This window comes from Streptomyces sp. NPDC000983 (assembly GCF_040299205.1).
GTDB lineage: Bacteria > Actinomycetota > Actinomycetes > Streptomycetales > Streptomycetaceae > Streptomyces.
Window position 1 is genome coordinate 56513 of the sequence record NZ_JBEPBM010000028.1, and the last position, 52919, is coordinate 109431.

The 52919-nt window shown below is 71.1% G+C and carries 39 protein-coding genes and 1 pseudogene; 22 read left to right on the top strand and 18 right to left on the bottom strand.

The genetic code is table 11. The features are described from left to right. The first annotated feature begins 155 nt into the window (after positions 1-155). From glnII to ABT296_RS27560, 6 genes are all read left to right on the top strand, one after another. Positions 156-1184, top strand: a complete 1029-nt coding sequence (glnII, locus tag ABT296_RS27535) for a glutamine synthetase (RefSeq protein WP_351931339.1) — start codon at positions 156-158, stop codon at positions 1182-1184. A gap of 70 nt (positions 1185-1254) precedes the next feature. Continuing rightward, complete coding sequence (locus tag ABT296_RS27540; protein WP_351931340.1) at positions 1255-3033, top strand: hypothetical protein; 1779 nt, start codon at positions 1255-1257, stop codon at positions 3031-3033. A 751-nt stretch (positions 3034-3784) separates the two neighbouring features. Next, positions 3785-4804, top strand: a complete 1020-nt coding sequence (locus ABT296_RS27545) for an SDR family oxidoreductase (protein WP_351931341.1) — start codon at positions 3785-3787, stop codon at positions 4802-4804. Positions 4805-4855: 51 nt separating this feature from the next. Beyond that, positions 4856-6136: a sensor histidine kinase gene (locus ABT296_RS27550; protein ID WP_351931342.1), complete on the top strand. Its 1281-nt coding sequence runs from the start codon at positions 4856-4858 to the stop codon at positions 6134-6136. Then, a complete protein-coding gene (locus ABT296_RS27555) occupies positions 6121-6777 on the top strand; it encodes a LuxR C-terminal-related transcriptional regulator (RefSeq protein WP_351931343.1) in 657 nt (218 codons plus the stop codon). The genes ABT296_RS27550 and ABT296_RS27555 overlap by 16 nt, the downstream gene beginning before the upstream one ends. Positions 6778-6914: 137 nt before the next feature. Then, positions 6915-8486, top strand: coding sequence for a DUF1996 domain-containing protein (locus ABT296_RS27560; RefSeq protein WP_351931344.1), 1572 nt, complete (start codon positions 6915-6917; stop codon positions 8484-8486). Positions 8487-8545: 59 nt separating this feature from the next. On the opposite strand, the gene ABT296_RS27565 is transcribed toward ABT296_RS27560, so the two are convergent. Continuing rightward, complete coding sequence (locus tag ABT296_RS27565) at positions 8546-8971, bottom strand: hypothetical protein (protein ID WP_351931345.1); 426 nt, start codon at positions 8969-8971, stop codon at positions 8546-8548. 143 nt (positions 8972-9114) lie between these two features. Here ABT296_RS27565 and ABT296_RS27570 point away from each other — a divergent pair, with 143 nt between their 5' ends. From ABT296_RS27570 to ABT296_RS27585, 4 genes are all read left to right on the top strand, one after another. Next, on the top strand, positions 9115-11037 hold the full coding sequence (locus ABT296_RS27570; RefSeq protein WP_351931346.1) for a hypothetical protein: 1923 nt from the start codon (positions 9115-9117) through the stop codon (positions 11035-11037). A gap of 124 nt (positions 11038-11161) precedes the next feature. Beyond that, positions 11162-12076 (top strand): metal-dependent hydrolase, encoded by a 915-nt coding sequence (locus tag ABT296_RS27575; protein ID WP_351931347.1) that lies wholly within the window; start codon positions 11162-11164, stop codon positions 12074-12076. Beyond that, positions 12073-13122 (top strand): PDR/VanB family oxidoreductase, encoded by a 1050-nt coding sequence (locus ABT296_RS27580; RefSeq protein ID WP_351931348.1) that lies wholly within the window; start codon positions 12073-12075, stop codon positions 13120-13122. Before ABT296_RS27575 ends, ABT296_RS27580 begins: the two co-directional genes overlap by 4 nt. Before the next feature lie 57 nt (positions 13123-13179). After that, the gene (locus tag ABT296_RS27585) at positions 13180-13869 is read left to right on the top strand and encodes a TetR/AcrR family transcriptional regulator (protein WP_351931349.1); all 690 of its coding nucleotides are present in this window, start codon (positions 13180-13182) and stop codon (positions 13867-13869) included. Positions 13870-13885: 16 nt separating this feature from the next. Here the strand turns inward: ABT296_RS27585 and ABT296_RS27590 are convergent, their stop codons facing one another. The 3 genes from ABT296_RS27590 to ABT296_RS27600 form a co-directional block, all read right to left on the bottom strand. Next, positions 13886-14239, bottom strand: coding sequence for a 5-carboxymethyl-2-hydroxymuconate Delta-isomerase (locus ABT296_RS27590; RefSeq protein ID WP_351931350.1), 354 nt, complete (start codon positions 14237-14239; stop codon positions 13886-13888). Positions 14240-14325: 86 nt separating this feature from the next. Beyond that, positions 14326-19716, bottom strand: coding sequence for a pullulanase-type alpha-1,6-glucosidase (gene pulA, locus ABT296_RS27595; RefSeq protein WP_351931351.1), 5391 nt, complete (start codon positions 19714-19716; stop codon positions 14326-14328). A gap of 134 nt (positions 19717-19850) precedes the next feature. Beyond that, entirely contained in the window at positions 19851-21227 is a 1377-nt protein-coding gene (locus ABT296_RS27600; protein ID WP_351931352.1) for an alpha-amylase, read from the bottom strand. Between the two features lie 199 nt (positions 21228-21426). Between ABT296_RS27600 and ABT296_RS27605 the strand changes: the two genes are divergently transcribed. Beyond that, on the top strand, positions 21427-23496 hold the full coding sequence (locus tag ABT296_RS27605) for a carbohydrate-binding module family 20 domain-containing protein (RefSeq protein WP_351931353.1): 2070 nt from the start codon (positions 21427-21429) through the stop codon (positions 23494-23496). 69 nt (positions 23497-23565) lie between these two features. Here ABT296_RS27605 and ABT296_RS27610 read toward each other — a convergent pair whose 3' ends face one another. From ABT296_RS27610 to ABT296_RS27625, 4 genes are all read right to left on the bottom strand, one after another. After that, on the bottom strand, positions 23566-25230 hold the full coding sequence (locus ABT296_RS27610) for a glycoside hydrolase family 13 protein (protein WP_351931354.1): 1665 nt from the start codon (positions 25228-25230) through the stop codon (positions 23566-23568). 121 nt (positions 25231-25351) lie between these two features. After that, positions 25352-26269 (bottom strand): sugar ABC transporter permease, encoded by a 918-nt coding sequence (locus ABT296_RS27615; RefSeq protein WP_351931355.1) that lies wholly within the window; start codon positions 26267-26269, stop codon positions 25352-25354. 13 nt (positions 26270-26282) lie between these two features. Then, a complete protein-coding gene (locus ABT296_RS27620) occupies positions 26283-27287 on the bottom strand; it encodes a carbohydrate ABC transporter permease (RefSeq protein WP_351931356.1) in 1005 nt (334 codons plus the stop codon). A gap of 102 nt (positions 27288-27389) precedes the next feature. Beyond that, positions 27390-28658, bottom strand: a complete 1269-nt coding sequence (locus tag ABT296_RS27625) for an extracellular solute-binding protein (protein ID WP_351931357.1) — start codon at positions 28656-28658, stop codon at positions 27390-27392. Between the two features lie 380 nt (positions 28659-29038). Between ABT296_RS27625 and ABT296_RS27630 the strand changes: the two genes are divergently transcribed. Together ABT296_RS27630 and ABT296_RS27635 are read left to right on the top strand one after the other, a co-directional pair. Next, the gene (locus ABT296_RS27630; protein ID WP_351931358.1) at positions 29039-30073 is read left to right on the top strand and encodes a LacI family DNA-binding transcriptional regulator; all 1035 of its coding nucleotides are present in this window, start codon (positions 29039-29041) and stop codon (positions 30071-30073) included. 132 nt (positions 30074-30205) lie between these two features. After that, positions 30206-31066, top strand: coding sequence for a phosphatase PAP2 family protein (locus ABT296_RS27635; protein WP_351931359.1), 861 nt, complete (start codon positions 30206-30208; stop codon positions 31064-31066). On the opposite strand, the gene ABT296_RS27640 is transcribed toward ABT296_RS27635, so the two are convergent. Next, on the bottom strand, positions 31063-34059 hold the full coding sequence (locus tag ABT296_RS27640; protein WP_351931360.1) for a bifunctional [glutamine synthetase] adenylyltransferase/[glutamine synthetase]-adenylyl-L-tyrosine phosphorylase: 2997 nt from the start codon (positions 34057-34059) through the stop codon (positions 31063-31065). The two genes, ABT296_RS27635 and ABT296_RS27640, sit on opposite strands and share 4 nt — an antisense overlap. A 100-nt stretch (positions 34060-34159) precedes the next feature. Between ABT296_RS27640 and ABT296_RS27645 the strand changes: the two genes are divergently transcribed. Next, positions 34160-34690 (top strand): pyridoxamine 5'-phosphate oxidase family protein, encoded by a 531-nt coding sequence (locus ABT296_RS27645; RefSeq protein ID WP_351931361.1) that lies wholly within the window; start codon positions 34160-34162, stop codon positions 34688-34690. Positions 34691-34692: 2 nt separating this feature from the next. Beyond that, the gene (locus tag ABT296_RS27650; protein ID WP_351931362.1) at positions 34693-35142 is read left to right on the top strand and encodes a VOC family protein; all 450 of its coding nucleotides are present in this window, start codon (positions 34693-34695) and stop codon (positions 35140-35142) included. An 87-nt stretch (positions 35143-35229) separates the two neighbouring features. Here the strand turns inward: ABT296_RS27650 and ABT296_RS27655 are convergent, their stop codons facing one another. The 3 genes from ABT296_RS27655 to glnA2 form a co-directional block, all read right to left on the bottom strand. Continuing rightward, complete coding sequence (locus ABT296_RS27655) at positions 35230-35442, bottom strand: hypothetical protein (protein ID WP_351931363.1); 213 nt, start codon at positions 35440-35442, stop codon at positions 35230-35232. 245 nt (positions 35443-35687) lie between these two features. Then, positions 35688-36179 (bottom strand): hypothetical protein, encoded by a 492-nt coding sequence (locus ABT296_RS27660; RefSeq protein ID WP_351931364.1) that lies wholly within the window; start codon positions 36177-36179, stop codon positions 35688-35690. Positions 36180-36384: 205 nt separating this feature from the next. Beyond that, entirely contained in the window at positions 36385-37746 is a 1362-nt protein-coding gene (gene glnA2 / locus ABT296_RS27665; protein ID WP_351931365.1) for a gamma-glutamylpolyamine synthetase GlnA2, read from the bottom strand. Positions 37747-38099: 353 nt separating this feature from the next. On the opposite strand from glnA2, the gene ABT296_RS27670 reads away from it, so the two are divergent. Further along, positions 38100-39290 carry a globin domain-containing protein gene (locus ABT296_RS27670; RefSeq protein ID WP_351931366.1) on the top strand — a complete coding sequence of 397 codons (1191 nt, stop codon included), beginning with the start codon at positions 38100-38102 and terminating at the stop codon, positions 39288-39290. Positions 39291-39595: 305 nt separating this feature from the next. On the opposite strand, the gene ABT296_RS27675 is transcribed toward ABT296_RS27670, so the two are convergent. Further along, positions 39596-40039: an RrF2 family transcriptional regulator gene (locus ABT296_RS27675; RefSeq protein ID WP_351931367.1), complete on the bottom strand. Its 444-nt coding sequence runs from the start codon at positions 40037-40039 to the stop codon at positions 39596-39598. A 164-nt stretch (positions 40040-40203) separates the two neighbouring features. On the opposite strand from ABT296_RS27675, the gene ABT296_RS27680 reads away from it, so the two are divergent. The 3 genes from ABT296_RS27680 to ABT296_RS27690 all read left to right on the top strand — a co-directional run bounded on the left by ABT296_RS27680 (position 40204) and on the right by ABT296_RS27690 (position 43314). Continuing rightward, on the top strand, positions 40204-40863 hold the full coding sequence (locus tag ABT296_RS27680) for a thioredoxin-like domain-containing protein (RefSeq protein WP_351931368.1): 660 nt from the start codon (positions 40204-40206) through the stop codon (positions 40861-40863). 2 nt (positions 40864-40865) lie between these two features. After that, entirely contained in the window at positions 40866-41486 is a 621-nt protein-coding gene (locus ABT296_RS27685; protein ID WP_351931369.1) for a DUF305 domain-containing protein, read from the top strand. A 79-nt stretch (positions 41487-41565) separates the two neighbouring features. Beyond that, positions 41566-43314 carry an NAD+ synthase gene (locus ABT296_RS27690; protein ID WP_351931370.1) on the top strand — a complete coding sequence of 583 codons (1749 nt, stop codon included), beginning with the start codon at positions 41566-41568 and terminating at the stop codon, positions 43312-43314. A 76-nt stretch (positions 43315-43390) separates the two neighbouring features. Here the strand turns inward: ABT296_RS27690 and ABT296_RS27695 are convergent, their stop codons facing one another. The 4 genes from ABT296_RS27695 to ABT296_RS27710 form a co-directional block, all read right to left on the bottom strand. Next, positions 43391-44641, bottom strand: coding sequence for an MFS transporter (locus ABT296_RS27695; protein ID WP_351931371.1), 1251 nt, complete (start codon positions 44639-44641; stop codon positions 43391-43393). Between the two features lie 110 nt (positions 44642-44751). Next, the gene (locus ABT296_RS27700) at positions 44752-45804 is read right to left on the bottom strand and encodes an endonuclease/exonuclease/phosphatase family protein (protein WP_351931372.1); all 1053 of its coding nucleotides are present in this window, start codon (positions 45802-45804) and stop codon (positions 44752-44754) included. 179 nt (positions 45805-45983) lie between these two features. Beyond that, positions 45984-46628, bottom strand: a complete 645-nt coding sequence (locus tag ABT296_RS27705) for a TetR/AcrR family transcriptional regulator (RefSeq protein ID WP_351931373.1) — start codon at positions 46626-46628, stop codon at positions 45984-45986. Between the two features lie 34 nt (positions 46629-46662). Then, positions 46663-48225: an MFS transporter gene (locus tag ABT296_RS27710; RefSeq protein WP_351931374.1), complete on the bottom strand. Its 1563-nt coding sequence runs from the start codon at positions 48223-48225 to the stop codon at positions 46663-46665. A 192-nt stretch (positions 48226-48417) separates the two neighbouring features. On the opposite strand from ABT296_RS27710, the gene panB reads away from it, so the two are divergent. From panB to ABT296_RS27725, 3 genes are all read left to right on the top strand, one after another. Continuing rightward, a complete protein-coding gene (panB, locus tag ABT296_RS27715; RefSeq protein WP_351931375.1) occupies positions 48418-49284 on the top strand; it encodes a 3-methyl-2-oxobutanoate hydroxymethyltransferase in 867 nt (288 codons plus the stop codon). 183 nt (positions 49285-49467) lie between these two features. Then, complete coding sequence (locus tag ABT296_RS27720; protein ID WP_351931376.1) at positions 49468-50493, top strand: ATP-binding cassette domain-containing protein; 1026 nt, start codon at positions 49468-49470, stop codon at positions 50491-50493. Then, positions 50490-51326, top strand: coding sequence for an ABC transporter permease (locus ABT296_RS27725; RefSeq protein WP_351931377.1), 837 nt, complete (start codon positions 50490-50492; stop codon positions 51324-51326). The genes ABT296_RS27720 and ABT296_RS27725 overlap by 4 nt, the downstream gene beginning before the upstream one ends. Before the next feature lie 16 nt (positions 51327-51342). Here the strand turns inward: ABT296_RS27725 and ABT296_RS27730 are convergent. Continuing rightward, positions 51343-52919: pseudogene (locus tag ABT296_RS27730) on the bottom strand (AfsR family transcriptional regulator); the annotation flags it as partial.

Consider the following 52919-nt stretch of genomic DNA (forward strand, 5'->3'; position numbering starts at 1 on the left):
CCACAGCACCACCAGGTAACACGGGGTTCACATTCGAGCAATGACCGGGAAATCGCCTGTTGACAGGCTCGCGGGCATCGAAGGCGGCGCCCCAGTGCCGCAGCGCCGCAGCACCCGCAAGTGCGCCTAGAGACCCACCCCGAAGGATGTGGCCCGTGAGCTTCAAGGCTGAGTACATCTGGATCGACGGCACCGAGCCGACGGCCAAGCTCCGTTCGAAGACCAAGATCCTGGCCGACGACGCCAAGGGTGCCGAGCTGCCGATCTGGGGCTTCGACGGGTCCTCCACGAACCAGGCCGAGGGCCACTCCTCGGACCGTGTGCTCAAGCCGGTCTTCACCTGCCCCGACCCGGTCCGCGGCGGCGACGACATCCTGGTGCTGTGCGAGGTCCTCAACATCGACCTCACCCCGCACTCCTCCAACACCCGTGCCGCGCTGGCCGAGGTCGCCGAGAAGTTCGCCTCCCAGGAGCCGATCTTCGGCATCGAGCAGGAGTACACGTTCTTCAAGGACGGTTACCCGCTCGGCTTCCCCAAGGGCGGCTTCCCGGCCCCCCAGGGCGGCTACTACTGCGGTGTCGGCGCGGACGAGATCTTCGGCCGTGACGTCGTCGAGGCGCACCTGGACAACTGCCTGAAGGCGGGTCTGGCGATCTCCGGCATCAACGCCGAGGTCATGCCCGGCCAGTGGGAGTTCCAGGTCGGCCCGGTCTCGCCGCTGGAGGTCTCCGACCACCTGTGGGTCGCCCGCTGGCTGCTCTACCGCACCGCCGAGGACTTCGGTGTCTCCGCCACCCTCGACCCCAAGCCGGTCAAGGGCGACTGGAACGGCGCCGGCGCGCACACCAACTTCTCCACCAAGGCGATGCGCGAGAACTACGAGGCGATCATCATCGCCGCCGAGTCCCTCGGTGAGGGCTCCAAGCCCCTCGACCACGTCAAGAACTACGGCGCCGGCATCGACGACCGTCTGACGGGTCTGCACGAGACCGCCCCGTGGAACGAGTACTCCTACGGTGTCTCCAACCGCGGCGCCTCGGTCCGTATCCCGTGGCAGGTCGAGCAGGACGGCAAGGGCTACATCGAGGACCGCCGTCCCAACGCCAACGTCGACCCCTACGTCGTGACCCGCCTCCTGGTGGACACCTGCTGCTCCGCCCTGGAGAAGGCCGGCCAGGTCTGATCCGCGACTTCCCGCAATGGGGGGCGCTCGCCATTACGGCGAGCGCCCCCTTCTGCGTATCGTGCGCCGCATGGAGATCGACAGCGCACCGGACCCGGCCGACCTGTTGGGGGCGATGGAGTCCGACGACGCCCTGGTGCGCGACGCCGCGCTGCAGTGGCTCGTCTCCGCCTCGTGGCGCGAGGACGACTTCGCCGCCGCGACCGCCCGCGCGGTGCCGGAACTGGCCCGGCTCGCCCGCGAACTGCCCTCTCACCGGGCGGAGTTGCTGGCACTGCTGGGCAGCCTCGCGGACCGTGACGGCTGGCCCGACGCGGCCGAGCCCGCCCGGCGGGCGGTCGCCGCCGAACTGCCCTCGCTGCTGCCCTTCGCCGAGGACCCGGACCCCGCCGTGCGGGACGCCGTGCCGCCGCTCGCCGTGGCCTGCCGCCACCGGGGCGCCCTGCCCCTGCTGCGGGCGCGGCTGGCACGCGAGAGCGATCCGGCGGTACGCGCCCACACCGTCACCGCGCTCGCGCTGCTGGAGCCGGACGGCTCCGGCTGGCGGCGCGCGCTCCTCGCCGACCCCGAACCCGCGGTGCGGCTCGCGGCCGCCGAGGACCTGCTGCGCACCGCCGAACCGCCGTTCCCCGACGACCTGGTGGACACCTGCGCGCAGGCCTATGCCGCCGCCCCCTACGAACTCGACGAGGCCTACTGGGCGCCCGCGCCGCACCGGCGGTTCACCGACCGCGTCCTGGACGACCCCGGCGCGGCCGTGCGCGCCGCCGCCGGGGGCGTGCCGCTGGCCTTCGCGGTCACCGAGCACTGGCGCGACCGCGAGGCCGACGTCCTGCCGTACGCGCTGCGCGACCTGGAGGAGTGCGACGGCGACCTGTACCAGCTGGCCCGGCTGGCCTGCGCGCTGCCGGTCGAGGTGCTCGCGCCGGTGCGCGACCGGGTCCGGCCCTGCCTGGGCGGGGACTTCGCCCTGCGGGCCGCCGCGGTCACCGCGCTGGCCCGCGCGCACGCCCCGGAGGCGGTCGAGGAGGCGGTACGGCTGGTCGCCGACGCCCCCGGACCGCCCGGCGGTTACGGCCTGACGCGGGCCGTCGACGCGGTGACGGAGGTCTTCGGCGCCGACGCCCTGCCGGTGGCCCGGGCCGTGGCGGGGCGGGTCGGGCACACCCACGCGGACGTGATCCGGGTGCTCGGGCGCTACCCGGAGGTGGCGGCGGAGGTGGTGGAGGAGATCGCCGCGCTGGTGCACCGGTACCCGGGCAGTCACGCCTGGGCCGCGATCGCCGTACTGGGCGAGCTGGGCCCGGCCGCGGGAGAGGCGGCCGCCCGGGCGCTGCGGGACGAGGCCGTCCGGGGCACCCATCCCTCGGTCGCGGTGTACGCCGCCGAGGCCCACCACCGGGTCAGCGGGGACCCGGCGCTCGCCCTGGCCGCGCTGGACCGGGAGGGCCCGGAGCGGTTCCCGGAGCTGACCGCCCGGCTCGGACCGGCCGGCGCGCCCCTGCTGCCGCGGCTCGAACCGCTGCTCACCCCCGGCACCCCGGCCGGCACCCGGGCGGCGGCGGCCCGCGCGGTCTGGCGGATCACGGGCCGCATCGAGGACACCGTGGAGCCCCTCGCCCGCCGGGCGGCCGCCACCGACGCCCACCACACCGAACGGCTCGCCTCGGTGACCGCCCTGACGGAGACCCGGCTGCTCCCCCGCTTCGCCGAGACCACGCTCCGGACGACGGCCGGGGCACCCCGCCGCGCGGTCCACGACCTGGGCCTCGGCTGCGACCCCCACCCGGACTACCGCCTGCGCTCCGCGGTACGCGCCCTCCTGGACACGGCCCACGTCATCGGCTGACCCCGGAACCGAACCGCCCGCCGGCACCGACCGGCCCGGGCGCCGCGCCGCCCCAAGAGCCCGGCCCAACCCACAGGTCCGGGCGGCCACCTGCCCAGGCCGAACACCGGACCGGGCGACCACGGGACCGGCTGACCCCAGAACCGGGCCGACCCAAACGCCGGACCGGACGACCACCGGACCGCCCGACCCCAGAACCGGGCCGACCCACGGGACCGGACGACCACCGGACCGCCCGACCCCAGAACCGGGCCGACCCACGGGACCGGGCAGCCACAGGACCAGGTCGAACGCCGAACCGGGCGACGACGGGTTGGGCCGACCACGGGACGGGCGCACGGGTGCGTCACCGGACGGGACCCGGGCGACCACGGAACCGGGCCACCCCACAGGCCCTGATCACCACGGAACCAGCCCAGCCCACAGGACCGAGCAGCCGCAAAGCCAGGCCGACCGCCGAACCGAGCGACGGGCCGCACGAGATCGGCCGACCACGGGAGCAGACCAACCCACAGGACCGGCTGACCGCAGGACGGACCGACCCACGAGACCGGCCCGCCCCGCAGGGCCGCCCACCCCGCAGGGCCTGCCGCCCCACGAGACCTGCCGCACCCGAGACCCCTCGCCTCGGCACCGGCCGGCCCCCGGGACCCGACCCCTCGCCCACAGGACCAAGCCGCCCCCGCCCCCACTCTCTGCTGACGGCAGAGTCCCTTTCCCTCCCCCCCGCCCGGCGGGCAGAGTCGGGGGCATGAGACTTCTGGTGCTGGGTGGGACGGAGTTCGTGGGGCGGGCCGTGGTCGAGGAGGCGGTCGGGCGGGGCTGGGAGGTGACCGTCTTCCACCGGGGGCGGCACGCGGCGCCGGCCGGGGTGCGCGTGCTGCACGGCGACCGCACCGCGGAGGGCGGGCTCGCGGCGCTGGCCGAGGGCGAGTGGGACGTCGTCGTCGACACCTGGTCCGCGGAACCCCGCGCGGTGCGGGACACGGCGCGGCTGCTGCGGGACCGGGTCGGGCGGTACCTGTACGTGTCGAGCTGCTCGGTGTACGCGTGGGCCGCGCCCGCCGGTTACACCGAGGACGCCCCGGTGGTCGACGGCGCCTCCCCGGACGCCGGCCGGACCGCGTACGCCGAGGACAAGCGGGGCGCCGAGCTGGCCGTGCTGGACGCCTTCGGACCGGAGCGCTCGGTGCTGGCCCGCGCGGGCCTGATCCTCGGCCCGTACGAGAACGTGGGGCGGCTGCCCTGGTGGCTGAACCGGATGGCGAGCGGCGGCCCGGTGCTGGCGCCCGGCCCGCGGGACCTGCCGATCCAGTACGTCGACGCCCGTGACCTCGCCGGATGGCTGCTCGGCGCGGCGGAGCAGCGGCTGAGCGGGGTGTACACCGTGATCGGGCCGTCCGGGCACGCCACCATGGGCACGCTGCTCGAAGCGTGCGCCGAGGTCACCGGCGGTGGGGCCGAACTGCGCTGGACCGAGCCGGAGTCGATCCTGGCGGCCGGGATCGAGCCGTGGGTCCAGCTCCCGGTGTGGGTGCCGCCGGACAGCGACCTGCACGGCGCGCTGCACTCGGCCGACGTGTCCCGGGCCGTGGCCTCGGGGCTGCGCTGCCGTCCGGTGGAGGAGACCGTCGCCGACACCTGGAGCTGGCTGCTCGGACTCGGCGGGAGCGCCCCGATGCGCCCCGACCGCACGGTCAAGGGGCTGGACCCGGAGGTGGAGGCGAAGGTGCTCGCCGGGGCCGGGGGTGCACCTGGCACCACCCCCTGAGCGGGGGCCCGGCCCAATGACCCGCTCCCCCGGGTCGATCAGACTGGGCGCATGACGACGACGGCAACGACGACGGAGACGAAGAGCGGCGGCCCGGCGCGGGGGATGGTACTCGCGGGGGTGCGCGGGCTGGGCCTCGCGCTGGTGCTGCTGCCGGGGGCGGTGCTCTGTTTCACCCTCTCGCTGGTGTCCATCTCCCTGATACCCATCGGCGTGGGGCTGGTGACGACTCCCTACGTCCTGAAGGGTGTCAGGGCGTTCGCGGACTGGCGGCGGGTGCTGGCGGCCCAGTGGTGCGGGGTGCGCATCCCCTCGGCCTACCTGCCGGTCGCGCGGGACGCCAACCCCTGGGAGCGCACCTTCGGGATGCTGCGCGACCCGGCGACCTGGCGGGATCTGCGGTGGCTGGCGGTCGACATGTCGGCGGGGTACCTCACGGCGCTGCTGCCGGCCGTACTGCTGCTGTTCCCGCTGGAGGGCTTCGCCCTGGCGGTCGGCATGTGGCGGATCTTCCCCGACGACTACTGGTACGGGTTCGTACCGGTCGACGGACAGGCCTCGGCGCTGGGCGCCGGCGCCCTCGCCGCCGCGGTGCTGCTGCTCGCGCACCTCTACAACACCCGCCTGCTGCGGGCCCACTTCGTCCTGACCCGGACCCTCCTGGCCCCGAGCCAGGGGCAACTCGCCGAGCGAGTGCGGGTGTTGACGGAGACCCGGCGGGACGCCGTGGACAGTTCCGCCGCCGAGCTGCGGCGCATCGAGCGGGATCTGCACGACGGGGCGCAGGCCCGGCTGGTCGCGATGGGCATGGATCTCGGCACGATCGAGATGCTCGTCGAGAAGGACCCCGAGCAGGCGAAACTGCTGCTCGCGCAGGCCCGCAGGTCCTCCGCCGACGCCCTGTCCGAACTGCGCGACCTGGTGCGCGGCATCCATCCGCCGGTCCTCGCCGAACGCGGACTCGGCGACGCCGTGAGGGCGTTGGCGCTGCGGACGCCGGTGGCGACCGAGGTGACGGTGGAGCTGGCGGGGCGGGCCGAGGCGCCCGTGGAGTCGGCCGCGTACTTCGCGGTCAGCGAGGTGCTGACCAACGCGGTGAAGCACTCCGGCGCCGACCGGATCTGGATCGACGTGCACCACACGTCCGAGGGCGGGGGCATGCTGCGGATCTCCGTCACCGACAACGGCAGGGGCGGCGCGGTGACCGGCGCCGGGACGGGGCTGGCCGGGGTGGAGCGCCGACTGGGTACATTCGACGGCGTCCTGGCCGTCAGCAGTCCCGCGGGCGGTCCCACCATGGTGACCATGGAGATTCCTTGCGCGTTGTCCTAGCCGAAGACCTGTTCCTGCTGCGCGACGGGCTGGTCAGGCTGCTGACGGCCTACGGCTTCGAGATGGCCGCCGCGGTGGAGACCGGCCCCGAACTGGAGCGGGCGCTCGCCGAACTGGAGCCGGACGTCGCCGTGGTGGACGTACGGCTGCCGCCCACCCACACCGACGAGGGCCTGCAGTGCGCGCTGCGGGCCCGCCGGGCGCGCCCCGGCTTCCCGGTCCTGGTCCTCTCCCAGCATGTGGAGCAGCTCTACGCCCGCGAGCTGCTGGCCGACGGCGAGGGCGGGGTGGGTTATCTGCTCAAGGACCGGGTCTTCGACGCGGACCAGTTCGTGGACGCGGTACGGCGGGTGGCGGGTGGCGGCACCGCGATGGATCCGCAGGTGATCCAGCAGTTGCTGAGCCGGCGGGCGGCGGACGAGCGCCGGCCGCTGGACCGGCTGACCCCGCGGGAGCTGGAGGTCCTGGAGCTGATGGCGCAGGGGCGGTCCAACGCGGCCATCGCCGGCCAGCTGACCGTCACGGAACGGGCCATTGCCAAGCACACCTCCAACATCTTCGCCAAACTGGACCTGGAGGTCTCGGAAGACGACAATCGGCGCGTCCTTGCGGTTCTCGCGCATCTGGACCAAGGGCGCTGAAAAAGCAAGCCCCGAACGGCAGTTGCCGTGAAATTTCTGAGACCGCTGAACACTCCTGGGACTCCGTCCGTATGGATGGGAGCCGCTTCACTCCTGTCGGGCGCCTCGCTGCCCCGCAAGGAAGTCAGAGGAGTTCCATGGGACGCAACACACGAAAACGCCGTACGCCGCTGGCCACCAAGGCCATTGCCGCATCGGCGGCCCTAGCGCTCGGTGGGGGCGGGCTGATCTGGGCGAACTTCTACGCATCCGCGCATGAGTCGGGCTCGGGCCAGAACAGCACCAAGGCCACCGCGACGCAGATCGCCACGATCGACTGCCCCGACGTGGGCCAGCAGCTCACCGATGTGCCGAATCAGGCCCGTGGTGAGGTCGACGGCGAACTGGCCACTCTGGACCAGCAGATCACCGAGGCCTACCAGCGGCTCGCGAGCACGCGTGCCGCCCAGGCGGGGGACCCCGGTTTCGTCCAGAACAGCATTCTCCAGCCGCTCAAGGACCGGCGGAAGGTCATCATCGACCGCATCCAGCTGGAGATCAACCGGGCCGGCGGCGGCGCTTCCGAGGACCTGGACAACCTGTCGGGCTGCACCGGCACGCCCGCCGAGCAGCCGCAGACCAACGACGGCGAGGCGGGCCAGGGCGACGGCCAGAACACCGGTGACGGCCAGAACCAGGGTGACGGCCAGGACCAAGGTGACGGCCAGGACCAGGGCGACGGTCAGGACCAGGGTGACGGCCAGGACCAGAACCAGGGCGGCAACGGGCAGGGCGGCAACGGCCCGACGGCCGACGACTTCGTCGACATCACCCAGGTTCAGGCCAACGCCCAGCCGGGTGTCGGCGCCAACGGCCTCCGCGCGAACGGGCGGTCCGGGTCGCGGGGCACCTTCACCACCAAGTGCGGCACCAACAGCAACGACAACCACAACACGGACAACGTGATCGTGGCCCCGGGTGTCAGCAACGGCGCCCACCACCTGCACGACTACGTCGGCAACCAGAACAACGACGCGTTCGCGAGCGACCAGGACCTGGCGGGGGCGCAGACCACCTGCCGGAACCAGGGCGACCGCTCCTCGTACTTCTGGCCGGTGCTGCGACTGCAGGACGGTTCGCAGGACTTCGACCAGAACAACGCGGGCGGCGGCACCGAGGGCAACGTCGGCCAGATCCTCGAACCGAGCGTGGCCCAGCTGAAGTTCGTCGGCAACAAGCGGGGCAAGGTCGTCGCGATGCCGTCCGCGCTGCGGATCATCACCGGTGACGCGAAGGCCTTCGTCAACGGCAACGCCAACGCGAACGTCAACTGGAGCTGCACCGGCTTCGAGAACAAGGTCCAGCTCAAGGACAAGTACCCGATCTGCCCCCAGGGCAGTGACGTGGTCCGCACGACCAACTTCCAGAGCTGCTGGGACGGCCAGAACATCGACAGCGCCAACCACCGTACGCATGTGGCGTTCGTCCAGGCCGACGGCACCTGCGCCAACGGCTTCAAGGCGATCCCGCAGCTCCAGGTCCGTCTGGTCTACGACGTTCCCGCCCCGACCATCGAGAACGGTCAGGTCGTGAACCCGTACGCGGTGGACAGTTTCCCGGAGAACCTGCACAAGCCGATCACCGACCACAACGACTTCATCAACTTCTTCTCGACGAGGCTGATGAACAAGATGGTCAACTGCATCAACAACGGCCAGCGCTGCCAGTGAACCACTGAGAGGGCCGGTGATGGGGATCCCCCCGCCACCGGCCCTCTCGGCGTTCGCGCTCAGTGCGCGGAGTGGGTCTCCCCGCCGCCCTCGTGCACCGAGTGGTCGATGCCCTCCTCGATGTCCCCGCCGAGCGTCCTGCGCAGCTGGGTCAGGGTGCTGGTCTCGTCGCCCACGGCCACCCACTTGCGGCCGACGAGGTAGTGACCGCCGTAGTCCTTCGCCCCGTTGATCCACTCGCGCTGGCCGCGGTCGGTGGCGAAGGTGGCGAGGATGAACTTGCCGTCGCTGTCCTTGCAGATGGCCTGGCGGATGTCGTCGGCGTCGATCTGGATGTCCGGCGCGCACTTCACCTCGGCGGCCAGCTGTTCCAGGCTGCCGGACGCGGTCCTCGGCACGGAATCCCCGTCGTCGGAGCCGCCGGAGCCGCACCCCGCGAGCAGCACCGCCGCCAGCACGGCGAGCATCGGTCGGGTCACCTTCATCTGTTCCTCCAAGCAGGGGCCTCCCGGTGGATACGGCTCCCGCGCGCGAAGCGCTCAAAATACCCCCGACGGGCCGTACGCGGGCGGGCGGGGAGCCACCCGGCCGGCGGTGACCAACCAACGCTTCGCTCGTTTGGCTGGGCGTGCAGTCACAGGATGTCGCCCCGCGCCCCACCCACGCTTCCGCCGACGGTTTTGTCGTGGACGTCGAGCAGGCCGAGGCGGCGCTCGTCGAGCACTACCCCCGGCTGGTCCGGCTCGCCTATCTGGTGCTGCCACCGGGCCTCGGCCGCAACCGGCGCGTCCTGACCGCCCACGCCCTCACCCAGCGCGCCCTGCCGCGCGGCCGGAAGTCCACCCCGGTCATCCCGGCCCAGTCCACCGGCCGCGAGGGCGATCCCGGGTACGCCTTCGTCCGGCTCCGAGTGGTGCGCGCGGCGCTCGACGCGGGCCTGCCGCTGACCCCGCGGGCGTGGCCCCGGCGGGCCCAGCTGCCGCAGTCGCTGCCCCAGGTGTGGGGGCTGCGGCTCTTCCCCCGCTCGGGCGGCGCGGAGGAACTGGCCCTGGACCAGGCCCTGTCGGCGCTCTCCGGTCCGGCGCGCGCGGCGTACGTCCTGCGCGGGCTGGAGAAGCTCCCCGACGGCGACGTCCGCGAGGTCCTCGCGGCGGCCGGGGTGGCGGACCCGGACTCCGCGCTCGGGGAGGCCGACACCCTCACCGCGCAGTACCCGCTCCTGGACTCCCCCGAGTTCGACCCCTGCTCCCTCCAGGCCCGGCCCACCGATCTGATGCGGCGGCGCCAGCACACCAAGGCCGCGCTGGTCGCCGGGGCGGCGCTGGTGGTGTGCGGGGCGCTGCTCGGACTGCCCGGTGAGGGCTGGGGCCCCGACGGCGCGGCGGCCCCGCCGTACGCGCAGAACCCGGCGGCCCAGGCAGCGCTCGACCCGAGCCGGCTGGTGAAGGTGCCCCCGGCGGCCTGGCAGTCCGCCTCGCGCACCGACTTCTCCGTGTGGCCCGCGCGCGGCGAACTCATCGGCGACCGGGCCCTGTTGCGGCGCGCGCTCGCCGTGTGGGCCCGCCCCGGCGAGAGCGTCCGGGTCTCGGTGACCCCCGGCACCCCCTCCGGCGGCCCCGCCGGACCGCCCCAGCTCCTCTACGCGGGCACGGTCGACAACGCGCGCGTGGTGATCCTCTACGACGGACTGCGCATCGCCCGCTACGCCGAGCCGAAGGACGGCACGGCCGGTGCCGCCCTGGACTTCGCGCGGGTCGACGGCGCGACCGGCGCCGGGGCGAGCGCCCTGGTGCTGGGGCGGTCCGACGGCAACGTCCGCTATCTGACGGCGCCCTGGGTGCGCAGGACCGCCGAGCGGGACCTGCTGAAGCCGGGTTCCGGGGCGATGGCGCTCACCCTCACCGACGGGGTGACCTCGCCGCTGGCCTCCCCGGCCGCGCAGCAGTCGAGCTGCACCTCCTGGAACGTCCTCCAGGTGACCGACGACTCCGGCACCGCTCTGCTGTCCGACCTCGGGGAGCTGGTGCCGGCGCGGCTCACCACGGGGCGGCCGGGGTCGGCCGCGGACGCCTCCGGGGCGCGGGCGCTGCGCACCTGGGCGCCGTACGCCTGCTCGCTGTCGGCGGTGCGGGCGCAGGGCGTGCGGACGGTCAACGCCTGGGAGTTCGCGCGGCAGCCGCTGCCGGACGCGGGCGGCTCGGCCGCCTGGGTGTGCACCCGTACGGAGACCTGGCGGGGCGGCGGCACCCGGGTGCTGGCGCAGTTCCACACGCCGGGCGGCGCGTACGGGGCGGTGGCGGCGCAGGCGGAGAACGTCCCGGCGTGCGGACCGCGCGATCCGCATGTGCTGGCCGGGGTGCTGTGGAAGTCGCAGACCGGGTCCTGGTACCTGCTGGCGGCCGGGAGCCGGGACACGGCGTCGGTGCGGGCGACGGGCGGGGTCAGCGCGTCGGCCGAGGGCAAGCTGCTGGCGGCGCGGACCGAACAGGGGGCGCAGGCGGAGCTGGCGGGCACGCTGGAGAACGGCCGGGAGATCAGCGGGCTGCACTGAACGGCGAGGAAGCCGAGAGCCCAAGAGGCTGAGCGCCCGACAAGCTCGGCGCCGAAGGACCGAGCGCCGAAGAAGTCGCCGCACGAGGGTTTCCCCCGCCCCTACCCGTCAGTACATTGACGTCATGTCTAACAAGCAGGCCCGGGTGCCCCGGCCCGTCGAGGGCGAACGGACCGCGCTCAGGGCGCGCAAGGTGTCCTTCTCCTGGGAGGACACCCCGCTGCACTGGGTGCCGGGGGACCCGTTCACCACGCACACCATCAATGTGCTGCATCTGCTGCTGCCCGCCGGTGAGCGCTGGTTCGTCCATGTGTACAAGCAGGTCCTTCCGTACATCCGGGACGAGCGGCTGCGGGCGGACGTCATCGGGTTCATCGGCCAGGAGGCGATGCACTCCCAGGCCCATGACGAGGTGCTGCCGCGTCTGAAGGAGCTGGGGCTGGACCCGACGCCGTACACGGCGCAGGTGGACTGGCTGTTCGAGAAGCTGCTCGGGGACCGGACCCTGCCGCCGGGCCGGGCACGCCGCTGGTGGCTGATGGAGCGGGTCGCGCTGATCGCGGCCATCGAGCACTACACCGCCTTCCTCGGCGACTGGGTGCTCAACGCGGACGCGCTGGACCGGCGGGGCGCCGATCCCACCATGCTGGACCTGCTGCGCTGGCACGGCGCCGAGGAGGTCGAGCACCGGTCCGTGGCCTTCGAGCTGTTCGAGCACGTCGACGGCGGCTACCGGCGGCGGGTGCGGACCTGGGCGACGGCGTTCACGGCGCTGGTGTTCCTGTGGCAGCGCGGGGCCCGCTTCTTCATGGCGAACGATCCGACGCTGGTCGACGGAAGGGCGAGTTTCCGTGCCTTCCACGTCCGCGGGCGGCGCGGGGTGCTGCCCTCGACCGGGGCCATGCTCCGCTCCATCCCCCGCTATCTGAGCCGCGACTACCACCCCTCCCAGGAGGGTTCCACCGAGCAGGCGGTGGCCTACCTGGCCTCCTCCCCCGCCGCTCTGGCCGCCCTCGCGGCGGAGAAGGGGACGCCGTGACGCCCCGCCTCACCACGGTCGCCGTGGTGGCGGGTACGGCGCTGCTGGCGCGGCGCGCGCTGCGCCGGCGTATCCAGGACTCCCCGCTGTGGCCGATGCCGGCGCTGGACGAACCGGTCTCCGGGCGCCCCCGGTCGCGGGCCCTGCGGCTGCGGGTGACGGCGCACGAGCCGGTCGCCGACGGGGTCGTACGGCTGCGCCTGGAAGGGGCCGGGCTGCCGCGCTGGGAGCCGGGCGCGCATCTGGACCTGGTGCTGCCCTCGGGCCTGGTCCGGCAGTACTCGCTGTGCGGGGACCCGGAGGACACCTCGTCGTACACGGTCGCCGCGCGGCTGGTCGAGGACGGGCGGGGCGGTTCGCGCGAGGTGCACGAGCGGGTCCGGGCGGGGCAGGAGCTGGAGGTGCGCGGACCGCGGAACCGCTTCCCGCTGGTGCCGGCGGGGGGTTACGTATTCGTGGCCGGGGGCATCGGCATCACGCCGATCCTGCCGATGCTGCGGGCGCTGCCCGAGGGCGCCGACTGGCGGCTGCTGTACGGCGGGCGGACGCGGGCCTCGATGCCGTTCCTTGAGGAGATCGAGAAGCTGGACGCCGGGCGGGGCCGGGTGACGGTCGTCGCCGAGGACGAGAGCGGAACGCCCGACCTGGACGCGCTGTTCGCGGGGGCACCCGAGGACGCGGCCGTGTACTGCTGCGGTCCCGAGGGGCTGATGGCGGCGGTGGAGGAACGGGTCCCGGAGGTGCGTCTGGAGCGGTTCGCGCCACGCGCCCGGGCGGCGGGCGACGCCCCCTTCGAGGTCGAACTGCGGCGCAGCGGGCGGACGGTGACCGTGCCGGCCGATTCCACGGTGCTGGCCGCGGTGCGCGCGGAGCTGCCGAACACGCCGTACTCCTGCGAGCAGGGCTTCTGCGGGACCTGTCAACAGCGGGTGCTGGAGGGTGAGGTGGAGCACCGGGACGAGCTGCTGACGGACGCGGAGCGTGACGGCTCGATGCTCATCTGCGTCTCGCGGGCACGGGGTGAGCGCCTGGTGCTGGACATGTGAACACCCGCGGCCGGAGCGGCCCGTTCGGGGGCCGAATCCGATCGGTAAGGTGTTCGTATGAGTACCGGGGTGCGCCGCAGAATGGGTGTCGAGGAGCGACGGCAGCAGTTGATCGGCGTGGCCCTCGACCTGTTCAGCCGCCGCTCGCCCGACGAGGTCTCCATCGACGAGATAGCGTCGGCGGCGGGCATCTCCCGTCCGCTGGTCTACCACTACTTCCCCGGCAAACTCAGCCTGTACGAGGCCGCGTTGAAGCGCGCCTCGGACGATCTGGCGTCCCGGTTCGTGGAGCCGCACGAGGGTCCGCTCGGGGCGCGGCTGCTGCGCGTGATGCGCCGCTACTTCGACTTCGTCGACGAGCACGGGCCCGGCTTCTCGGCGCTGATGCGCGGCGGCCCGGCGGTCGGCTCCTCGACCACCAACGCGCTCGTCGACTCCGTACGGCAGGCGGCGTACGAGCAGATCCTGGCGCATCTGCGGGTCCAGGAGCCGCCCGCACGGCTGGAGCTGGTGGTCCGCTCGTGGATCTCGCTGGCCGAGTCCACGGCGCTGCTCTGGCTGGACGGGCGGCGCATCCCGCGGGCGGAGCTGGAGGTGCAGCTGGTGCACGACTTCGCCGCGCTGGCCGCCGTGAGCGCCGCCTACGACGAGGAGATGACGGCGCTGCTGCGGCGCGTCCTGCGGGACGAACCGGCCGAGGGCCCGTTCGGCGACCTGGCCGCCCGCCTGATCACCCTGGCGTCCTAGACGCGGCCGGGGTGACTCAGATCTCGGCCTTGCGGTAGGAGGGGTCGAGTTCGCGGACCTCGGCGGACAGGTGCAGCCGCAGTCCGTCCACCGGCTCGACGTGCTTGCGCAGCAGGTCCACCACGGCCTCGGTCAGCAGCGCCTTGGTCTCCTCGCTGCGTCCGGCGAGCAGGGCGAGCGTGACCTGGACGATGGCGTGGCCCTGGTGCTCGGCGCCGACGGCCTCGTCCTCGGTGCGCAGGACCCGTGTCTTGCACGCCTCCAGCCGCGCCGCGGCGATCTCGACGACGACCGGGTGCAGGGCGGTCGCGAAGCCCTCCCAGTCCACGTGGTCGAGCGCGGGGGAACGTTCGACGGTGATCTGCGGCATGAGCACTCCTGTTCTCCGGGGGACAGCAGCACTGTAGGGCCTGTCCGGCGGGGTGCGCCGGACAGGCCCTACAGGTGAGACCGGGGTCAGCCGGCCCGGGTGAACACCGCCACCGTGCGGGCCGGGACCGTGAAGGTGCCCGACTCCGCGGCGTAGGCGGACTTCTTCACCACGGTGTCCGCGCCGGCGGCCTGCACCGGGTGCAGCCGGTAGCCGGTGCCGGCCAGGCCGGCGACCTTCTGCTCCTGCTGCTGCGGGGTGGCGTTGAAGACGACGACCAGGTCACCGAGGCGCATGGTGATGACACCGGGCGTCTCGTCCGTGCCGGAGAGCGGGAAGGCGAGCTTCTCCTGCACCCGCGCGGCCGTGCCGAGCGAGAACGCCCCCTCCGTCGACCGGATCCTGAGCAGGTCCCGGTACGCGGCCGAGGCCCCGTCGATCTGCTCGCAGCCCACCTTCACCGCGCCGAGCAGCGGCTTGGCGAAGGACCACTTGGACTGGTTGTCGGCGGCCATCGGCAGGCCGCGGCCCATGCCGTTGCCGTCGGCGCAGTTCCAGTGGATGGCGTTGAACCAGTCGCCGCTGTCGTAGGAGTTGCGGTCCAGGGACTTGGAGCGCAGCAGGTCGGTGCCCGCCTGGGAGAGCGCCGGGCCCTGCGAGAGGGTGGCGGTCGCCATGGCGAGGACCTGCATCCGGGCCCGGTCGTCGGCGCTCGTCGTCACCGGCAGCTTGAAGGCGAGCGCGTCGAACAGGGACTCGTTGTCGTGCGCGTCGGCGTAGGCGAGGGCGTCGCCCGGCGCGTCCGCGTAACCGGCGGGCTGGCCGTTGTAGTCGACCTCGGCGCCGCTGACCTCCTTGCCGCTGGTGTCGGTGAAGCGGTACGCCGCGAGGTTTCCGGAGAGACCGACCTTGATCAGGTCCTGGTAGTGCAGCAGCCGGGCCTTCTGCTCGGCGGTGGTGCCGTTGTCCGGGGAGGAGTTGGGCTCGTTGTAGAGGCCGGAGGCGAAGCCCTGGACGCCCGGGTCCTCGTCGAAGGGGCCGCCGCCGCGCACCGCGTCCCGGGCGCGGTCGGAGAAGGTGGCGATGCCGGTGCCGGCCATGTTCTTCTGCGTGGCCTGGGTGAAGCGGGCGTCGTCGGCGACCTCGCCGAAGTTCCAGCCCTCGCCGTACAGGATGATCTTCTTGCCGTCGACGCCGTCCTTCTTCAGGGTCAGGGCGTCCAGGGCCTTGCGGACCGCGAGGATGTTCTCCTTGGGGTGGTGGCCCATCAGGTCGAATCGGAAGCCGTCGACCTTGTACTCCTTGGCCCAGGTGACGATCGAGTCCACGACGAGCTTGCCCATCATGGCGTTCTCGGTGGCCGTGTTGGCGCAGCAGGTGCTGTTGGCGACCGAGCCGTCGGCGAGGAGCCGCTGGTAGTAGCCGGGGACGATCCGGTCCAGGACGCTGGTGGCCGCCTGGCCGCTGGAGGCGGTGTGGTTGTAGACGACGTCCATGACGACGCGCAGGCCGTCCTCGTTGAGCGCCTTGACCATCTCGCGGAACTGGACGTTGCGGGCCGTGCCGTCGGGGTCGGTGGCGTAGGAGCCCTCGGGAACCGTGTAGTGGTACGGGTCGTAGCCCCAGTTGTAGGCGTCCTTCGCGGCCGCCTTGGCCACGCACTCCTGCTGGCGCTCGGAGTCGGCCGGGAAGGAGGCCAGGTCGCAGTCGACGGTCGCCTGGTCGGCCTTCTTCTCGGGGATGGTGGCGATGTCGAACGCGGGCAGCAGGTGGACGTAGGAGGTGCCCGCATCGGCCAGCTTGCGCAGGTGCTTGGAGCCGTCGCTGAGCTTGTCGGTGAAGGCCCGGTAGGTGCCCCGGTGGGAGGCGGTGGAGTCCTCGACCGAGAAGTCCCGGACGTGCAGCTCCTGGATCTGCGCGTCCTTCAGCGGGACGGCCCTGGGCTTGGTGTACGTCGACCAGCCGGCCGGGGCCAGCGACCTGTCCTTGAGGTCGACGACGAGGCTGCGCGCCGAGTCGGCGGTCAGGGCGACGGAGTAGGGGTCGGTGACCTTGTTGGTGACGACCTCGGCGACGCTGGGCGCCCACACCTGCACGACGTACCGGTAGGGCTTGTTCTTCCAGGACTTGGAGCCCGTGACGGACCAGACGCCGGTGGCGGAGTCCCGCTTCATCGGCACCAGGGAGCCGCCGAGTTCCAGGGAGACCTTCTGCGCGGTGGGCGCCCACACCGAGAGCGTGGGACGGCCCTTGCTGAAGGTCGGCCCGAGGTCGGCCTTCGTGGCGTCGTACAGGTCGTCCAGGACGCCGCCGATCTGCACGCCGGTCGCGGCGAGCACGGCGCCGTTGGCCGCGCGCTGGGAGGCGACGACCTGGCCGCGCAGGGCCTCGCGCACCCGGTCGCGGTCGCGCGGGTCGACCGTCCAGGCGGTGTACGCCTTCAGGTGCGGGAACTTCGCCTTCTGGGCGTCGGTGAGCGTGGACTTCGACAGGCGCAGCCACTGCTGGTCGGCGCCGGTCAGGGCGCCGTCCTCGACCTTGACGGAGCCGGTGCCGGAGTAGACCAGCTGGGTGGAGGCGGCCGCCTCCGAGCCGTTCCAGGCGAGGGTGTTCCGGTCGATCCAGACCGCCTTGGAGGTGGTCAGGTCGAGGGCGGCGGCGCTGCCCGCGGGCTGCGGCAGCAGGTACTTCTCCTGGCCGCTCACCAGCCACACCTCGTGGCCGTTGGCGGTGAGGTCCAGCGACTGGTCGGAGGGCAGGTCCTTCTCGTCGCCCTTGTGCAGGATGTAGCTGAGGCTGGTGGCGCCGTCGGTGAGCGGAACCTCGAAGACCGAACCATAGCTGTCAGTCTTCACCGGCTTGAGCGGGTTCGACCACTCGGTGGGGTTCGCGGCACCCGTCCAGACGTGCAGGCCCCAGCCGTCGTAGTCGCCGTCGGCGCGGTGGTAGTTCAGGACGGCCTTGGACCTGTCCTGCGCCGGGTACTCGGGCCGCTCGGTGCGCACGTCCTCCTTGCCCTGCTCGATCCAGATCTCACCGGTCTCGGTGACGTCGATCGTGCGGTCGGCGGAGACGTCCTTGTTGCCGTCCTTGTCGATGACGAGGAACCCGATGTTCGAGGCGCCGGGCTTGAGCTTGACGTAGGCGAAGGCGCCGTAGGCGTCCCGGCCGATGAAGGGGTGGCTGTCCGGCCAGTTGGTGGCCTCGCCCTCGGCGAGGTCGCCCCAGGCGTACAGGCCCCAGTTCGCGTAGTCGCCGTCCGCGCGCTTGTAGTGGACGACCGCGTAGTCCCGGGAGGAGGCGGTGGGCGTCTCCTCGGCGGGCGGGGTGCCGGTGGTGGAGGCGGCGGTGGCGCTCGCCGTCCGGCCGGCGGAGTCGATCACGACCGCCTTGTAGCGCAGGGCGGTTCCGGCGGGCACGTCCTCGCCGATGTACTGCGTGACCTTGTAGGGGGCGTGGTCGGCGGAGCCGAGCGTCTTCCACTTGCCGTTGCCCGTCTGGGCGGCGAAGACGACCCGGTTGAGCTGTCCGCCGTCGACGTCGGCGCCGATCTCCACGGTGCCGGTGGCGCCTGCCGCCGGGGCCTTGAGGGTGACGGCCGGCTTGGCGGCGGGGGTGCCGAGCCGTCCGGCGGCCTTGAGGACGATCGCGGAGCCGACCGGGACGGTGACGGTGATCTTCCGGTCGGCGTCCGAGGTCACGGTGGCGGTGGTGCCGTGGATGCCCTTGAAGCGCTGGCCGGCCGAGCCGGTGGCGAAGGTCGCCGTCTTCGCCTCGGTGGCGTTGTTGAAGGCGACGACGTACTCGGTGCGGTCGGTGGCGAAGCGGGAGAAGGCGTAGACGCCGGCTCCGTCGGCCGCGTAGCGCTCGGTCTGGACGCCGTCGGCGAGCGCCGGGTTCGCCCTGCGGAGCTGGGCGAGGGCGCTGATCTGCCGGTACAGCGGGGCGCTCGTGTCGTAGGCGTCCTCGGCGTGGGTGGCGTCGGTGCCGATCCGGTCGTCGTCGAGGTAGTCGGCGGTCTTCGAGGCGAACAGGGTCTGGCGGGCGTCCTTGTCGCCGCCGGCGCCGGTGAAGCCCTGCTCGTCGCCGTAGTAGACGACGGGGTTGCCGCGGCTGAGGAACATCAGCTCGTTGGCGAGCTTCGCCTTCTTCAGCAGCTCCGCGTCGGTGGCGTCCTTGTCGTCCTGGTTCAGGAAGTACCCGATGCGGCCCATGTCGTGGTTGCCGAGGAAGGTGACCTGCTCGTACGCGTTGGCCTTGTCGGTCGTGTACTTGTAGTCACCGGCGAAGACGTTCGCGAGCCGCTGCGCGCTGCCGCCCTGGGAGGCGTACTGGCGGGCCGCCTCCTGGAAGGGGAAGTCGAGGGTGGCGTCGAGGCGGCCCCGCGTCACGTACGGGGAGGTGATGTCGGTGTCGGCGGAGTACACCTCGCCGAACATGAAGAAGTCGTCCTGGCCCCGCTTGGCGGCGTAGTCGTCCAGGGCGGTGGCCCACTGGGTCCAGAACTCCATGTTGACGTGCTTCACGGTGTCGATCCGGAAGCCGTCGATGCCGAAGTCCCTGACCCAGCGCTGGTAGATCTTCTCCATCCCCTCGACCACCTCGGGACGCTCGGTCCACAGGTCGTCCAGGCCGGAGAAGTCGCCCTGCTCGGAGCTCTCACCGGCGAAGGTGGAGTCGCCCCGGTTGTGGTACATCGTCGGGTCGTTGAGCCACGACGGCACCTTGTTGTTCTTGCTCACCTTCGGGGTGCGCGCGAAGGAGTCGGTGTCGACGTCGGGGAAGTCCCGCTTCCCGTCCGCGTAGTCGGTGTCGTCGAAGGGCTCGCCGTCCTTGGTCAGGTACGGGAAGGCGCCCTTGGCGAGGTAGTCGTAGGACTTCTCCTCGTAGTCGACGACGTCGGCGGTGTGGTTGGTGATGACGTCGAAGTAGACCTTCATGCCCTTGGCGTGCGCCTTGGCGATGAGGGTCTCCAGGTCCTTGTTGGTCCCGAAGTGCGGGTCGACCTGGGTGAAGTCGGTGATCCAGTAACCGTGGTAGCCGGCCGAGGCGTTGCTGCCGGTGCCCTGCACGGGCTGGTTCTTGAAGATCGGCGCCATCCAGATGGAGGTGGTGCCGAGGCCCTTGATGTAGTCGAGCCGCTTGGTCAGGCCCTTGAGGTCACCGCCCTGGTAGAACCCCTTGTCGGTGGGGTCGTGGCCGGTGGTGAGCCGGGTGCCGGTCAGACCGCCCTTGTCGTTGGCGGTGTCGCCGTTGGCGAAGCGGTCCGGGAGCACGAAGTAGAACTGCTCGCGGGTGGACTCGTGCCGGGCGGGCTCTGCGGCGAGCCTCGCGTCGGACGGCGGTGCGGGCGGGGTAGCGGCCCGGGCCGCGAGCGGCTGGACGAGTGCCGCGGCCAGAGCGGTCACGGTGACCGCGGCGACCCGTCCGGCCTGCGCGGTGCGACGCCTGGGCGGCGCCGGCCATCTCGGTATCAAGACGTGGACTCCTTGCGATGTACGGCTCTGCGGGTCCGACCCCGCGCGACCGTATCGCCGTGGAAAGGCTTACAGCAAGAGTCTTGAAACAGCTGGAAAAACATTTCAGCGGTCCGAGTTGGCCGGCGCCCCGTTCAGCAGGAGCTCTTGCCCGCGTAGATGGCCAGAGCGGTGTTGGCGCCGAGGGTGGCGGTGAACTGGCCGGAGCCGTTCACACTGACAGTGGTGTTGTTCTGCACGTTGCAGTACGTGCCCGCGGGGAGCGAGGTCTGGTAGGTGCGGCTCAGGCTGCCCGACTCGTGGTTGATGGCCACGTAGCCCTTGCTGCCGCGCCCGAAGGCGATGGCGTCGCCGCCGTTGTCCCACCAGTTGGTGATCGCCGTACCGCGGGTGGTGTTGCGGAAGGCGACCATCGACCTGATCTCCGGCCAGGCGTGCTGACACTTCCAGCCGTCCTGCCAGCAGGCGTTCACCGTACCGCCGTTGGGCGGGCCGGCGTCGATGTTGGACCACTCGTAGCCGGAGTTGACGTCCGGGGCGCCGTAGGGGTGGGCGAGCATGAAGACGTTGGCCAGGGTGTAGTTGGCGCCGTCCTTGTAGTTGAGCGTGGAGCCGTTGCGCTCGGTGTCGTGGTTGTCGACGAAGACCCCGGAGACACCGCTGCCCATGTACCCCCAGCCCTCGCCGTAGTTCTTCAGGTAGGCGAGGTTCTCGTTGTTGAAGACCCGCTTGAGGTCGTAGGCGTAGCGGAACTCCTGGACGTCGCCGTTGCCGGTGTACTCGGTGGGCTGGACGGCCTCGCCCGCGCCGTAGATGGCCTCCTGCTTCCAGTAGACGGACGGGTTGCTCAGCCGGGACTTGATGTTGGCGAGGTCGGCGGCGTCCATGTGCTTGGCCGCGTCGATCCGGAAGCCGTCGACGCCGAGGGAGAGCAGGTCGTTCATGTAGCCGGCGATGGCCGAACGGACGTAGCTCTCACCGGTGTCGAGGTCGGCGAGGCCGACCAGCTCGCAGCGCTGGACGTTCCAGCGGTCCTGGTAGTTGGTGATCTGAGCGGTGCAGTCGTCGAAGTCGTAGGAGGAGTACAGACCTGGGTAGTTGTACTTCGAGTACGACGAGCCGCCGGTGCCGGTGCCGCTGCCCGCGGACATGTGGTTGATGACGGTGTCGACGACGACCTTGACCCCGGCCGTGTGGCAGGTGTTGACCATGTTCTGGAAGGCCGTGCGGTTGCCGAGCCGTCCGGCGATCTTGTAGCTCACCGGCTGGTACGACGTCCACCACTGCGCGCCCTGGATGTGCTCGGCGGGCGGGGAGACCTGCACATAGCCGTATCCGGCGGGGCCGAGGGTGTTGGTGCACTCCTTGGCGATCGAGGCGAAGTTCCACTCGAACATCACCGCGGTGACGTCCTTGGTGCCGGGCGGGGAGGCGTAGGCACTTGTGGGGACCAGGACGCCGGCCGCCGTGGCGGCGAGCGCGATCGCGGCGACGGACCATCTCGATATCACGGATGACTCCTTGTGGGGGAGTGCCGGGCTCCGTTGCCCGGCGTTCGCGGAACGTACCGCTAACGAAACGTTTACAGCAAGTGGCTTGAAACTCACAGCAAGAACTTTCAAACGATCCCTTGACGTGCCCTTCTCAACTCCCCCAGTCTCACCAGTTGTTGAAAGCCGCTGAATCCAACTCCCCCATCCGGAGCCGCACATGAGACATGACCGACCCCCGGGCACGCTCCGCGGCCGCGTGGCGAGCCTGGCCGGCGCGGGCGCCCTCGCCCTGGCCGGCGCCGTCGCGCTGCCCGCCGCCCCCGCCCGGGCCGACGCCACCGCCTCCGGCGACGTGATCGCCAACCTGTGGTCCTACAACTGGGACTCCGTCGCCGCCGAGTGCACCGACGTCCTCGGCCCGAACGGGTACGGCGCGGTGTGGGTGGCGCCCCCGTCGGAGTCCCTGAAGCAGACCAACTACTACTGGTGGGACGTCTACCAGCCCTACTCCTACGAGCTCAGCGGCCGCTTCGGGACGGCGGCCGACTTCGCCTCGATGGTGGACGCCTGCCACGACGCCGGCGTGAAGGTCTACACCGACGCGGTGATCAACCACACCGCCGCCCAGACCGGCACCGGCTACAACGGCACCACCATCAGCAACAAGTACGACACCCCGAACTGGGACCCGGACGACTTCCACACCTCGGCCGAGTGCAACGACTCGGACATGATCATCGACGACTGGTCGAACCTCACCGAGATCCAGAACTGCGAGCTGCTGGGCCTGCCGGACCTGGAGACCGAGGACGACGACGTCCGCTCCGGCATCGCCGCCTACCTCAACCGGCAGATCGCGCTCGGCGTGGACGGCTTCCGGATCGACGCGGCCAAGCACATGCCGGTGGCCGACCTCAACGCGATCTGGGCGAAGCTCGACAACACGACGTCCGGCGCCGAGCCGTACATCTTCCAGGAGGTCTACCCGGGTTCGACCCCGGCCGCCTCCGACTACTACTCCGCCGGCGACGTCCTGGACTTCTCCTACGCGAGCAAGGTCAAGTCCTCGTTCCAGGGCAACATCAGCGACCTGGCGTCGCTGCCCTCCTCCGGTGCGCTGACCCCCGCCAACTCGGTGTCCTTCGTGACCAACCACGACACCGAGCGCAACGGCCTGCACCTGAGCTACAAGGACGGTGACACCTACCGGCTGGCCAACATCTTCCAGCTCGCCTACAAGTGGTCGACGCCGACCGTCTACTCGGGCTTCGAGTTCTCCTCCTCCGACCAGGCCCCGCCGAACTCGAACGGCTTCGTCACCGACACCAACTGTTCGAGCGGCTGGTACTGCCTCCAGCGGGACACCGCCATCACCGGCATGGTGAAGTGGCACAACGCGGTCGGTTCGGAGTCGGTGACCAACTGGTCGGGCAAGTCCTCCGGCGTGATCGGCTTCGGCCGGGGCACGGCCGGCTACGTCGCCCTGAACAACGGCTCCTCCGCGGCGACTTACACCTTCGCCACCGGCATGGCCGACGGCACCTACGCCAACGTCGTCGACAACGGCGCCACCACGGTCACGGTCTCCGGCGGCAACGCCACGCTCACCGTGCCGGCGAAGGGCGCGATCGCCTTCTACGACGGCGAGTTCACCCCGTGCGACTCGGCCTGCGAGGAGCCGGACGACGGCGGCACCACCGTCACGGCCACCTTCAACGCGTACGCGCCCACCACCTCGGGCCAGGACGTGTACGTCGTGGGCTCCGTCGCCGCGCTCGGCGGCTGGGACACCTCCAAGGCGGTCAAGCTCTCCTCGGCCGGGTACCCCGTCTGGTCGGGCGCGGTGAGCGTGCCGGTCAACACGTCCTTCGAGTACAAGTACATCAAGAAGGACGCCGCCGGGAACGTCACCTGGGAGTCCAACGCCAACCGGAGCGCCTCGGCGACGACTTCGGCACTGAGCCTGGACAACTCCTGGAACCTGGCGAGCGCGGGCGCCACCGACGTCACCTTCAACGTCAACGCCACGACGACCCTGGGCACCAACGTCTACGTCGTCGGCTCCGTCGCCTCCCTGGGCTCCTGGAACCCGGCCGACGCCGTACCGCTCTCCTCGGCGGCGTACCCGACCTGGAGCAGGACGGTGATCGTGCCGAGGAACACGGCCTTCGAGTACAAGTACATCAAGAAGGACGGCTCCGGGAACGTCACCTGGGAGTCGGGCACCAACCGCTCGTACAGCACGGGCGGTTCCGCGGGGTACACCGCGACCGACACCTGGAAGTAGCGCGCGAAACGCCGAGCGCCGCCACCCGTGATCCGGGTGGCGGCGCTCGGTCGTGCCGTCGTGCTGTCGTCAGGCGGTGGTCCACCAGGCGGTGGTGTCGGCGGGCAGCTTCGCCTCGCCGTCCGTCTCGGCCACCTCGCCGCTGGCGAGGAGCAGCCGGCCGCGGACCGGGACGGTGACCGACTCGCCGGTGGTGTTCGCCACGCAGACGAACTCGCCGCGGCGGAAGGCGAGGACGCCCTCGGGGGCCTTCAGCCACTCGACCGAGTCACCGGCGCCGAGGTCGGGCTCGGAGCGGCGGGCGGCGAGGGCGGCTCGGTACAGCTCCAGCGTCGAACCGGCCACGCCGGTCTGCGCCTCCACGCTCAGCTCGGCCCACTCGGCCGGCTGGGGCAGCCAGCTGCCGCCGGCGCCGAAGCCGTAGGAGGAGCCCTCGCGGGTCCACGGGATCGGCACCCGGCAGCCGTCGCGGAAGCCGTCCTGGCCGGCGCCGCGGAAGAACGCCGGGTCCTGCCGGACGTCGTCGGTCAGGTCGACGACGTCCGGCAGGCCCAGTTCCTCGCCCTGGTAGACGTAGGCCGAGCCGGGCAGGGCCAGCATCAGCAGGGTGGCCGCGCGGGCCCGGCGCAGGCCCAGTTCACGGTCGCCGGCCGTACGGATCTGGGTGCCGAGGCCGGGCGGGTTGGCGAAGCGGGTGGCGTGCCGGGTCACGTCGTGGTTCGACAGCACCCAGGTGGCGGGGGCGCCCACCGGGCGCATCGCCTCCAGCGTGCGGTCGATGACGGTGCGCAGCTCCTCGGCGTCCCAGGCGGTGCCCAGGTACTGGAAGTTGAACGCCTGGTGCAGCTCGTCGGGGCGCACGTAGTTGGCGGTGCGCTCGACGGTCGGCGTCCACGCCTCGGCCACGAAGATGCGCTCGCCCGCGTACTCGTCGAGGATCGTCCGCCACTGGCGGTAGATCGCGTGCACGCCGTCCTGGTCGAAGAACGGCATGACATCGTTGCCCAGCAGCTTGAGCTGGTCGTGGTCGCCGAGGTCGGGCAGTCCGTCGGCCTTGACCAGGCCGTGGGCCACGTCGATGCGGAAGCCGTCGACGCCCATGTCCAGCCAGAACCGCAGGATCGAGCGGAACTCGTCGCCGACCGCGGGGTGGTCCCAGTTGAAGTCGGGCTGCTCGGGCGCGAAGAGGTGCAGGTACCACTCGCCGTCCTCGACGCGGGTCCACGCCGGGCCGCCGAAGATGGACTCCCAGTCGTTGGGCGGGAGTTCGCCGTTCTCACCCTTGCCGGGGCGGAAGTGGTAGCGGTCGCGCAGCGGGGAGCCGGGGCCCTCGCGCAGCGCGCGCTTGAACCACTCGTGCTGGTCGGAGGAGTGGTTGGGGACCAGGTCGACGATGATGCGCAGGCTCAGCTCGCGGGCGTCGCGGATGAGCGCGTCGGCGTCGAGCAGGTTGCCGAACATGGGGTCGACGGCACGGTAGTCGGCGACGTCGTAGCCCGCGTCCGCCTGCGGGGAGGCGTAGAAGGGGCTCAGCCACACGGCGTCCACGCCGAGGTCGCGCAGGTAGGGAAGTCGGGAGCGTACGCCTTCCAGGTCGCCCATGCCGTCGCCGTTGCTGTCGGCGAAGCTGCGCGGATAGACCTGGTAGATCACCGCGTCCCGCCACCAGTCGCGGCTGTGGGCGACGGTGGCTACGGCGGAGTTCGTTGCCGAGTCGGCGGAGTGCTGGCTCATGGTGTCCTTGCTGCGTAATGGGGTCGAGGTCATGGGTCTCGTCGGTACGGCGTTCAGCGAGGCGGCCGCGGTGTCGGCGGGGTCGGATGGACAGCCGCGGCCGCCTCGGGTCTGGGGGGCGTCAGCCCTTCGTGCCGCCGGCGGTGAGGCCGGTCACCAGGTTCTTCTGGACCAGGTAGAAGAAGGCGGAGACCGGTATCGCGATCAGCACCGCGGTGGCGGCCATCAGCTGGCGCTGGGCGTCGTGCTCACTGACGAAGGTCTGCAGGGCGACGGCGAAGGTGTACTTCGTGTCGGACAGCATGAACGTCGAGGCGAAGGCGACCTCGCCGAACGCGGTGATGAAGCTGTAGAAGCCCGCGACCGCGAGACCGGGCTTGGCGAGCGGCAGGATCAGCCGGACGAAGGTGCCGAAGGGGCTCAGTCCGTCGACGCGTCCCGCCTCGTCGATCTCGAAGGGGATGGTGTCGAAGTAGCCCTTGAGCAGCCAGGCGCAGTAGGGCACCGCGGTCGAGCAGTAGACCAGGATCAGACCGAGGAAGCTGTCGACCAGCTGGAGGTCGGAGAGGATCTGGTACATCGGCACGATGAGGACGGCGATCGGGAACATCTGGGTGACCAGGAGGACCCACATGAACTTCTTGTAGCCGGGGAACCGCATCCGCGAGACGGCGTAGCCGGTGGTCGCGGCGATCATCACGCCGATGATCGTGGTGCCGAGCGAGACGATCATCGTGCTCGTCAGCCAGTCGAAGAACTTGGTCTCCGTCAGGACGTACGAGTAGTTGTCCAGCGTCATCTTCCCCCAGATGCCGCCGGGGTGCAGGTAGTCGTCCTTGTCCGGGCCGAGGGACAGGAACACCAGCCAGGCGATGGGGAAGAGGGCGGCCAGGCTCGCCACGATCAGGATGCCGTGCGAGAGCAGCGAGCCGGCGAGGCTCCTGTCGCCGCGGCTGCGCGCCTTGCCCGGGGTGGGGGCCACGGGGGTCTCCTTCTGAGCCTCGGCCTCGGCGGAGGTCTCAACGGTAGTGGTGCTCATGGGAACTCCTGCCTCAGATCGAGAGCTGCTCGTCATTGCGGTTCAGCCAGCGGCGGTAGAAGGAGGTGAAGACGATCAGGATGGCGAGCAGGAGCATGCCGTAGGCGGCCGACTGCGCGAAGTCGCGGGGCTGCTGTCCGAAGCCGAGGTAGTAGGCCCAGGTGACGAGGATCTGCGCGTCGGGTGCGGTGTCGCCGAAGAGCAGGAAGATGATGGCGAACTGGTTGAACGTCCAGATGATGCCGAGCAGGATCACGGTGGAGCTGACCGAGCGCAGGCCGGGCAGGGTGACGTAGCGGAACTGCTGCCACTTGCTCGCGCCGTCCATCTCGGAGGCCTCGTAGAGCGTGGAGTCGATGGACTGCAGTCCGCCGAGCAGCGACAGCATCATGAACGGCACACCGCACCAGGTGTTCACCATGATCGCGGCGAACCGCTGCCAGAAGGTGTCCTCCAGCCACAGCGGGGTCGGCAGGTGCAGGAACTCCAGGCCGGAGTTGATGACGCCGCCGTCGGCGAGCATGAAGCGCCAGCCGAAGACGGTGACGAAGGTCGGCACGGCCCAGGGCAGGATCAGGATGAGCCGGTACAGGGTGCGGCCGCGCAGCTTCTGGTTGAGCAGCAGCGCGAGGCCCAGACCGAGGCTGTAGTGCAGGGCGACACAGGCGCCCGTCCACACGATCGTCCAGATGAAGTGGGACCAGAACCGGTCGTAGGAGGTCTCGCCCCACAGGATGTCGGCGTAGTTGTCCAGGCCGATGAACTTGTAGGTGGCCTCGATCTCGTTGACGCCGATGGTGCGGCCCGTGTTGAGGCTGTTGGCGTCCGTGAGCGTGAGATAGAAGCCGTAGGCCAGCGGGTAGAGCACGAGGACGCCGAGGACGACGATCACCGGGGTGATCATCGCGTAGGCGTACCAGTGCTTGTGGTAGGCGTGCTTCAGGCGCTGGCCCAGCCCGGGCCGCGGAGCGCGGTCACCGTGGCGCTTGCCGGTGGCGCGGTCGATGGCGACTGTCATGGTTCTCGACACCTTCTGGAAGATCAGGGGCAGGGCCCGGGCACAGGGCGGCGGCCGCCGGGTCCCTCCCCCTCTACAGGCGGGACCCGACGGCCACTGTCATCACTTGCTGAAGTCCGGCACCAGCTTGGCGATGGCGGTCTCAGCGCTGCTCAGACCCTCGTCCAGGGACTTCTTGCCACCGGCGATGGCCAGGAGCTCGGTGTCGACCGGGCCCCACAGGGAGCTGTACTCGGGCAGCGCCGGGCGCGGCTGGGCCACGGCCAGGACACCCTGGTAACCGGCGATGCCGGGGTCGGCGACGACCTTGACGCTGTAGGCGTCCTCACGCGTGGGCAGCGTGGAGTTCTTCAGCGCGATGGTCTCCTGGGCCTTGGCGGAGGTCATGAAGTTCACGAACTTCAGGGACGCCTCCTGGTGCGCGGCGTCGGAACCGGCGTAGACCGACAGGTTGTGGCCACCGGTCGGGGCGCCCTGGCCCGCGGAGCCGGCCGGAACCTTGGCGATACCGAGGTTGGCCTTGTCCTTGAACGCCGAACCCTTGTAGAAGTTCGTGATCTCCCACGGGCCCTGGATGATCGAGGCCACCTTGCCGTTGACGAACGCCTCCTGGATGTGGGCGTAGGCGTCGGCGGTGGTGTCGGCCTTGTGCAGGCCCTTGCCGTCGAACAGGTCGAGCCAGGTGCCGTACGCCTTCTTGGCCTCGGCGGAGTTCACGGTGATCTTCTTGCCCTCGGCGTCGACCGTGTTGGTGCCCTCGCCGTGCAGGAAGGACTGGGCGTAGTAGGCCTGGGTGGAGCCCCAGTAACCGTCGACACCCGTCTTGCTCTTGATCTTGGCGGCGGCCTTCTTCAGGTCGTCCCAGTTCTCGGGCGCCTCGACGCCGGCCTTCTCGAAGAGCTCCTTGTTGTAGACGAAGGCGAGGGTGTCCGTGGTGAAGGGCACACCGTAGGTCTTGCCCTCGTACTTGGCCTGCTCGATCAGGCTGGGCTGGAACTTGGCCTCGTCCGCGAGGGCCTCGGTGCCGTCCAGCGGCAGGAAGAAGCCCTTCTTGGCGAAGGCGGGGGTCCAGCCGACCTCGGAACGCAGGATGTCCGGCGCGCCCTTGGAACCGGCGGCGGTGTCGAACTTGTTCTGCGCCTGGTCGAAGGGGACGTTGACGTACTTGACCTTGATGTTCTTGTTGGCGGCCTCGAACTCCTTGACCAAGGCCTGGTACGTCGGCGCCTCATTGGTGGCGTTGGAGGTGTCCCACCAGGTGATGGTGACCGGACCGTCGGCCTTGTCGCCGCTGTCGCTGTCCCCGCCGCAGGCCGTCGCCGCGAGGGCGATGGACGCCACCAGCGCGGTGGCCGCTATGCCACGCCGCATGAGTTCTCCTTGAGGGTGAAAGCCCGTGTGTAACAGGGAAGGCCCCGTCTGCCTGCCCTGCCGTCTTGCCGACTGCGCCGTTGCGGCCGCCGGGCGACGTGAACGTAACAGCGATGTAAGCGGCGCGAAAGACCTTGCAGAAAAAAAGTGCAAGGCATCACGGAAGTTACCCGCGCGTGACCTCTCGGCGACAGCGGTGAGACCGTTGTTCTCCGGGGTCGAGCGGGGGCTGGAGGTGTTGTGCAAGACTCTGCAAGCTCTTGCCGTCAGTTTCACGAGGGGACGCCATGTCACAGCAAGGCGCGTCGCGCCGGTCAACCGTCCGCACCCGACGCCCGATTGGTGTGCAAGGCGACATACGACCGGTACAGTCCAGTGCCGTGACCACACGGCTTGCTGATATCGCTGCGCAGGCGGGGGTGAGCGAAGCGACCGTCAGCCGCGTCCTCAACGGGAAGCCGGGCGTCGCCGCCACCACTCGCCAGTCCGTCCTGGCTGCCCTCGACGTCCTGGGCTACGAACGCCCGGTCCGTCTGCGGCAGCGCAGCGAAGGCCTCGTGGGGCTGATCACCCCCGAGCTGGAGAACCCGATATTCCCCGCCCTCGCCCAGGTCATCGGGCAGGCGCTGACCAGGCAGGGCTACACACCGGTGCTGGCCACCCAGACGCCGGGCGGCTCCACCGAGGACGAGCTGACCGAGATGCTCGTCGACCGCGGCGTCGCGGGCATCATCTACGTCTCCGGACTGCACGCGGACACCACCGCCGACATGCAGCGCTACGAGCGGCTGCGCGCCCAGGGTGTCCCCTTCGTCCTGGTCGACGGCTTCTCCCCCAAGGTGCAGGCCCCCTTCATCTCCCCCGACGACCGGGCGGCGATGACCCTCGCCGTGACGCACCTGGTCTCCCTCGGCCACACCCGGATCGGTCTGGCGCTCGGCCCGAAGCGGTTCGTGCCGGTCCAGCGGAAGATCGACGGTTTCGTCCGCACCATGCAGGACCAGCTGAACCTGGCCGCCGAGGTCATAGAGACCGAGCTGGTCCAGCACTCGCTGTACACCCTGGAGGGCGGCCAGGCGGCCGCCACGGCCCTGATGGACCGCGACTGCACCGCGGTCGTCTGCGCCAGCGACATGATGGCCCTGGGCGCGATAAGGGCGGCCCGGCAGCGGGGGCTGGAGGTCCCCACGGACATCTCCGTGGTGGGCTTCGACGACTCCCCCCTGATCGCCTTCACCGACCCGCCCCTGACGACGGTCCGCAAGCCGGTGCCGGCGATGGGCCAGGCCGCGGTGCGCACGTTGCTGGAGGAGATCGGCGGGACTCCGGCGCCCCACAGTGAGTTCGTGTTCATGCCGGAACTGGTGGTGCGCGGTTCGACCGCTTCTGCCCCTGGGGACCGAAACCGTCCTTAGGACGGATCGAGTCCGGCCCTGTACCGTGCCGCCGGAGGAGACGACGGGCATCCGCCCGTCGTAGGACGTGCGCCCGGAACCGGACCGGAGGATGATCGGTCGGGGAAGGCGTATCTGGCAGGATCTGGGCCTATGGGTGACTCGACCGTGACCGAGCTGGAAGACCGCGATCAGGCGGCCGCTCCGCACACCGTCACGGCCTCCGGGCGACCGGACCTGCTGAGCCGGCTGCGCGCCCCGCGCCGTCCCCGGCTCTGGTTCGAGATCCTGCTGATCGCGGTGAGTTACTGGACGTACTCACTGATCCGCAACGCCGTCCCGGAGCAGAAGGCCGAGGCGCTGCGCAACGCGGACTGGATCTGGAACGCCGAGCACGCCCTCGGGCTCGCCGTCGAGGAGTCCTTCAACCATGCCGTGAACTCGGTGACTTGGCTCATCGTCGGCATGAACTACTACTACGCCACGCTGCACTTCGTGGTGACCCTCGGCGTGCTGGTCTGGCTCTTCCGCCGCCATCCGGGCCGTTACGCGGCGACCCGCACGGTCCTCTTCGCCACCACCGGTGTGGCCCTGCTCGGTTACTACCTGTATCCGCTCGCTCCGCCCCGGCTGATGACCGGCGGCGCGTTCATCGACACGGTCCTGGTCCACCAGACCTGGGGTTCGATGGCCTCGGGCGACCTGAAGAACATGTCGAACCAGTACGCCGCCATGCCGTCGATGCACATCGGCTGGTCCCTGTGGTGCGGCCTGACGATCTTCGCGCTGGCCTCGGTGCCCTGGGCGCGCGTGCTGGGCCTGCTGTACCCGGTGGCCACCCTGGTGGTGATCGTCGCCACCGCCAACCACTTCTGGCTCGACGCGGTCGGCGGCCTGCTCTGCCTGGCCTTCGGCTACGGGGTGGCCCGGCTCTGGTACGGCGCCCTGCCGTACTCGCTGCCGCAGGCGGTGCCGTCGCCGGAGCCGACGCGAAAGCCCCGGACCTCCGCCTAGCCGCCGTAGAACAGCTCGTCCACCACGCCCCGGGCCCGGCGGGCGGTGCGGCGGTAGTCGTCGAGCATGTCGCCGACACGGCCGGGGCCGTAGCCGAGGTAGCGGCCCACGGCGGCGAGTTCCCGGGGGTCCGAGGGGAAGGTGTCCCCGGCCCGGCCCCGGACGAGCATCACGGCGTTGCGGACCCGGGTGGCCAGGACCCACGCCTCGTCGAGGGTCGCCGCGTCCTCGGCGGGGATCAGCCCGGCCTCGGCTGCCGCGGACAGGGCGGCCCGGGTGCGGGTGGTGCGCAGTCCGGGCAGACCCGCGCCGTGGCGCAGCTGGAGCAGCTGGACCGTCCACTCGACGTCGGACAGGCCGCCGGGCCCGAGCTTGGTGTGGAGCTTGGGGTCGGCGCCGCGCGGCAGGCGCTCGGTCTCCATCCGGGCCTTCAGCCGGCGGATCTCGCGGACCGCGTCGTCGGCGAGCCCGGCGGCCGGGTAGCGCAGCGGGTCGATCAGCTCGACGAAGCGGCGGCCGAGGTCGTCGTCCCCGGCGACCGGTTCGGCCCGCAGCAGCGCCTGCGACTCCCACACCAGCGACCAGCGCCGGTAGTAGGCCCCGTACGACTTCAGGGTGCGCACCAGCGGGCCGGTCCTGCCCTCGGGGCGCAGGTCGGCGTCGATCAGCAGGGGCGGGTCGGCGCTGGGGATCTGGAGCAGGCGGCGCATCTCGGAGACGACGCGGCCGGCGGCCTTGGCCGCCTCCTGCTCGTCGACGCCCTCGCGGGGTTCGTGGACGAACAGGACGTCCGCGTCGGAGCCGTAGCCCAGCTCGTGGCCGCCGAAGCGGCCCATGCCGATGATGGTGAACCGGGTGGGCAGGGTGTCGCCCCAGCCCTCGCGGACCACCGCGCGCAGGGTGCCGGCCAGGGTCGCGGCGGTCAGGTCGGAGACGGCGCCGCCGACCAGGTCCACCAGCGCGCCCTGGTCGGCGGCGGCGGGCTGGGCCTCGGTGCCGTAGGAGCCGACGATGTCGGCGGCGGCCGTACGGAACAGTTCGCGGCGGCGCACCCCGCGGGCCGCGGTGACCGCCTGGGCGCCGCCGTCGGCCCGGCCGACCGCGGCGAGGATCTCCTGCTCCAGGTGGGCGTGGGGGCGCGGTTCCAGACCGCCGCCGTCGCCGTCGCCGAGCAGCGCCACCGCCTCGGGGGCCCGCATCAGCAGGTCGGGGGCGAGGCGCCCGGCGGACAGCACCCGCGCCAGGTTCTCCGCGGCCGCGCCCTCGTCGCGCAGCAGCCGCAGGTACCAGGGGGTCTTGCCGAGGGCGTCGGAGACCTTGCGGAAGTTCAGCAGGCCGGCGTCGGGGTCGGCGGAGTCGGCGAACCAGCCGAGCAGGACGGGCAGCAGGGTGCGCTGGATGGCGGCCTTGCGGGTGACGCCGGAGGCCAGCGCCTCCAGGTGACGCAGGGCGGCCGCCGGGTCGGCGTAGCCGAGCGCGATCAGCCGTTCCCGGGCCGCCTCGCTGCTCAGCCGGGCCTCGCCGGGGGCGAGCTGGGCGACGGCGTCGAGCAGCGGGCGGTAGAACAGCTTCTCGTGCAGCCGCCGTACGACGGTGGCGTGCCGCCGCCACTCGCGGTTGAGGTCGACGACCGGGTCGCTGCGCAGGCCCAGCGAGCGGCCGATACGGCGCAGGTCGGCGTCGTCCTCGGGGACGAGGTGGGTGCGGCGCAGCCGGTAGAGCTGGATGCGGTGCTCCATGGAGCGCAGGAAGCGGTAGGCGGCGTCGAGCTGGGCGAAGTCGGCGCGGGCGACGTAGCCGCCGGCGGCGAGGGCCTTGAGGGCGTCCAGGGTGGTGCCGCTGCGCAGCGAGGCGTCGGCCCGCCCGTGCACCAGCTGAAGCAGCTGTACGGCGAACTCGACGTCCCTGAGTCCGCCGGGGCCGAGCTTGAGCTGGCGGTCGAGTTCGGCGACGGGGATGTTCTCCACCACCCGGCGCCGCATCTTCTGCACGTCGGTGACGAAGTTCTCCCGCTCGGCGGCCTTCCAGACCAGCGGGTCGAGGGCGGCGACGTACTGCTCGCCGAGTTCGAGGTCGCCGGCGACCGGGCGGGCCTTGAGCAGCGCCTGGAACTCCCAGGTCTTCGCCCAGCGCTGGTAGTAGGCGAGGTGGCTGCTGAGGGTGCGCACCAGGGGTCCGTTGCGGCCCTCGGGGCGCAGGTTGGCGTCGACGGGCCAGATGGAGCCCTCGACGGTCGTCTCGGAGCAGATCCGCATCATGTGCGAGGCCAGCCGGGTGGCGGCTCTGAGGGCCTTGGTCTCGTCGGCGCCGTCGGCGGCCTCGCCGACGAAGATGACGTCGACGTCGGAGACGTAGTTGAGTTCGTGGCCGCCGCACTTGCCCATGGCGATCACCGCGAGCCGGCAGGCGGCGTCGTCGTCGGGGGCGTCGGCCTTCGCCAGGGCGAGGGCGGCGCGCAGGGTCGCGGTGGCGAGGTCGGCCAGTTCGGCGGCGGACTCGGCGAGGTCGGTGGTGCCGCACACGTCGCGGGCGGCGATGGAGAGCAGGCAGCGCCGGTAGGCGACGCGCAGCGAGACGGGGTCGGTGGCCTCGGCGAGGCCACGCTCGAACTCGGCGACGCCGGGATGCAGGTCCCGGGGCTCGTAGGTGACCAGGGCCCGCCAGTCCCCGGAGTGCCGGGCGAGGTGCTCGGCGAGCGCGGAGGAGGCGCCGAGCACCCCGAGGAGCCGGTCGCGCAGCGGTTTGGCGGCTATCAGGGTGTCCAGCAGTTCGCGGTGGTCGGTGGGGCCGGGCTGGGCCTCCAGCAGCCGGACCAGACCGTGCAGCGCGAGGTCGGGGTCGGCGGTGGCGCCGAGCGCCTCCAGCAGCACCGGGTCCTGGCGGACGGGGGCGAGTTCGGGGGCCTCCAGCAGCCGCTCGGCGGCGCTCGGATCGGTGAAGCCGTGCCGCAGCAGCCGTGTGAAGGTGCTGCTCCTGCGCCCCGGCGCCGTCATCCCGGCCTCCTGTCCGATCAAGGTCGTACCGGATCGAGCGTAACCGCAGAGCGGGTGGGAAGCTCCGATGAGTTCCGGCGCCGTGAGGGGTCTGCCCTGTATGACCGAGCCCCGTACGACCCCGCCCGACACCGTGCTGGACGCCCGTTACAGCGACGAGCGGGCCGTGGCGAGACCCTGGCCCGAGGCGCTGGAGCTGCTGGCGTCGGCCGAGCTGTTCTGGATCTCGACGGTACGGCCGGACGGGCGCCCGCACGTCACGCCGCTGCCGGCGGTGTGGTCGGCGGGCGCCCTGCACTTCTGCACCGGCCCCGAGGAGCGCAAGGCCCGCAACCTCGCGGCCAATCCGGAGGTGGTGCTGACCACGGGCACGAACACCTGGGACCGCGGTTACGACCTCGTGGTGGAGGGCACCGCGGTGCGGGTGACGGAGGAGGAGCGGCTCGGCGCTCTGGCGGCCGCCTGGGAGGAGAAGTACGGCAGTTTCTGGCACTTCGAGGTCCGCGACGGCTGCTTCCGTCACGGACCGGGACACGCCTTCGTGTTCTCGGTGGCGCCGCGGACGGTTTTCGGCTTCGGTAAGGGGGAGCCGTTCAGCCAGACCCGTTGGCGATTCTCCAGGGAGGACTAGCGATGGACTTCACCCTTGAAGTGATCCCGCTGCCCGTGAGCGACATCGACCGAGCCAGGGACTTCTACCGGGACAAGGTGGGCTTCCATGTCGACATCGACCAGGAGGTCATGCCGGGCATGCGGATCGTCCAGCTGACGCCTCCCGGCTCGGGCTGTTCGATCGCGCTCGGCGACAGCATCTGGGACCTCACCAAGGGCGAGACCACACCCGAGCCCGGCTCCTACCAGGGCCTCCAGCTGTGCGTGGCCGACATCAAGGCGGCGCACGCGGAGCTGGTGGGGCGAGGTCTCGACGTGTCGGACCCGGTGCAGTACACGCCGGACGACGGCGCGACGTTCATGTACTTCAAGGACCCCGACGGCAACGGCTGGTCGATCCAGGAGTACCGCCGCCGCCGCGAGGAGCCCCTGCACAAGTTCCTGACGGACCAGTCGACGTCCGCGGGCTGACCCCGACGACTGTGGCCCCGCTCCCCCGCCCCTGGGGAAGCGGGGCCACACCGCTGTGTATTGCGCTGGATGCGTCCGCGGTCGGCTCTACGCCCTCTTCTTTCCGTACTGCCACAGCTCCAGAGCCGCCATTCCGCCCAGCACCGGATTGAGCTGGGCAAGAAATGCAGCCTTACCCACGTCCACAGCTTCAGGGTTATTCTTCAGCCATTTCTTGGCCGCGCCGTAACCCTCTTGGATTGCTATTTTGATCAAGGCACCGAAAGCGTCGTCACCCGCGTCGTCCCAGCCGTAACTCACGTACCGCACCCCCAATGCCACACCCGTTTCCGTTTCGCCCGATTATGGAGTTTCGTATCAGAAGCGGGCAATCCCTTGAACCGGTGCATTCTCGCCGCTCGGATGACCTAGGCGGCTCTGACGATGTGGGCGTAGGGAGTCGTCGTCCACAAGGTCACCCCGGCCGGTCGGCCGTGCGGCACCGCCTTCGCCCCCGCCCGCAAGCGCCGGGGCCGCCTCCTGATGAGGTGTCCGCGGGTTGCGGCTCAGGCGCGACGACGGGTCGGCGGTTGCAGATCGTTCCGCATGAGGCGCTGCAAACGATCCATGTCCGCGAAGAAGGGGTGACTCACCTGCTGATACTCGGGCGACTCGAAGCTCGTGCCGTCCTCGGCCAGCAGGTCGCGAACGATTCTGAGCTGCTGGTAAAGGGGCACGGCAGCCTGATAAATGTCATCAGGCGCAGCCAAGCCCAGTTCCCTGAGGACGGATTTGGCATCCGAATGTTGAGGGTCACTGAGGAAGGCGTCGTGAACGGCCTGTTGCCGAGCAGGACCTGTTACGCCGCTGGCTGCCGCCAATGTCATACGACTGTGGGCTTGGGCCAGTGCGGTCAGAAACCGCGCGTATGCGACCCGCTTGGTGTCGGCCCACCGCTGCTCCCTCTCCCGCCGGAAGCGAACGACATCAGAGATCAGCGTCGCGCCGATTCCGAAGAACGCACCCACGGCCGCAGCGCCCAGGGTCCCCCACTCCATGTGCGCAGAGTACGGGCCCCGTCACGACGGGACCAGATGACCCGAGGCGGCCAAGTCCGGTTCCGGCGAAGGGCGGCCCCTGCGTCCCCGATCGGGGCCCGACGGCCCGGCGACGGCACCAGAGGCGAGGGCGTGCGACGGGGCTGACGGCCGGTGACCGTCAGCCCCGTCGCCGAATCAGCGGGAAAACCCCGCCGACCTGCGCCTACAGCACCGGCAGGTTCTTGCGGAGCTCGAAGGCGGTGACCTCGGAGCGGTACTCCTCCCATTCCGAGCGCTTGTTGCGCAGGAAGAAGTCGAAGACGTGCTCGCCGAGGGTCTCGGCGACCAGGTCGCTGCGTTCCATGAGGGTGAGGGCCTCGCCGAGGTTCTGCGGGAGGGGTTCGATGCCCAGGGCGCGGCGCTCGGCGTCGGACAGGGCCCAGACGTCGTCCTCGGCGCCGGGGGGCAGCTCGTAGCCCTCCTCGATGCCCTTCAGGCCGGCGGCGAGCAGGAGGGCGTAGGCCAGGTAGGGGTTGGCGCCGGAGTCCAGGGAGCGGACCTCGACGCGGGCCGAGCCGGTCTTGCCGGGCTTGTACATCGGGACGCGGACCAGGGCCGAGCGGTTGTTGTGGCCCCAGCAGATGTACGACGGGGCCTCGCCGCCCGCGCCGGCGGTGCGCTCGGAGCCGCCCCAGATGCGCTTGTAGGAGTTGACCCACTGGTTGGTGACGGCCGAGATCTCGGCGGCGTGCCGGAGCAGGCCCGCGATGAAGGAGCGGCCGACCTTGGAGAGCTGGTACTCCGAGCCCGACTCGTAGAACGCGTTGCGGTCGCCCTCGAAGAGGGAGAGGTGGGTGTGCATGCCGCTGCCCGGGTGCTCCGAGAACGGCTTCGGCATGAACGTGGCCTGCACGCCCTGCTCCAGCGCCACCTGCTTCATGACCAGGCGGAAGGTCATGATGTTGTCCGCGGTGGACAGCGCGTCGGCGTAGCGCAGGTCGATCTCCTGCTGGCCCGGGGCGCCCTCGTGGTGGGAGAACTCCACCGAGATGCCCATCGACTCCAGCATGGTGATGGCCTGGCGGCGGAAGTCCATGCCGACGTTGGTCGGTGTGTGGTCGAAGTAGCCGGAGTTGTCGGCCGGGGTGGGGCGGGAGCCGTCGAGGGGGCGGTCCTTCAGCAGGAAGAACTCGATCTCGGGGTGGGTGTAGAAGGTGAAGCCCAGGTCCGAGGTGCGGGCGAGGGCCCGCTTGAGGACGTAGCGGGGGTCCGCGAAGGACGGGGAGCCGTCCGGCATCAGGATGTCGCAGAACATCCGGGCCGTGCCGGGCGTCTCCGCGCGCCAGGGCAGCACCTGGAAGGTGGACGGGTCCGGCTTGGCGATCATGTCGGACTCGTATACACGGGCGAAGCCCTCGATCGCCGAGCCGTCGAAGCCGATGCCCTCGTCGAAGGCCTGCTCCAGCTCGGCCGGGGCCACGGCGACGGACTTCAGGAAGCCCAGCACGTCCGTGAACCACAGGCGTACGAACCGGATGTCGCGCTCCTCCAACGTACGGAGCACGAACTCCTGCTGCTTGTCCATCTTCCGCTTCCCCATCCTTGCTGGTCAGGCCGTCTGTCCCAAATGTCGCGGGAAGCCGGTCGGGCACCTGAGCATCACACCACAACAGCGTTTCGGGCGCGTTGCCGACCTTGATCGGCGGGCCGACCCGGGCCTGAACGCCCGGTGCGCCGCGGGTGTGCGGCTCTGTCGCCCATCTTGCCTGCTCGGGCCGTCATCCGTAATGCCCGGCCGGTGTCGGCTGTGGCGCGAAGCACTCCCGTTTAATTTGCATCTCAGATGCAAGTTTTAATAGCGTGCCGATCATCGCCGATCGGTGCCGCTCGATGCCGGCCAGTGCCTGTCAGATCGGCCGAGAGTTCGAAGGAGCCCTGATGCTGTCCGAACAGTCCGCCGCCACCGTCCGCGCCACCCTCCCCGCCGTCGGCGCCAACCTGGACGAGATCACCGAGCGTTTCTACGCCGGTCTGTTCGCCGCCCGGCCCGAGCTGCTGCGCGATCTGTTCAACCGCGGCAACCAGGCGGCCGGCACGCAGCGCCGGGCGCTGGCCGGTTCCGTCGCCGCGTTCGCCACGTACCTGGTCGAGCACCCGGACCGGCGGCCCGACGCGATGCTCGCCCGCATCGCCCACAAGCACGCCTCGCTCGGGGTCGCGCCGGAGCAGTACGCGCTCGTCCACGAGCACCTGTTCGCCGCGATCGTCGACGTGCTCGGCGAGGCCGTCACGCCCGAGGTCGCCGCCGCGTGGGACGAGGTCTACTGGCTGATGGCGAACGCGCTCATCGCGCTGGAGAAGCGGCTGTACGAGGAGTCGCGGGAGCCGGGGTGGCGGCGCTGGGAGGTCGTGGAGCGGGTCCCCGAGACGCGTGACGTCATCACGCTTCGGCTGCGGCCCTGCGACGGGGGGCCGGTGGCGGACGCCCGTGCCGGGCAGTACGTCTCGGTGCGGGTCGAGCTTGCGGACGGTGCGCGGCAGATACGGCAGTACAGCCTGTCGGGGGCGCCGGGGTCCGCGTTGCGGCAGATCAGTGTGAAGCGGGTTGCCGGAGGGTCGGGGTCGCCCGACGGGGAGGTCTCCGCGGAGCTGCACGCGCGGGTGCGGGAGGGGGATGTGCTGGAGCTTTCCGCGCCTTACGGCGACCTGGTGCTCGGGGAGGTCGCGGATCGGCCTCTGCTGCTCGCCTCCGCCGGGATCGGGGTGACGCCGATGGTCGCGATGCTGGCGCAGCTTGCCGCGGACGGGCATGCGGGGGCGGTCACTGTTGTGCACGGGGACCGGTCTCCTGCGGAGCATGCGCTCCGGGATGAGCAGGAGGCTTATGCGGCCAAGCTGCCGGATGCGGTGGTGCGGTTCTGGTACGAGGAGGGGGCGGACGGGGAGCACGGGGTGGGGCTCGTCGACCTGGCGGGGGTTGTGGTGGCGCCGGGGACGCGGGCCTATCTGTGTGGGCCGCTTGGGTTCATGCGGGGGGTTCGGGCGCAGTTGTTGTCTGCGGGGGTTGCTGCGGCGGACATTCACTACGAGGTGTTCGGGCCCGACCTCTGGCTCGGCCAGGAGGGGTAGTTCTTCGGGTGCGGGGCCGTTGGGGTTGATCGCGCAGTTCCCCGCGCCCCTGGAGGGGTTTTCGGCGCCCTGGGTTGGATGGTGACCCGGGGCGCCGCTCTCGTGCTTCGGGTGCGGCGCCGTCGTGGCCGGGCGCGCAGTTCCCCGCGCCCCTGGGGGGAGATGGCGGAGGCCCGGGTTGCATCGTGACCCGGGGTGTCGCCTCTGTTCTTCGGGTGCGGCGCCGTTGTGGCTCGTCGCGCAGTTCCCCGCGCCCCCGAGGGGGTTTTCGGCGGCCCGGGAGATTCTCTTGCCCGGCATCCCCGTCAGGGGGTTGGGGCTCTGCCGATCTGGAGGAGGAGGGGGCCCGTCGGGGAAGCCGTCATGTCGCCGATGGTCAACGGGTCCAGGGTCGCGAAGAACGCCTCCTGGGCTTTGCGGAGGGCGCCTCGGAGGCGGCAGGCCGTGTGGAGGGGGCAAGGAGTCGGGCCGCCCTCGCAGTCGACGACGTCGCCGTCGCCCTCGAAGGAGCGGACCACCGCGCCGACGGACGCCGTCCTGCCCTTCTCCGTGAGCGACAGACCGCCGCCCCGGCCCCGGCGGGCGTCGACCAGGCCCTGGTGCTGGAGCTCGGCGACGACCTTCGCGGCGTGGGTGTACGGCACGTCCATGTCCGCGGAGACCTCACGGGTCGTGGGCGTGGTGTCCTCGGCGACGGAGAGTCGCATCAGGACGCGCAGGGCGAGGTCGGTGGAGCGCAGCAGCCGCATACGGGAAGGGTAGATAATGTGCATCTGGGGCTCAAATTAATCTCGCGGACCTGTCGGTTCCGTAGCGATCCGGCCCTTTCCTGTGACCTCCCTTCGAGAGGTCACTCCTTCACCATTACGATCAGCGGACCCGACCGTCCCCTTTCCGCAGAAGGACTTCCGCCATGGGATCCGCCAAGAAGAGCACCAACGCGGCACGCCAGGCCCGCATAGCAGAGATGCGGCGCGCCGAGCAGGCTCGCGAGCGCCGCAACCGGATCCTCACCATCGGCGCCAGCGTGACCGTGGTCGCCGCACTCGTCGTCGGCGGTGTCGTGCTGGTGCAGTCGCAGTCCGACGACAGTGACTCGGCCGACGGCAAGACGACCGGCTCCCTGGTGGCCGGAGCGGACGGGATCAGCACCTGGAAGGGCGGCAAGCTGTCCCAGACCCACGTCAGCAAGAAGGTCGACTACCCGGTCGAGCCCCCGGTCGGCGGCGACCACAACCCGGTCTGGCAGAACTGCAACGGCGACGTCTACACCGAGGCCGTCGCCAACGAGAACGCGGTCCACTCCCTGGAGCACGGCGCGGTCTGGGTGACGTACAGCAGCAAGGCGTCCGAGGCCGACGTCAAGGCGCTCACGGAGAAGGTCAAGAAGACCCCGTACACGCTGATGAGCCCCTACGAGGACCAGAAGTCGCCGATCATGCTGTCGGCGTGGGGCGCGCAGCGCACCGTGACGAGCGCGAGCGACCCGAACCTCGACAAGTTCTTCGAGAAGTACGTGCAGGGCGAGCAGACTCCCGAGCCGGGCGCCGCGTGCACGGGCGGTAAGGCGTAGTGATGAAGCACGCCGGGTGGATCGCGGGAACGGCGGCGGCGGTGCTCGTCGCGGCGGGCGCGGTCACCTACGCCGTCGCCGGGGACGGGGGGTCCGACTCGGCCCCCGCCGCGGACTCCGCGGACGCGGGGTTCGCCCGGGACATGGCGGTGCACCACCAGCAGGCCGTGGAGATGTCGTACATCGTGCGGGACCGCACCGACGACACCGAGGTGCGGCGGCTGGCGTACGACATCGCGCAGACGCAGGCGAACCAGCGCGGGATGCTGATCGGCTGGCTCGATCTGTGGGAGCTGCCGAAGGTGTCCTCGGACGCTCCGATGACCTGGATGGACATGGGTTCCATGGCCTCCGGGGAGGACGGCGCGCTGATGCCGGGCATGGCGACGAACACCGAGATGAAGAAGCTGGCCACGCTCAACGGCAAGCAGGCCGAGGTGTTCTTCCTCCAGCTGATGACCGACCACCACAAGGGCGGCATCCACATGGCCGAGGCCTGTGTGAAGCGGTGCGGGGTGAAGGTCGAGAAGCGGCTCGCGCAGACCATGGTCAACGGCCAGGAGTCGGAGATCCAGCTGATGGCACAGATGCTGAAGGAGCGGGGCGCCGAGGCCCGACGATAGGCCGCCGGCGGCACCCGGCGTGGGCCGGCCCACACGTCCCGCCACCCCATCGCGTCGCTCTGACGATTACACTGGCCGTGTGCCTCAACTTCGCCTCGCCCTGAATCAGATCGACTCGCGCGTCGGTGACATCGGCCGGAACACCGACACGATCCTGCGCTGGACCCGACGCTCCGCCGAGCAGGGAGCCCACCTCGTGGCGTTCCCCGAGATGGCGCTGACCGGATACCCCGTCGAGGACCTGGCCCTGCGGACCTCGTTCGTGGAGGCGTCCCGCACGGCCCTGCGCACGCTGGCCGCCCGGCTCGCCGAGGAGGGCCTCGGGGAGCTGCCGGTGATCGTCGGCTACCTCGACCGCTCGGAGACGGCCCAGCCGAAGTACGGCCAGCCGGCCGGCGCCCCGCGCAACGCGGCCGCGGTGCTGCACCGCGGCGAGGTGGTGCTCACCTTCGCCAAGCACCACCTGCCCAACTACGGCGTCTTCGACGAGTTCCGCTACTTCGTGCCCGGCGACACCATGCCGGTCGTGCGGGTGCACGGGGTGGACGTGGCCCTCGCCATCTGCGAGGACCTCTGGCAGGACGGCGGCCGGGTGCCCGCCGCGCGCTCGGCGGGCGCCGGGCTGCTGCTCTCCGTCAACGCCTCGCCGTACGAGCGCGACAAGGACGACACCCGGCTCGACCTGGTCCGCAAGCGCGCCCAGGAGGCCGGCTGCACCCTCGCCTACCTGGCGATGATGGGCGGCCAGGACGAGCTGGTCTTCGACGGCGACTCGATCGTCGTCGACGCGGCCGGCGAAGTCCTCGCGCGGGCCCCGCAGTTCGCCGAGGAGTGCCTGGTCCTGGACCTCGACCTGCCGGCGGCGGCGCAGGACGCGCCGACCGGCCTGGTGAACGACGGACTGCGCATCGACCGCGTGATCCTCTCCGAGGAGCCGCTGCCCGCCTACCGGCCGGAGCTGACCGGCGGGTACGCCGACCGCCTCGACGACGACGAGGAGGTCTACTCGGCGCTGGTCGTGGGCCTGCGGGCGTACGTCACCAAGAACGGCTTCGAGTCGGTCCTGATCGGCCTGTCCGGCGGCATCGACTCCGCGCTGGTCGCGGCCATCGCCTGCGACGCGGTCGGCGCGCAGAACGTGTACGGCGTCTCGATGCCCTCCAAGTACTCCTCGGAGCACTCCCGGGGCGACGCGGCGGAACTGGCCCGGCGTACGGGCCTCAACTTCCGTACCGTCCCGATCGAGCCGATGTTCGACGCCTATATGTCGTCCCTGGGTCTGACGGGCCTGGCGGAGGAGAACCTCCAGTCCCGGCTGCGCGGCACGATGCTGATGGCGATCTCCAACCAGGAGGGGCACATCGTCCTGGCGCCCGGCAACAAGTCGGAGCTGGCGGTGGGCTATTCGACGCTGTACGGCGACTCGGTGGGCGCGTACGGGCCCATCAAGGACGTCTACAAGTCCTCGGTCTTCCGCCTGGCGGAGTGGCGCAACCGCTCGGCGGCCGAGCGCGGCCAGACGCCGCCGATCCCGGAGAACTCGATCACCAAGCCGCCCAGCGCCGAGCTGCGCCCGGACCAGGTGGACACCGACTCGCTGCCCGACTACCCGGTCCTGGACGCGATCCTGGAGCGGTACGTCGACCGCGACGAGGGCGCCGACGTGATCACGGCGGCGGGCTTCGAGGCGGCCCTGGTGAGCAAGACGCTGCGGATGGTGGACACGGCCGAGTACAAGCGGCGCCAGTACCCGCCGGGCACGAAGATCTCCGCCAAGGGCTTCGGCAAGGACCGCCGCCTGCCGATCACCAACGGCTGGCGGGAGTAGGTACGGAGGAAGGGGGGCCGCACGGCCCCCCTTCTCACGTCCGAGGCGTCCAAGACGTCCGGGACCTTCGAGGACGTCAGGAGCGCACGGCCTGCGCCTCCGCCCCCGCCTCCACCGGCAGACGCCCCGCGACGAGCCGTTCCCGGCCCGCCCCCGCCCGCGCCCCCGGAGTCACACGCGCCGCGCGCCGGTCGACGGCGAGAGCCACGCCGGCCACACCCAGCCCCAGCACGGCCAGGGCGGCGCCCGCGAGCGCCGGGGACGTGGCGCCGAAGCCGGCGGCCAGGGCGAGTCCGCCGATCCAGGCGCCGCCGGCGTTGGCCAGGTTGAACGCGGCCTGGTTCGCCGAGGAGGCCAGCGAGGGGGCCGCCGACGCCTTCTCCATCACGATCAGCTGGAGCGGCGAGCCGGTCACGAACGCCGCCGTACCGAGCAGGAGTACCGCCAGTGCGGCGCTCCACGGCGTGGACATCAGCAGCGGGAACAGCGCGAGCACCAGGGCCAGCGAGGCCAGCCCGCCGAACAGCGTGGCGCGCATCGCGTGGTCGGCCAGGCGTCCGCCGAGCAGGTTGCCGATCGTCGCGCCCACGCCGAACAGCGCGAGCAGGCCCGTCACGCTGGCGTCGGCGTACCCGGCCGAGTCGGTGAGCATCGGCGCGATGTAGCTGTACGCGGCGAAGAGCGCGCCGAAGCCGGCGACCGTCGTGCCGAGGGCGAGCCAGACGGGCAGGGAGCGCAGGGCGGCCAGTTCGCCGCGCAGGCCCTGGGCGGGGGCCCGGTCGTGGTCGTGGGGGATCAGCAGGGCCAGCGAGGCGATGGCCGCCAGGCCGATCGCGCTCACGCCGAGGAAGGTCGCCCGCCAGCCCAGGTGCTGGCCCATGAGCGTGGCGGCGGGGACGCCGACGACGTTGGCGACGGTCAGGCCGAGGAACATCAGGGAGACCGAGCGTGCCTTGCGCTCGGGTGCCACCAGGCCGGTGGCGACGACGGCGCCGACACCGAAGAAGGCGCCGTGCGGCAGGCCGCTGAGGAAGCGGGCGGCCAGTAGGGAGCCGTTGCCGGGGGCGAAGGCCGACAGGGCGTTGCCGGCCACGAAGAGCACCATCAGGCCGATCAGGACCGTGCGGCGGGACATGCGGGCGGTGACGGCGGCGAGCAGCGGGGCGCCGACGACGACGCCGAGGGCGTAGGCGGAGACGAGGTGACCGGCGGTCGGGATCGAGATGCCGAGGTCGGCCGCGACGTCGGGCAACAGGCCCATCATCACGAACTCGGTGGTGCCGATGCCGAACGCGCCGACGGCCAGCGCGAGCAGGGCGAGAGGCATGACGGGTCTGGGCCTTTCGGGAGGAGTTCCGTCCATCTTATGTTCATGGACGGAACAAAGTCTCCCGGCCCCGGTATTCCAGGGGGTTAAGACCAGGTTGCCGTGGGTTTTTACGAGGCGGTTGTGTCGACCTTCACACGGGCCGCCACCGGCAGGTGGTCGCTCCCGGTCTCCGGCAGGGTCCAGGAGGTGACCGGCTCGACGCCCTTCACCAGGATCTGGTCGATGCGCGCCATCGGGAACGACGCGGGCCAGCTGAACCCGAAGCCGCTGCCCGCCGCGCCCTGCGTGGAGCGCATCTGGGAGGTGACGGCGTTCAGCGCGCGGTCGTTCATGGTGCCGTTGAGGTCGCCGAGCAGCACGCTCCTGGGCAGCTTCTCGTCGGCGATGGCCTCACCGAGGGCGTCGGCGCTCTTGTCGCGCTGCCGGGCGGTGAACCCGGCCTCCATCTTCACCCGCACCGAGGGCAGGTGGGCGACGTACACCGCGACCTGGCCCGCGGGGGTGGCGACGGCGGCACGCATGGCCCGGGTCCAGCCCAGCTTGATGTCGACGGCCTTCACACCGGTCAGCGGGTACTTGCTCCACAGCCCGACCGTGCCCTGCACCGCGTGGTACTTGTACGTCGACGCCAGCGCCTTCTCGTAGACCGGCACCGCCGACGCGGTCAGCTCCTCCAGGGCCAGCACGTCCGCCCCGGAGGCGGCCACGTCACGGGCCGTGCCGGTGGGGTCGAGGTTGTCGGCGTTCACGTTGTGGGTGGCCACCGTCAGGTCGCCGCCCGCCCCGCTCTTGTCGCCCACCAGCCCGCCGAAGAGGTTCAGCCAGACCACCGCGGGCAGCACGACCGCGATCAGCGCGGTGGCGGACCGGCGCAGCAGGGCGACGAGCAGCAGCACCGGGACCAGCAGGCCGATCCAGGGCAGGAAGGTCTCGGTGAGGCTGCCGAGGTTGCCGATGCGGTTGGGGATGCGCGAGTGCAGCAGCATGACCAGGGCGACGACCACCGCGACGGCGGCGGTGACGATGCCCCGGCGCCAGATCCGCGGGTCTCCGCGCCAGCCGGAGACGAGTCTGTCCAGCAGCCGCCGGAACCGGGCCCCCCGGCGCTCGGGACCCGAGCCGCCACCGTCCGTCTCCGTCATGTACGCCTGCTGCGCCATACCGTCGCCTCACTGCCTGCCGTGCACACCGTCGTCCCCCGCTGTTACGACCCTAGGGGATGATCGGTTCTGTTCCCGCCGTCCCGTGACGGCCGTACGGGCACGAGGACGTACAAGTCGCCTTCCCGAGTTCCGGGCCCTTCGGGGAAAGCGCGCTCTGTGACGAAACGCGCACATCGTCAGCGCGCGGGCGGCGAACTGACGGGCGGTGAACTGACGGGCCGTAGCCCTTCGAGCAGGGTGTCGACGATCCGCTCGGGCAGTCCTTCGGGGAGGTCGGCGTCCGGACGCATGATGGTGCGCAGCAGCATCGGGCCGACGAACAGGTCGTTGAGCAGCTCCACGTCGACGTCCGCGCGGAGTTCGCCGTTGTCCTGGCCGCGGCGCAGCACCTCCAGGCCGATCCGGCGGCGGGGGGCGACGACGAGGTTGTCGTAGGCCGCCCAGATCTTCGGGCTGCTCTTCATCTGGACGTGGACGTTGTGCAGGATCGCCGACGAACGGCTGACCAGTCCGCGCCGGCGCAGCGTCTCCAGCAGGGCGACGAGGTCGTCGCGCAGGGAGGTGCCGGGCAGTTCGGCGTCGGGGGGTTCGGCGGCCCGTACGACGTCGACGAAGAGCTCCTCCTTGCCGCTCCAGCGGCGGTAGATGGCGGCCTTGCCGACGCCGGCGGTACGGGCGATGCGCTCGATGGAGAGCTCCGCGAGCGGTACGCCCTCCTCCAGCAGCTCCATCACGCCGTCGATGATGGCCCGCTCCACGGCCTCACTGCGGGGCCGGCCCCGGGTGGGGGCCTCGGCCCTGTGGTCGTCGGCGAGGTTCACGCGTGCGCCCCTTTCGGTGTCCCGGAATTCTCCCCTACGACCGCTCGGGCTCGTCCCGGGGTGTGCGGCCCGGCAGGAAGAGCGCCACGACGAGGGTGCCGAGCAGGGCCACCGCCGCTCCGCCGAGGGCGGTGACGTGCATGGCGTGCAGGAAGGCGTCGTCGGCGCGCTCCACCAGCGGCTGCGCCTTGGGGCCGAGCCGGGCGGCCACGGCGAGCGTGGACTCGATGGACTCCCCCGCCGTGTGGCGCAGCTGCGGGGGTACGGCGTCGAGGCCGCCCTCGACGGCGGAGCGGTAGGAGGCGGACAGGACCGAGCCGAGGACCGCGATGCCGAGGGCGCCGCCGACCTGGCGGAAGGTGTTGCTGAGCGCGGAGGCGGAGCCGGCCTTCTCGCGGGGCAGGGACTGCATGATGACGACGCTGACCGGGGTCATGATGTGCGCCATGCCGGTGCCCATGAGGAAGAAGATCACCTCCAGGAGCCAGATCGGGGTGTCGGCGTCCAGGGTGGCGAAGGCGGCGAGCGTCGCGGCGATGAGGGCCATGCCGGCGGTGGTGGTGGCGCGGTTGCCGAAGCGGTCGACGAGCAGCCGGGCGCGGGGCGCGAAGATCAGCTGGGCGGCGGCGAGCGGCAGCAGGAGCAGCCCGGTCTCCAGCGGTGAGTAGCCGCGCACGCTCTGGGTGTAGAAGACGGAGAAGAAGGTGACGCCCATCAGCGCGAAGAAGACCAGCGCGATGGCGGCGATCGCGGCCGAGAAGACCTTGTCCCTGAAAAGGCCGACGTCGATGGAGGGGTGGTCGCTGCGCTTCTCGAACACGACGAAGGCGACCAGGACGGCGAGCCCGGCGCCGATCGTGGCGAGGACGGTGATGTCCCCGAAGTCGGCGAGTTCGCCGCCGCGGATGATGCCGTAGACGAGCAGGACCAGGCCGACCACGGAGAGGGTGACGCCGACGGGGTCGATGCGGCCGGGGGCGGGGTCGCGGGAGTCGGGGACCAGCCAGATCATCAGGGCGATCGCGAGCAGCACGATGGGGACGTTGACCAGGAAGACCGAGCCCCACCAGAAGTGGTCGAGCAGGATGCCGCCGGTGATCGGGCCGATGGCGATGGCGAGGCCCACACCGCCCGCCCAGATGCCGATGGCCTTGGGCTGCTCGTCGCGCTCGAAGACGTTCATGAGGACGGCGAGGGTGGCGGGCATCACGAAGGCGGCGCCGAGGCCCATGAGCGCGCGGAAGCCGATCAGCTCGGCGGGTGATCCGGCGAAGGCGGCGAGGGCGGAGCCGGCGCCGAAGACGGCGAGGCCGCCGAGGAGGACCTTCTTGCGGCCGAGCCGGTCGCCGAGGAGTCCGGCGCTGAAGAGCAGGCCCGCGAAGACGAGGGTGTAGGCGTTGATCGCCCACTCCAGTTCGCTCTGGGTGGCGCCGAGGCCGGTCGGGGCCGGGGTGGAGATGGTCTTGACCGCCACGTTGAGGATGGAGTTGTCCAGGACCACGATCAGCAGACTCAGCATGAGCACGCCGAGGATGGCCCAGCGCCGGCGGTGGACCGCTTCCGGGATCCGGGGTACGGCAGGAGCGGAGGTAGTCATGGGTCCAGCGTAGGTTATTTACGATACGGGACCGTGTCGTATCGTATTTCTCTTACCGGGCTCTCACCCCCGTCCGGGGTCTTTCGGAGGGTGACCGAGGCCCCCCTAGCCGCGCCTGGCACGAAGTGCCACCATGGAGGGGATCCGGGGACGCCGTCAGGGCGCCTCGAGATGACTGAAGGAGCCGTTGCCATGACGCAGCTTTCGGCTGCCCCGACCACGCCCTCCGGCGGCAGCAATGCGCTGTACGGAGGAAAGGGCACCCGCCGCATCACCGTCCGCGACATCGCCCTCGCCAAGGAACGCGGCGAGAAGTGGCCCATGCTGACCGCCTACGACGCGATGACCGCGTCCGTCTTCGACGAGGCCGGCATCCCGGTCATGCTGGTCGGGGACTCGGCGGGCAACTGTCACCTCGGGTACGAGACCACCGTGCCCGTCACCCTCGACGAGATGACCATGCTCTCCGCCGCCGTCGTACGGGGCACCTCGCGCGCCCTGATCGTCGGCGACCTGCCCTTCGGGTCCTACCAGGAGGGTCCGGTGCAGGCGCTGCGCTCGGCGACCCGGCTGGTCAAGGAGGCCGGCGTCGGCGCGGTCAAGCTGGAGGGCGGCGAGCGCTCGCACCGCCAGATCGAGCTGCTGGTCGAGTCCGGCATCCCGGTGATGGCCCACATCGGCCTGACCCCGCAGTCCGTCAACGCCATGGGCTACCGGGTCCAGGGCCGCGGCGAGGAGGCGGCGGCCCAGCTGCTCCGGGACGCCAAGGCGGTCCAGGACGCGGGCGCCTTCGCCGTCGTGCTGGAGCTGGTCCCGGCGGAGCTGGCGGCCGAGGTCACGCGCAGCCTGCACATCCCGACCGTGGGGATCGGCGCGGGTGCCGGGACGGACGCCCAGGTCCTGGTCTGGACGGACATGATGGGCCTGACCGGCGGCCGGGTCCCCAAGTTCGTCAAGCGGTACGCCGCCCTGCGCGAGGCCATGGGCGAGGCGGCGAAGGCGTTCGCCGAGGACGTCGTCGGCGGGACCTTCCCGCTGGAGGAGCACTCCGTCCACTAGCGCCAGCTCCCCTCAGAGCCACAGTGGCACCAAAGCGGCCCGCCGATTTCCCCCGTCGGCGGGCCGCCGCCGTTCCCGCGCCGTGCCACCGGGGCGCTGTCGGCCGGGTGCTGTCGGCGGGGTGTCGGCGGCCGTCGGCCCGCTGTCGGTGATCTGTCGGTGGCGGCTGGCACCGTCTTCGGCATGACACGAATCGACAGGAACCCCGGCGGCGCCGGAAGCGCCGTCACCGTACGGGGGCTGGTCAAGCACTACGGCGAGACCAAAGCGCTGGACGGCGTGGATCTGGACGTGCGCGAGGGCTCCGTGATGGGGGTGCTCGGACCCAACGGGGCCGGCAAGACCACCCTGGTCCGCATCCTCTCCACGCTGCTCGCACCGGACGCCGGGCAGGCCGTCGTGGCCGGCTACGACGTGGTCCGCCAGCCCCGGCAGCTGCGCCGGGTGATCGGGCTGACCGGGCAGTACGCCTCCGTGGACGAGAAGCTGCCGGGCTGGGAGAACCTCTACCTCATCGGACGGCTGCTCGACCTGCCCCGGCGGGACGCCCGGGCCCGGGCCGACGAACTGCTGGAGCGGTTCTCGCTGACCGACGCCGCCAAGCGGCCCGCCGCCACCTACTCGGGCGGCATGCGGCGGCGCCTCGACCTGGCCGCGTCGATGATCGGGCGTCCGCAGGTGCTGTACCTGGACGAGCCGACCACCGGGCTGGACCCGCGCACCCGCAACGAGGTGTGGGACGAGGTCAAGACCATGGTCGGCGAGGGCGTCACCGTGCTGCTCACCACGCAGTACATGGAGGAGGCCGAGCAGCTCGCCTCGGAGCTGACCGTCGTCGACCGCGGCAAGGTCATCGCCAAGGGCGGCATCGACGAGCTGAAGGCGAAGGTCGGGGGCCGCACGCTGCGCGTCCGGCCGGCCGATCCGACGCAGCTGCGGCCGCTGGCCGCGCACCTCGACACGCTCGGCATCACCGGGCTCGCCACCACCACCGTGGACACCGAGCGCGGCGCCCTGCTGGTGCCGATCCTCAGCGACGACCAGCTCACCGCCGTCGTCCGGTCGGTCACCGAACGCGGTGTCACGCTCTCCTCCGTCTCCACCGAACTGCCCAGCCTGGACGAGGTGTTCCTGTCGCTCACCGGCCACCGGGCCAGTGCGCCGCAGGACACCGTCCCCACCGAGGACCGCGAGGAGGTCGCCGTATGAGCGCCACCACCGTCACCCCGCCCGCCCCCCTCGCGACCGACGGCGCCGCGGACGCGCGGATTCCGCTGCGCGGGCATCTGCGCCACACCGGCGCCCTGGTGCGCCGCAACCTGCTGTGGATCCGCCAGGACCCGGAGTCGATGGCCGACGCCGTCCTCTTCCCGATCGTCTTCACCCTGCTGTTCGTGTACGTCTTCGGCGGCTCCATCGGGCAGTCGCTGGGCGGCGGGCAGGACGCCTACGTGCAGTACGTCGTCCCCGGCATGCTCGCCATGATGGGCATGACCATGGCCCAGGGCGTGGGCACCGGCTTCAACCAGGACTTCAACACCGGTGTCATGGACCGCTTCCGGTCGCTGCCGATCGGCCGCGGCTCGGTGCTGTTCGCGAAGATCGCGGTGGAGCTGCTGCGGATGCTGTTCGCGACGGCCGTGCTGATGGTGGTGGCGCTGCTGGTGGGCTTCGACATCACCAACTGGGGCGGTCTGCTGGCCTCCGTCGCCCTGTCGGTGGCCTTCGGCTCGGCGCTGATGTGGGTCTTCCTCACCCTCGGCGTGGTGATGAAGAACGCGCAGTCCGTGCAGGCGATGGGCTTCCTGGTGCTGATGCCGCTCCAGTTCGGCTCGTCGATCTTCGCGCCGACCGACTCGATGCCGGGCTGGCTGCAGAACTTCACCGACTACAACCCGCTCTCCGCGCTGGCGGACGCGGCCCGCGGGCTGATGATCGGCGGACCGGTCGCCCACGACCTGTGGCTGACGCTCGGCTGGTCGGCGCTGCTGACGGCGGTCATGGCGCCGATCGCCATCCACAAGTTCCGCACCAAGACCTGATCCGCCCCGGGGCGGATCAGATCAGGGCGGCGGCCTCCTCCACGGTGAGTCCGCCGCCCTCGGCGAACCCCGCCGCGTAGGCCCGCTCGTCCAGGACCGCGCGCACCGCGGCGACCGCCCGGTCCCGGCACTCGCGCTCCAGCGAGGAGTTCACGTGTCCGATCGGCCACGCCACCTCGGCGGCGCCGAGACAGCGGGCCGCATCGAGGGGCTCGCTCTCGGCCAGTGCCACGGCGGCGATGACCAGACAGGCCGGGCCCAACTGCGGCGCCATGGCCTGCGTGAGCGGATCCCGCGCGTGCTGAAGGGCGCGCCGCAGCTTGTCCCTGGCCTCCCCGTGAAGCCCCTCGGCGGCGTCCATCCACGCCTCCCCGCTGAGGATGAAGGCGTCGAAGACCTCGAACTGGGCGAGGCTGAAGTTCTCCCTCAGCAGCCGCAGATGTTCGCGGGCCTCGGGGATCCGGCCGGTGATGCTCAGCCAGCCGGCCAGGATGACCCGGCTGAACGGCATCGCCTCGTTGTGCCCTCCGTCCAGACTGGCGATCACCTCCCGCAGCAGCCGCTCGCCCCGCTCGCCCTGCCCGCTCTCCAGCAGCGTGCTCGCCAGCCGGGCGGAGAGGACGGCCTGCTGGCTGTGCGCGCCGAGCCGCCCGGCCTGCTCGATCGCCGCCTCGAAGTCGGCGGCCGCCTCCAGGTAGGCGCCCTTGCGCTCACGGGCCTCGGCGCGCGCCGACAGCGCCTCGGCCCTGCCCCAGGAGTCCCCGAGGCGCCCGTAGATGGTGAGCGACTCGTCGGCGTCCACGGCGGCCTGGCCGGCACGCTCGGGCTTGTTGGCGAGGAGGTTGGCCCGCATCTGGAGGGTCGCGGCCAGTTCCCACTCGAAGCCGGCGGTGCGCCGGCAGGTGTCCACGGCGGCGTCGAGCATGTCGCCGAGCCGGTCCATGCCGCCGGTGAGCATGACGGCGAAGACCACGATCATGCCGGGGCTTCGGCAGAGCTGGGGCAGCCCCGGCTCGTAGACCTCGACGATGTTGCGCAGCTTCTGCTGGGCGGCGGGGTTCTGCCACGCCTCCAGCTCGGTGTCCATGCAGGCGAGATGGCCCAGATGGACACCCCGCCGGGCCTCCGCGAGGACCTCCCCGGTGTACGGGGGCGGCCGGTCGGTGCAGCGCTGCCAGACCGGCTCGGCCCGCCGGACCGGCTCGGTGAACGGGTCGGGACCGAGCGCCATGACCTCCACGCACCAGTGGCGGGCCTCGATCCGCAGGTCGCGCATCTGCCAGTACCAGCACAGCGAGAGGACCAGCGCCAGCGCCTCCTGCTCGTCGCGTTCGGCGACGGCGTGCCGGAGCGCGGTGCGCAGGTTCTCGTACTCCCGTTGGAGCCGTTCCACGGCTTCCAGCTGACCCGGGCCGCGCAGCAACGGGTCGATGGTGCGGGCGAGTTCGCGGTAGTACGTCAGATGCGCACGCTCGGCGGCCGCGGGGGGGGCCCCCCCGGCCAGGCGCGAGGCGGCCGAAGCGGCCCCCCACGCCAGCCACCCCGGGAGCCACCCCCCCCCCCCCCCCAGGGCCGCCCCCCCCCACCACCAAA

Coding starts and splice junctions, on each gene's coding strand:
- ABT296_RS27540 (WP_351931340.1), top strand. CDS start 1,255: ATGGAGATCGACAGCGCACCGGACCCGGCCGACCTGTTGGGGGCGATG.
- ABT296_RS27545 (WP_351931341.1), top strand. CDS start 3,785: ATGAGACTTCTGGTGCTGGGTGGGACGGAGTTCGTGGGGCGGGCCGTG.
- ABT296_RS27550 (WP_351931342.1), top strand. CDS start 4,856: ATGACGACGACGGCAACGACGACGGAGACGAAGAGCGGCGGCCCGGCG.
- ABT296_RS27560 (WP_351931344.1), top strand. CDS start 6,915: ATGGGACGCAACACACGAAAACGCCGTACGCCGCTGGCCACCAAGGCC.
- ABT296_RS27565 (WP_351931345.1), bottom strand. CDS start 8,971: ATGAAGGTGACCCGACCGATGCTCGCCGTGCTGGCGGCGGTGCTGCTC.
- ABT296_RS27575 (WP_351931347.1), top strand. CDS start 11,162: ATGTCTAACAAGCAGGCCCGGGTGCCCCGGCCCGTCGAGGGCGAACGG.
- ABT296_RS27585 (WP_351931349.1), top strand. CDS start 13,180: ATGAGTACCGGGGTGCGCCGCAGAATGGGTGTCGAGGAGCGACGGCAG.
- ABT296_RS27590 (WP_351931350.1), bottom strand. CDS start 14,239: ATGCCGCAGATCACCGTCGAACGTTCCCCCGCGCTCGACCACGTGGAC.
- ABT296_RS27605 (WP_351931353.1), top strand. CDS start 21,427: ATGAGACATGACCGACCCCCGGGCACGCTCCGCGGCCGCGTGGCGAGC.
- ABT296_RS27610 (WP_351931354.1), bottom strand. CDS start 25,230: ATGAGCCAGCACTCCGCCGACTCGGCAACGAACTCCGCCGTAGCCACC.
- ABT296_RS27615 (WP_351931355.1), bottom strand. CDS start 26,269: ATGAGCACCACTACCGTTGAGACCTCCGCCGAGGCCGAGGCTCAGAAG.
- ABT296_RS27620 (WP_351931356.1), bottom strand. CDS start 27,287: ATGACAGTCGCCATCGACCGCGCCACCGGCAAGCGCCACGGTGACCGC.
- ABT296_RS27625 (WP_351931357.1), bottom strand. CDS start 28,658: ATGCGGCGTGGCATAGCGGCCACCGCGCTGGTGGCGTCCATCGCCCTC.
- ABT296_RS27635 (WP_351931359.1), top strand. CDS start 30,206: ATGGGTGACTCGACCGTGACCGAGCTGGAAGACCGCGATCAGGCGGCC.
- ABT296_RS27640 (WP_351931360.1), bottom strand. CDS start 34,059: ATGACGGCGCCGGGGCGCAGGAGCAGCACCTTCACACGGCTGCTGCGG.
- ABT296_RS27645 (WP_351931361.1), top strand. CDS start 34,160: ATGACCGAGCCCCGTACGACCCCGCCCGACACCGTGCTGGACGCCCGT.
- ABT296_RS27650 (WP_351931362.1), top strand. CDS start 34,693: ATGGACTTCACCCTTGAAGTGATCCCGCTGCCCGTGAGCGACATCGAC.
- ABT296_RS27660 (WP_351931364.1), bottom strand. CDS start 36,179: ATGGAGTGGGGGACCCTGGGCGCTGCGGCCGTGGGTGCGTTCTTCGGA.
- glnA2 (WP_351931365.1), bottom strand. CDS start 37,746: ATGGACAAGCAGCAGGAGTTCGTGCTCCGTACGTTGGAGGAGCGCGAC.
- ABT296_RS27670 (WP_351931366.1), top strand. CDS start 38,100: ATGCTGTCCGAACAGTCCGCCGCCACCGTCCGCGCCACCCTCCCCGCC.
- ABT296_RS27675 (WP_351931367.1), bottom strand. CDS start 40,039: ATGCGGCTGCTGCGCTCCACCGACCTCGCCCTGCGCGTCCTGATGCGA.
- ABT296_RS27680 (WP_351931368.1), top strand. CDS start 40,204: ATGGGATCCGCCAAGAAGAGCACCAACGCGGCACGCCAGGCCCGCATA.
- ABT296_RS27685 (WP_351931369.1), top strand. CDS start 40,866: ATGAAGCACGCCGGGTGGATCGCGGGAACGGCGGCGGCGGTGCTCGTC.
- ABT296_RS27695 (WP_351931371.1), bottom strand. CDS start 44,641: ATGCCTCTCGCCCTGCTCGCGCTGGCCGTCGGCGCGTTCGGCATCGGC.
- ABT296_RS27700 (WP_351931372.1), bottom strand. CDS start 45,804: ATGGCGCAGCAGGCGTACATGACGGAGACGGACGGTGGCGGCTCGGGT.
- ABT296_RS27710 (WP_351931374.1), bottom strand. CDS start 48,225: ATGACTACCTCCGCTCCTGCCGTACCCCGGATCCCGGAAGCGGTCCAC.
- panB (WP_351931375.1), top strand. CDS start 48,418: ATGACGCAGCTTTCGGCTGCCCCGACCACGCCCTCCGGCGGCAGCAAT.
- ABT296_RS27720 (WP_351931376.1), top strand. CDS start 49,468: ATGACACGAATCGACAGGAACCCCGGCGGCGCCGGAAGCGCCGTCACC.
- ABT296_RS27725 (WP_351931377.1), top strand. CDS start 50,490: ATGAGCGCCACCACCGTCACCCCGCCCGCCCCCCTCGCGACCGACGGC.